The following is a 57,671-nucleotide window of genomic DNA, read 5'->3' as shown; positions in this document are numbered from 1 at the left end:
TGGTTGCTGTTAAAGTATACGTACCTGATGTAGTTACATTTACTGTTAAGCCATTAGTCGCTCCTACAATTGTACCACCATCAGCGGCTGTCCATAGTAAGTTGGGTATTGTCGTAATAGCTAAATTAGAAATTGCAACTGTTCCAGCACCAAAAACATTATCCGTAGTAAACATATTGAAACTAAAAGTATCACCTGCGTTTACAGTAAGTGTCATACTTCCTGATTGAGATAATCCACCACTAGTATCATAACCATTCATATTCGTTGGAGTTCCATTAACAACAACTCTTGGAATATCAAATTGAGCTCCATCACCGGTATTGTAGTTCCAATTAAATGAAATGGTAGCGCTACTAGGAATAGTAATTGAGTAATCAGTGTTACCATTGGTGTTGCTTCCATTGTCTCCACTTGTTAAAACAATTGATCCTGGTGCTCCTGAAGTATCTACACTACCATTAGCATTCGAATTTGTAAATGTCCAATTCGCAACATCGTAAGCTCCTGAAAAACCATTGGTTACATTTGTTCCTGAAACAGTCGCTGTTAGTGTTACTGTATCACCTTCACAAGCCACAGCAGGTTGAGCAATATCCACAACTGGAGTAGCATTGATGGTTAATTCTAAAACTTGAGAATCACATCCTGAAACTACTGTATATGTACCTGATTCTGTATAAGTTGTACCATTCACAGACCAAGTATAAGAATCACAAGCTGAAATAGTCGTTGTAGTAACATTACCCGGATTTACAACAACCGTCATAGTTGTTGGTCCACCACATTGTCCTGCATCTGGTGTAAAAGTATACTCAGTTGTAGCTGTATTATTAATTGCTGGCGACCAAGTTCCTGTAAATCCATTATTTGAAGTAGTTGGTAATGTAAAACTATCACCAGAACAAATTGGAGCAACTTGACTAAATGTTGAAGTTACGTTTGGTAAAACGGTTACTGTTGATGTACAAGTTGCCGTATTTCCCGATGTATCAGTAACGGTTAAAGTAACTGTAACTGGAGTTCCCACATTAGCACAAGTAAACGTATCTGGACTTACACTTAATGTAACTGCACCAGCGTTATCAGAAGAACCATTGTCAACTTGAGAAGCGGTAATGGTTACTGAACCTGTTCCAACATTTGGAGTAACAGAAATATTCTGACAAACTGCAGTTGGTGGTACGTTATCAACAATGTTTAAGTTAGCAAAAGGAACGGTAGAAAGCGCTGGTGGACTTTGAGCATGTATCCAGTTAGAAACATCTTCAAAATTGGCAGCAGAAACCGCTACAGCTCTTTTAGTTGGGTCGTATTCTGTTCTAGCTGGAGCAGTTGCAGGGAAACCATCAACAACTAAAGCTTTTAAGAAAATATTAGAAGGATCTTCAATAGAAGGTAAATTTCCACCTGAAACTGAAGGAGTTCCTGTAAAAAGAACCGCGTAGATATCAGTTACTCCATTTGATGGATTGGTATCATTATCTTCATAAGCGTATAATGTCTCTCCAGTTGTAGCGATAGCTAAATTTCCAGAGATTAAAGTAACACTACCACAAGTACCATTACTACAAGTTACTGAGAAAGTATCAGGAGCAGTTTCTGTAACTACTACAACATTTCCTTTAGTAATTGCAGTTCCTGGAGAGGTCCAACGGATAACTCCTTCACCTGAACCAAATAATAAAGTAGAATTGTTAAACGAATTATCCGTAAAATAAACTACCGTATTTGCCGGAATATCTTGAGCTGCTACGAATGAGAATCCGTCTGGATCAACATGACTCATACCTACAAGAGCAACAAGAGGATCTGAATCAGTTGTATCATCATTGTTGATGAAACCTGTAGCCGCATTTGGACTTCCACCGTCGTAACCTGTTCCACCAGTAATAGTCAATACTATTGATTCTTGTACTTCAAGTCCTAAGTCTCCCACTGGAGTTACTGAAACTGTAGCCGAAGAAGAACCTGTCGGAATTACAACTGAACCTGCAGAAGCCGTAAACGAACTTGCTCCAGATGCAGTATAATCGGTAGTGAAAGTAGCTGTACCACCAACATTGAAGTTTACAGTAATATTACTAGCTGCAACTGACGATAATGCAAAAGTATACACCATTGCCGTTCCACTGTTTTCTGCAACACTCGAAGGAGCAACAGTAACACTAGCAAACGGATTAGCTACACCTGTTGAAATAATGATGTTAGCAAAAGGAACTGTTGACAAAGTAATATTACTACCACCATTAATCCAATTGGCTGGGTTTTGGAAGTTAGCACGATCAACTGTAGTACCTCTTAAAGCAGGATTGTATTCTGTACGTAAAGGAGCTGTTGCTGGAAAACCATCAACAACTACTGCTCCAGGATAAACTAATGCTGGATCTTGAGCTGATGGAATTACACCACCAGAAACAACAGAAGTTCCTGTAAAAAGAACAGCTTGAACAGATGTTACACCGTTAGATGGGTTAGAATCACTATCTAAATAAGCATAGAATTCTTCTCCAGCAGTAGCCAAAGTAAACGTTCCGCTCACAACACTTACACTACCACAACCGCCAGAAGAACAAGTTGTTGTAAAAGTATTTGCTCCCGTTTCAGTAGCTACAACTACTTGACCTCTTGCTAAACCTCCTGCTGGAGCTGTCCATTGCATTACAGCTTCAGTTCCTGAGAAAGTTAAAGTTGAGTTGGTAAAAGGATTTTCGGTAAAATAAACTACTGTACCAGCAGCAATATCTTGCAAAGCAACGAATGAGAATCCGTCGGCCGTTGTACTGTGATTCACACCCGTTACTGCCACAATTGGAGTAATAGCAAGTGTATCATCGTTATTGATTGTAGTTGTTGCAGAACCCGGACTTCCAGCTACATAGCCAGAACCACCAGTTAATGTCAACAAAATAGATTCGTTTGCCTCCAAAACACTGTCTCCAACTGGAGTTAATGTAATTGTAGCAGTACTTGAACCATTAAGAATAGTCACTGATCCTGCTGAAGCGTTAAAAGAAGCAGCACCTGATTGAGAATAATCAGAACCAAATGTAGCTGAACCGCCAACAGAAAAGTTAATTGTTAAATTTGATGTAGCCGTAGCACTCAATGAGAACGTGTATACCATTCCGGTTCCACTGTTTTCATTCACAGTTAACGGTGAAGCAGTAACACTCACTACCGGATCAGCAGCTACTAAATTCAAATTGGTAAAGAAAATAGTTGAAAGTGCAGAACTAGTTTGAGCATGAACATAATTAGAAGGATTTTCTAAAACTACCTTACTTACATTAGTTCTTGCTGGAGCTGTTGGAATAAATTCGGTTCTGTCAGGCGCAGGTGAAGATGGAAAACCATCTATTACAATAGCATTTGGAAAGTCAAATACTGGATTTTGAGAGGCAACAATATCACCACCTGTGATAACATTGGCACCTTCAAAATAACCTGTAAACAATACCGAGTAAATAGTTGTAATTCCGTTTAACGGATTGGAGTCGGAGTCAGTGTAAGCATACAATGATTCACCGCCAGTTCCTAATGCAAAAGGTCCAGCGCCACTTAATACGGCCGTTCCACAAGAACCACCACCCGTACACGTTACACTAAACGTATTTGCAGTTGCTAATTCATTTACAAATACAACGTTTCCTTTAAGAATAGTTGAAAGTGCTGTGAACTGCACAACGGCTTCTGAGGTGTCGATAAACGTATTTGAAGCGTCATTGTATTCATTTTCGGTAAAATAAATAACCTCGCCCGCTGCTAAATCTTGGGTTGCGACAAAGGAAAACCCGTCAGTCCCAGTGTGATTGATTCCGATTACTGCCACTTTTTGCGAGTAGCCCAAGCCGACCGCAAACAGCAGAAAAAGGAACATTAATTTTTGAGTCATTTTTTTCATAATTTGTTAATTTTAAGTACAGATATAAGGATTCTTCCAACCTGTGTAAGGAAGATCTTCCATTTTTTTATAAATAATTTCAGAAAAAGAGGAATCAAGAACCTCTATAACTGCATTTTGATAATTGCCCTCTGTTTGTTCTAACTTTCTAAGTTTAAAAAAATGAGGTATTGATTCATTGTATTGAGAAAAACGCAATTCACCACGAGAAGTAAATAATGTTTTGTTGGAAAAATAAGTTCCTAGTTGATTAGGAATTGAACCCTCTTTTTGAAGACAATACGATAAAATCGCACCTACTTCATCTCCAAGAAGACTAAAAATATTAGGAGTTTCAGCATACTTACTTTGGTAATTTTGATTGAAATCATCCATTGATTCAGCATCTTCACCAAAAGCCCAAGAAGCGATGGAATAAAAATTTTCGGGAAGTTGCACTTCCGTTTCATTACTCTCATCAGTCATTAATGGAATGGCCACATTCGGAATCGAATCGAGACCCGATTGAGCCAATTTTGCTAGGACTTTATTTCCTTCTTTATAACTGAAAACCGAGAAAAGAACATCGGGTTTATTTTGTTGTAAGCCTTCAATCATTCCATCAAAAGTTTCCGATTTATAATCCATCGGACTCACGTAATTGTACACTATCTCGCCTTGATGATCGGTAAATCCCTGAAAAAAGGATTCTGACAATTGATAGCCACCATCGTAAAAAGAACTTAATAAAGCTGCTTTTTTTCCGAAATGCTGTGCTGCATATTTGCCCGACAAATAACTCGTTTGACACAAATTAAGCGACACATGAAGAACGTAAGGACTACAATGCGTTGGTTTTAAAACTCTTGCTCCCAAGGTAACATGCACGATTGGTTTTCGATACGAATTGGCAACGGTTACTAAACTATCCAACATAAAGTAGCTACAAAAACAAACTATTACATCGGTTTCTTCTTGCAATAACATTCGTTCAACTCGTTGAAGCAAACTCGAATCCGTTGCGTTACCAACGCTTTCAATTATAAATTTAGGAACACAATTCTGATCAACCGATTGATTAAATGACAATTTAAAGCCATTTAAAAAATCAATTGCTAGTCTTGGAAACATGTCCGACTTTGGTAATAATATTCCTATTTTCAACTCCATAAATTAATTTCTCGAAGGATAAATTCCTTGCATTGCAATACAAACATTAAGAGCCAGATAAGGGTTTCTGATGGCTAATGGCTGGTTTCCACCAACTATTTGCTCTGTTAAACCTCCTAAAAAAGCACCTGGAGCAACATCTTCGCTAAATCGATTGGTACCCGATGCAATTTTATTCGTTGGAATAGCATCTTCACCCGTTGCCGTATTCACAGCTACGTTAACACTGTGATTGTGTGCAGGAAGGTTTGTAGTCAATATTGTTGTATTTTCTACACCACTCGCTTCACCCCAAGATATAGTTGATAACCCTGGACCAGAACCTGGATGAACCATAGCTCTTCCTCTTAAATCAGGTAAAGCAAAAGTGGTTTGGCCGTTGCCACCATAAGTGGTTCCGAGTAGTGAAAATAAAGCGGTATTCTGAGCAATTGATATTAATTGCCCGTTACACTGTTGCCACCCAACAGGAGGAAAAGTGAATCCAAATCCTTGAATCTGTCCGATAAATGGTTCCATAATTTAAATTTTTAAAGAATTATTATCGATTAGTTTCTTGATGGAAATATACCTTGCAAAGCAATACTGTGATAAACTCCTAGATAAGGATTACGTATCGGAAGCGGCTGACTACCACCCACATTTTGTTGATTTACACCTCCAAGAAAAGCACCTGGAGCAACATCTTCACTAAAAGCATTAGTACTAGAAGCAATTTTGTTTGTAGGAACCGCATCTTCACCAGTTGCTGTATTTACACTAACTGAAACTGAGTGATTGTGAGCTGGCATATTGCCAATTAAAATACTTACGTTTTCAACTCCACCTACTTGACCTTGTACGATTGGAGATAAACCTGGACCTTGTCCGGCGTGTACCATACTTCTACCTCTTAAATCGGGTAATGCAAATGTAGTTTGACCGTTTCCACCGTAAGTGGTTCCTAATAATGCGAATAGAGCTGAATTTTGAGCTATTGACAATAATTGTCCGTCGCAAAATGCCCAACCTTGTGGTGGGAAATTAAATCCGAATGCTTGAATTTGTCCTAAAAATGGATCCATAATAAATTGATTTTAATGGTTAGACTGCTATATTAAATGTGATTGTTTGTTGATTGTTTACTAAGCGATTGGTTGGAAAGCGATTGTCTCCCAACACTTTATTATCTTCAAAATGCTTTTCGTTGATGAAAGCATTGTCTTTAGTAACTGATAATTCGGTGAAATATACTTTGCTATCAGTGGATACTTTAAAATATACTTTAGCAAATTTTCCTTGTTCTCTGTTTGGGAAATCGGTGATGAAATTAAACTCACCATTAGAATTAACTTTCAATTTTGCTTGATGTCTGAATTTTGTAGAATTAGGAGACATGTGCCATACTTCAACGGTAGCATTGGAAAGTTCGTTCAAACTATTTTTGTCAAAAACTTTACCTTTTACCACAATGTGATTTCCGAATAAAGTAGAAACTCTTAAATCCGATTTTTCTTCAGAATACGGATTATAACCTTCAAATGGGCATTCTACAGTGTTAAATGCCTGAACAATAGTAGGTGATAGCAACGCTACACCTGAGGTGACCAGCGCTACATTTTTGAGAAAATTTCTTCTTGCGTACAAGTTTTCCATAAATATTTGATTTTTAGTTAATTTTCCATAAATATAGAATTAATTCTACGAAAAATTAACTCTTTTTTTCACTGATAACAAAAATATAAAGTTAATATCTTTTAATTATGCGTATTTATACGTGTTTTTTTGGGCAGTAAATTCATTAACTTTGTTAAAAAAATTAGTATGACAGATTCGACGAAAGCAACTTTTTTATCCAAATTATCAAAAATTTCTGACACAATATTAGCCAATGAAATTAATTTCGCTGATTTGTCAACTTCATTAACTGAGATGAAGTCACTTTTTATGAAAGCTTCAGAAATTGATGTTGAATCACCCGAATACATTGAAGACATTCATCTTACCACAGGAAAGGCGATTGGCCCGCATTGGGCAGGTTTGTGTGTGGATGATTTATTGCGTACAAAACGTTTCAGCAAAGGTGCATTTCAAGCTATTGAGGAAATGAGAAAAAGAAAAGAAGGAAAACCTGTAACACTTTTGTACGTTGGTCCTGGACCTTTTGCTACATTGGTATTGCCATTATTAACCAAATTCAAACCCGAAGAATTACAACTGGTTTTGGTAGAAGTGAATCCGGTTACTGTTGCAGCTTTGAAAAATACGATACGAAACTTTGGCGTTGAAGATTACATTAAAGAAATTATAATGGGAGATGCATCGCAACTACAGCTTGAGAACGCATCTGAAATTGATATTTTGTTGCTCGAATGTTTGCAATTTGCGTTGGTCAAAGAACAACAAGTAGCGATTACCTATAATTTGGTTCCGCAATTGCGAAAAGATGCCATTTTAGTTCCTGAAGAAATAAAACTAAGCATTGGCGTTATTGATTCGGTAAAAAAAATGGCCTATATGACACATCCAGATGATAGTGTCGAGGCTGATTTTTACAAAGACATTAATACAGTTTTTGTTTTGAGTAAAGAAGCGATTTGGAATCATGTTTCCAATTCTAAAACATTAGATTTCCCAGAAATTGAAACAACAATTTTAGAAGAAGATAAAAACAACTTCACATCGGTAGTGATTTCAACTGATATTTGTGTTCACAGCAATCAAAAATTGTTAAAAGACGAGTGTTCGTTGACCATGTCATTCAAATTGATTGACACTAACAAGTTGGGAGAACTTACCACAGTTAAGAGTAAATATGAAGTAAATGAAAAACCCGGACTAAAAATCGAATGGACTTAGGTTTTTTGTTTTTTCTTTCTCGCAGCAGGAAACAAAACGTTGTTAAGAATCAATCGATAACCTGGAGAATTGGGATGTAGATCTAAAACGGTAGGTTCATCTCCTACTCTATGTTGATAATCTTCAGGATCGTGTCCTCCATAAAAAGTAAAGAATCCTTTACCTTTTTGACCATGAATGTAACGCGCTTCATCGTTGAGTTCACACTTTCCTAAAACCATGACATTTGATTTGATTAATTCGCTATCAAAAGAAGTGCTTTGTCCCATAAATCCCTTGACTAATTGAGTATGATTTTGACACAACATACTCGGAATCACGTCCCATTTTGCTGAATAATCCATCAGAGTAAAGTAATCTCTTTCAAATGGAATCTTGCGTTTTTCGGTCATGTCAATATTGGAAAACTCATAGCGTTCTGGTCGTCGCTCTAAAATATAATCTTTAAAAGCAAAAGTTCGTGAATAATCTATCATCGATTGATAATTGGCAGCGCTTTCATCACCATCAAACATCGGCTCACAAATATCAACACCTTCGGCAGAAAGTGCAATATCAAAACTATCCGTTGCAGAACACATCGCAAACATAAAGCCGCCGCCAATAACAAAGTCGCGAATTTTTTTGGCGACAGCCAATTTCTCTTCTGAAACTTTTGAATACCCGAGTTTCGCAGCTAATGCTTCAGCTTCTTTCTTTTGTTCGATGTACCAAGGAGCATTTCTGTACGCTCCAAAAAACTTACCGTATTGCCCAGTAAAATCTTCATGGTGAAGGTGCAACCAATCGTACAAAATGAGTTGATCACTCAAGACTTCTTCGTCGTATATTTCTTTGTAAGGAATCTCGGCGTAGGTTAAAACCATTGTAACAGCGTCGTCCCAAGGCTGTTTGCCTTTTGGAGTATAAACCGCGATTTTAGGCGCTTTTTCTAGAACGACTGTCTCCATATTTTGAGACGGACTTGAAATTTCTTCTAAAATTTGATTGGCCTCAGTGTCTGATAAAATTTCGAAACTTACATTTCTGATTTGGCATTCTTTTCTAATTTCGGGAGCATCAGGCAATAAAAAAGAACCGCCACGATAATTCAGCAACCAACTCGCTTTGTATTGCTTATCCAAAGCCCAATAGGTTATCCCGTAGGCTTTTAAATGATTTTTTTGCGCCACCTCATCCATTGGTAATAGAATAAAGTTAGCTCTTATCGGCAAAGCAAATATTAGAAAGAGAAATATACAAATGCATTTAAATGATTTCATTCGATGTAAATAATTTTATCGAAGATACAATTTTTAATAGCAAAGGTCAAAGGTAAATTTTTGTTAATTTTTTAAAACGAAAAACACGTAGAAATACGTATATACAGAAAAAAAAAGGTCTCTATTTTTGGGAAAAAGAAAATGTTATTTATGGAATCGAACGAAATCTATCAAGAAAAATCGCCTTCAAGAACCATTGCTGTCCTGAAGAAAATTGGACTATTGATTCTTATCGCTTTAGTCATAGGCTACATATACATTTCTATCCACTTTATCTTGAGCTAATTTTACAATGAAAAATCGTCAAACTCGATGATTTTATTCTGCAAAGCAAACACCACTAATCCAGCTACGTTTCTGGATTCTGTTTTTAACAATAGGCTATTTCTGTGGCCTTCTACTGTTCTTGGGCTAATGAACAATTTTTCGGCAATTTCAGAAGTAGAATGCTGTAAACAAATCAGTTGTAAGATTTCTTTTTCTCTGTTAGTAAGATAATCTTCAGAAAATAAACTTTTGTTGAGTTTTGACTTAGAATTGGATGAAATTAATCCGTCGTTTATGACTTTCATTACCACTTCATTATAGTAAAATCCTTTATCAAATACTTCGTTGATTGTATCAATCATTTCTTTTGGCGTAGCATTTTTAACTAAATACGAAACGGCTCCAACATGAATCATATTAGCGATAAATGAATCGGTATTATAACTTGTCAAAGCAATAATTTTGATGGTAGGAAATTTTGTCGTTATCAATTTAGTAGCTTCAACACCATTTAGATACGGCATTTTTAAGTCCATTAAAATAATATCGGGAACATCATTAACCGTATTAAGATAATCCATCAGTTCCTGACCATTACCTACTTCATTCATGATTTCGATGTTTTTTTCTCTACTCAAAATGAATGAAATTCCTTTTTGAAACAACATTTCGTCGTCAGCAATTACTATTTTGATTTTTTCTTCCATTTTAGAAAATAATTTTAGCTTTAAACCCTTTATTTGGAGCTGAATTAATATCAATTGTAGCATTGATGAGTTCAATTCTACTCATAATATTTTTCATTCCCAATCCTTTTTGTTTACTGATGTCATTAGAATCAAAACCGATTCCATTATCAGAATACGAACAATAATTTTTACCTTTATCATTATTGAACACTACTGATATGTTGTGTGCATTTCCGTGTCGAAGTGAATTATTCATCAACTCCTGTAAAATTCTGAAAATATGCAGATGCTTTTTGGCATCAATAGTTTCAAAACTGATATTGTTTTCATAGTACACTTTCACTGATTTGGCACTGTTAAATTCTACAGCCAACTCTGAAATTGCTGCGTCTATTCCAAATTTATCTAAAACCGGCGGTAGTAAGTCATGAGCAATTCTACGTGAATTTTCTAATGCTTTACCCGTTAGTTTAATTATATTTTCGGTCACTTCACTGAATTCTTTTTCAGATAATTCAGTTCCTATTAACATCTGGCTGTTGAGTGAAACTATATTCAACTTTGAACTGATATCATCGTGTAAATCTTGTGCAATTCGTTGACGTTCGTCTTCTTGTGTTTCAATAACTGCATGTAATAATTCTTTCTGATAATTGATTTCAAGGTTCTTTTTTTCTATTTCTTGCTTAATAATTTTCTTTCTCGAAAAATAGAAAAACAGTATTAAAACCAATGCCATCAACATAAAGGCAAGGAAGGTGTAAATTATAACTTTAATTACTTCAGATTCATTCATAGCTTTTTTTCTTATTCGTTTTTAAAATGGTAGTTACATCGTATAAGATAAACAATTGATACACTACATAGAGGTAAACATTTAAGCTGTAAATTATATCAAAAGAATCGTAGGTTTGTAACGACAGTAATAAATTTGCAGTTAAGAAAACAACTGTACTACCGAAAAGATAAATCAACAGTCCTATGTTTATATAGTAAAATTCTTTTTTTTCATTCAATAAATTATACAAATGAAATGTGGCGTAGATGATTAAAGGCAATGATGTGATAAAAATTTCAAAAAGATTGAATTTAAAGAACAAATCCCAATCTAATGAATATTGAATAACCAAAAGACTTGTACATAAAATCAGTAATACAACAATAACTTTACGTTGAAGCTTCTCCTTAAATAAAGAGTGGTAAAAAAAACTTAAAATTAAAAACTGAAATCCAAAGTAAAAATGAGACAAAAGTAAATTTTCCATGTGCATTTTAACCATAATATGCGATGCTAATTGCACCAAAAACATCGCTATACTGTAAACTGCAAAAATTCTAAAAGGCTTTCCATTAGTTGAAAAACCTTTTAGTAAGAGTACACAATTGATTAACAAAATTAAATACCCAATATTTACAAATAAATTTGAACTCAATATTATGGAATTAAAGTGTATAATGAACTCGAAACATCACAAGTTGAAGGACAAGGTTGTGTAAAGTCAAAAATACCATTAACGATATTATCGGTTCCACCATTAGTAATATCTCCTTCAACATTTACTAACATCAATTTTGGAACTGGCGCAGCCTTTTTACCAACAATTTCTAATCCTAGATAAGCTCTAACTCCAATACAAGTTGAATCTTTTAACAAATCAGTAATATCATCTTTGGGAATAAAAAAAGCTTTTACTGTAGTATCTGGATTGGCTCTCCATTGGGTTGCCCAAAGTACGGCTTCAGAAATCGGAATAGTATTTCCAGGAACGACAGGATACTGACCGCTTCCGTTTAGAGTGTAAAGTGGACTGTTGACATCACAGGTTGATGGACAAGGTTGAGTGAAATCGTAAATTCCATTAGAAATAATATCTCTACCGCCCGTAGAAATATCACCTTCAACATCAACAAGTAATAATTTTGATTCGGGAGCTTTGCCATCAGTATTTCCGTAAGCTAAGTAAGCTCTTACTCCGATGCAATTCTCATCTTGCATCAAACTAGAAAAATCAATAACCGGAATAAAAAATGCTTTTACTCCAGTGTTGGGATTAGCTCTCCATGCAGAAATCCAGCTAATCGCTGTTGTAAGATCGATAGTGTTTGGCATAATTGTTTTGTTTTAAGGGTTGGTTTTGTTGTTTGATGGATTAAAAATAGAATTAAAATTTTATTCAAAAAAATTCTAACAGAAAAACAGGTATAAATACGGGGTAATTAAAAATAAAAAATCCCGAAAGAGCATTCGGGATTGTTATTTTAGAAAGGAACGTCGCTATCGTCGTCGTTATTGATGTTACTTCCAAATGCCTCATTGGCAGAAGGTAAGTTTTTGGTAAAGAATGGGTTATCGTCGAGATTCATTTTGGATGGTAAATCGTCAAAACCGCTACCAAAATCTTCTAGGTTATCAAATTTACCAAGATTACCGATGAATTTCAAACGGATATTTTCAAGCGAACCGTTACGGTGTTTGGCAATGATGAATTCGGCTTGACCTTGAGTTGGCGATTGTTCGTCGTCGTCCCATTCATCAATTTTATAGTATTCTGGTCGGTAAATGAACGATACAATATCAGCATCTTGCTCAATTGCACCCGATTCACGTAAATCCGAAAGCAATGGTCGTTTGCTTGAACCACGAGTTTCAACAGCACGCGACAACTGAGACAATGCAATAACTGGAACTTCCAATTCTTTGGCCAATGCTTTTAAGTTACGGGAAATGGTTGAAATTTCTTGCTCACGATTGCCTCCACCTTTTCCGTTTCCACCAGCAGTCATCAATTGAAGGTAATCGACGATGATTAATTTGATTCCGTGTTGCGATGATAAACGACGTGCTTTAGCACGCAAATCAAAAATAGAAAGTGATGGTGTATCATCGATATACAGTGGCGCTTTTTCAAGATCGCGCACTTTCACGCTTAATTGCTCCCATTCGTGTTTTTCTAATTTTCCTGTACGTAGTTTTTCAGATGAGAGTCCGGTTTCTGATGAAATCAAACGCGTAATTAATTGAACGGATGACATCTCTAAGGAAAAAAGCGCAACTGGGTGACCAAAATCGATTGCCATATTTCGCGCCATAGAAAGTACGAAAGCTGTTTTACCCATACCCGGACGAGCCGCAATAATAATCAAATCAGAAGGTTGCCAACCCGATGTTACTTTATCCAATTTTTCAAAACCAGTTGCGATTCCGGATAAACCTTCTTTATTGGCAATTTCTTCAATTCGTTTTTTGGCCTGAATTACCAAACTTTGAGCCGTTTCCGAACTTCGCTTGATGTTTCCTTGTGTAACTTCGTATAATTTGGATTCGGCTTTGTCTAACAAATCAAATACATCTGTTGTTTCATCGTACGATTCTTCAATGATTTCAGATGAAATACGGATTAAACTACGCTGAATGTATTTTTGCAAAATAATGCGCGAGTGAAATTCAATGTGCGCCGAAGAGGAAATCTTTTGTGTCAGTTGTATTAAGTAAAAATCACCGCCCGCTAATTCTAATTTACCGTTCTTTTTTAGCTGAGAAGAAACTGTTAATAAGTCAATAGGCTGAGAATCTGTGAATAACTGAAAAATAGCTTCAAAAATGTGTTTGTGAGCGTCTTTATAAAAAGCATCCGACTGAAGAATATCGATTACCTCATCAACTCCTTTTTTATCAATCATCATAGCACCTAAAACCGCCTCTTCAAGGTCGAGTGCTTGTGGTGGTAATTTTCCTTTTTCTAAGTTAATGATAGTAGTTTTATCTACTTTTATTGGGTTTATATTCTTCAAATTTTCCATAGAGCGAAAGTAACCAATTCTGTAGTTTTAATGAACTTTAGTTATTACAATTTATTGTTTATAACTAATTGTTTTTTGTTAACAACCAAAAAAAAACCGCCTCGTTATTGACGAGACGGTTAGACCTTTTTTTGTAAGATTTTACTCTTTGAACTCGCCCATTTTACTGTATTTATCCATCCTTTGAGCCACTAGCTCAGTTGTTGATAAATCTTTCAATTCGTTGTAGGCTTTTGTAATGTATTGTTGTACTGTTTTGAAAGTAGTTTCTCTGTCGTAATGTGCTCCTCCAAGTGGTTCCGGAATCACATCGTCTACTAACTTTTGTTTTTTCATGTCGGTTGAAGTCAGTTTCAAGGCCTCAGCTGCTGTTTCTTTGTGTTCCCAACTTTTCCATAGAATTGAAGAACACGATTCAGGAGAAATAACTGAATACCAAGTGTTTTCCATCATTAAAACACGATCTCCAACACCAATTCCCAATGCGCCACCTGACGCACCTTCTCCTACAATTACGCAAATAATGGGCACTTTTAAGCGACACATTTCTAAAATATTGCGAGCGATGGCTTCACCTTGTCCGCGTTCTTCGGCTTCCAAACCAGGATAAGCTCCTGGAGTATCGATGAAAGTAACTACTGGAATTCCAAATTTCTCAGCCATTTTCATCAAGCGCAACGCTTTACGGTAACCTTCTGGATTGGCCATACCAAAGTTACGGTATTGACGAGTTTTGGTATTGTATCCTTTTTGTTGACCTACAATCATAAACGATTGACCGTCAATTTTACCTAAACCGCCCACCATTGCTTTGTCGTCTTTAAAACCTCTGTCGCCAAAAAGCTCTAAGAAAGTGTCCCCACACAAGGCATTAATATGATCCATTGTATACGGACGATTGGGGTGACGCGACAATTGTACACGTTGCCATGCCGTAAGGTTTTTATATATTTTTCGTTTAGTTTCTTCTAATTTCTTCTCAATTTGTTTGCATGTATTGGTAACATCTACATCCGATTCAAGTCCAATAATCTGACATTTATCCAACTGATCTTCAAGCTCTTTAATAGGAAGTTCAAAATCTAAATATTCCATAATTTAATTTGATAATTTAGTATTCGTTTGTTTTACAAATATAAAATAATAAGTACTATTTTGTAGATAAAATTCTATTATTTATCCACTTTTTTTCTGCTTTTGATTATACCATTAAGGATGACAGTTGTTAAAATAATCAATGCTCCAAAATAAAATCCGTTACTCATTTGCTCTTTATCTTTGAAAATTAAAACGGCTAAAATGATTCCGTAAATAGGTTCCAAATTGATGGTAAGCATTACGGTGTATGGGCTCAAGAATTTCATCACTGCAGTAGATGCAATAAAAGCATAGGCTGTACACACCGAACTAAGAATCAGTAAACAAATTAAATCTCTCATTGACAACAGGAAGAATTCGGCATTTAAACTATTACCTAACAACAAAAAGACAGAAAAAAACAAAACACCACCTGATAGTTCATAAAATGAAATTACTGTTGGGTCGAACGTCTGAACAAATTTACTATTAATCACTGCAAATGATGCCGATAAAAAGGCCGACAACAAAGCCAATAGTATTCCTTCTATGTAATTACTTTCTACTTTAAAAATTATGGTAAGTCCGAATACAACTATGATTCCGAAAAAAATTTCATACCAAACTATTTTCTTTCCAAAAAAAATTGGTTCGATTAATGATGTAAAAAAAGCACCTGTCGATAAACACGCTAAAGTGATTGAAACATTAGAAACTTTAATAGCTCGGAAAAAAGTAAACCAATGGAGCGCAATGATTAATCCGGCGACTAAGAATTTTAAGATAATTTTACGGGGAATTTTTATTCCAATTTTATAATTCCGAATATAAATAAAGATAAAAGCTACGGCAAACAACATTCTAAACCATACTAACGGCAAAGCATCAAGAGTGATTAACCGACCTAAAATTGCGGTAAATCCCCAAATGAATACTATCAAATGAAGTTGTAAATAGCTTTTTGCATTATCGCTTAGCATTGCGAAGTAAGTATATGGCTAGAATCCCAAAAACGATATTAGGAACCCAAACGGCTATGATAGGTGGAGCGGCCGATTTCTCGGCTAAAACTCCAAAAATTTTATCCAAAAAGACAAAGGCAAACGCCAAAACAATTCCGATGGCTAAGTTCATTCCCATTCCACCTCTACGTTTCATGGAAGAAACCGCAACAGCAATAATAGTTAAAATGAATGCAGCAACAGGAATACTGAATTTTTTGTACAACACTACCAAATACCTATTGATGTTTGTAGAGCCTCTTGATCTTTCTTTTTCAATAAAATCAAGTAATTCATCGTAAGGAAGCGTTTCTGCAATATAAACAACTGGTGTTAAATCTTCAATCTCAAAATTAAAAACAGTATCTTTTTTCTCGGCAGTTTCAAAAATATCATTCAACTCACCAATCTTTCTTTTCTTGTAGTTGAACATTGAATAAGTACTGTCTTTCTCGTTCCATTTCAATCGATCAGCAGTGATTTTGTAGACCATTTTTCCCTTATCGAATTTCTCCAACGAAAAATTGAACGCAATCTTCGAAACGGTGTTGAAATTACTCACATAAATGTATTCGCTCTCGCTGATTTGACGGTACACATCGCTATCGTCTCGCATTTCACTCCGACCACCACCAATCAAGTACATGTACCTAAAATTCTTGAATCCTTCGGATGCTTTTGGGACAAAGAAAATTCCCATCACCAAAGCAAAAACCGATACGATTACTGCTCCAAAAATATACGGACGCATGAAACGCGTAAACGAAATACCAGAACTTAAAATGGCGATAATTTCAGTATTATTAGCTAGTTTAGACGTAAACCATATAATCGATAAGAACAAGAATATCGGGAAAAGTAAATTGGCAAAATAAATAGTAAAATCTACATAATACGAGGCAATTTCCTTAAACGGAACTTTGTTCTCAATCATCTTGTTCACCTTTTCAGAAACGTCGATTACAATCCCAATCGGAATGAACATCAACAACATCACTGAGAATGTAGTCAAGTAGCGTTTTAGTATGTATTTGTCAATTATTTTTAGCATCAATAAGGTTTATGGTTTATGGTTTGTGGTTTATGGTTATTAAATTAACTATAAACCATAAACTACAAACAGTTATAATCGTTGACTCATCTGTTTCACCATCTGGTCTTTCCAAACTCTAAAATCTCCTGCTAATATATGCTTTCTGGCTTCACGAACCAACCACATATAAAAACCTAAATTATGAATGGTAGCAATTTGTTTTCCTAAGTATTCATTCGCAGCAAAAAGATGACGCAAATAGGCTTTCGTATATTCTCTATCCACAAAAGTAGTTCCCATTTCATCAACAGGTGAAAAATCATTTTCCCACTTCTTATTTTTAATGTTGATGGTTCCGTTGGCCGTAAACAACATTCCGTTTCTAGCATTTCGTGTTGGCATCACACAATCAAACATATCGATTCCGAGTGCAATGTTCTCCAAAATATTTATCGGAGTACCAACTCCCATTAAATAACGCGGTTTGTCTTCGGGAAGTATTTCACACACTACTTCGGTCATTGCATACATTTCTTCGGCCGGTTCACCCACTGATAATCCACCAATAGCATTGCCTTGTTGACCTGCGTTGGCGATGTATTCTGCCGATTGTCTGCGCAAATCTTTGTATGTGCTTCCTTGAACTATCGGAAAAAACGTTTGCTCAAATCCGTATTTGAAAGGTACTTTTTCCAGATGAGTAATGCATCGATCCAACCAACGGTGTGTCATGTGCATGCTGCGTTGTGCATAACGATAATCGCACGGATACGGTGTACATTCATCAAAAGCCATGATGATATCAGCACCAATCGTACGCTGAATTTCCATCACATTTTCGGGTGTAAAAACGTGGTACGAACCGTCAATATGCGACTTAAATTTTACTCCTTCTTCCTTTATTTTTCGATTGGCGGATAATGAATACACTTGATATCCACCCGAATCAGTCAATATATTACGGTCCCAATTCATAAATTTATGCAATCCGCCCGCTTGTTCTAAAATAGTCGTCTGCGGACGCAAATACAAATGGTAAGTGTTTCCTAAAATTATATCGGGATTGATCTCTTCTTTTAACTCGCGTTGGTGTACTCCTTTTACCGAAGCAACCGTTCCAACAGGCATAAAAATGGGAGTTTCAATTACACCATGATCGGTGGTAATTTTTCCTGCTCTGGCTTTCGAATTGGGATCTTTCTGTAGTAAATCGAATTTCATTTTGTCGTATATGGACGGCAAAGATAAATTATTTCCATTTTTAGCATCGTGATTTAGGATTTTATTTAACATTTTTGAATTCAATTGTGATTTATTTGGGCGTGCCCCGATGGGCAAAAACTACGTTTTGCAAACTTGTTTTTGTCCATCGGCACCGTGCTATACGCTGTATCTCCCAGATTGCTTCGTGCCTCGCAACGGGAGGATGCCGCTTCTATCACTCACGCGGCAGAGCTTCTCAAAAAATCAATCCTAAAAAGAGGTTTATCATTGTTTACAACCTTTAATAACTTCTAAAAAATTCATTTGCCAACCTTTAAAATTACTTTTACTTTTGAGGCATTAAATTTTAACTACAAACAATGTCGAACACACAACAATTACACGACTTAACTACACAAGTACGAAGAGACATTCTTCGAATGGTACATGCTGTAAATTCAGGTCATCCCGGAGGTTCTTTGGGTTGTGCTGAATTTTTTGTTGCATTATACCAAAACCTCATGAACCGCAAAGAAGGTTTTGATATGAACGGAACTGGTGAAGATATTTTCTTCCTTTCCAACGGTCATATTTCACCTGTTTTTTACAGTGTTTTAGCACGTAGCGGCTATTTCCCAGTGAGCGAATTGGCTACATTTAGAAAACTCAATTCGAGACTACAAGGTCACCCAACTACACACGAAGGTTTACCTGGAGTTCGTATGGCATCGGGTTCGTTAGGACAAGGTTTATCAGTTGCTATTGGTGCTGCACAAGCCAAAAAGTTAAACAACGATAATCATTTAATCTATTCACTTCACGGTGATGGTGAATTGCAAGAAGGTCAAAATTGGGAAGCCATCATGTATGCCTCTGCTAAAAAAATAGACAATTTAATTGCTACCGTTGATGTAAACGGAAAACAAATTGACGGAACCACAGACGAGGTTTTGAATATGGGAAGTCTAAGAGCCAAATTTGAAGCTTTTGATTGGGAGGTTTTAGAAATCAAAGAAGGCAACAATATTGAAGCCATTATTGCTGTTATGAACGATGCCAAATCGAAAACCGGAAAAGGAAAACCCGTTTGCGTTTTATTGTATACCGAAATGGGTAATGGAGTTGATTATATGATGCATACTCATGCTTGGCACGGAAAAGCTCCTAATGACGAGCAATTAGCAAAAGCATTAGAACAAAACCCAGTAACTTTAGGCGATTATTAAAATTGCTTTAAGCTTAAGCATTAGGCTGTATGCCTATTGCCCAAAGCCTAAAGCTTATAGCATTAAAAAATGAAAAAATACGAAAATACAGGAAGTAAAGATACTCGTTCAGGGTTTGGAGCAGGAATGACCGAACTCGGACAAAAAAATGAAAATGTCGTTGCATTGTGCGCCGACTTGATTGGGTCGTTAAAATTTGACGATTTCAAAAAAAATCACCCAGAGCGTTTTTTCCAAGTGGGAATTGCAGAGGCCAACATGATCGGAATTGCTGCTGGTTTGACCATTGGAGGCAAAATTCCGTTCACAGGAACATTCGCTAACTTTTCGACAGGAAGAGTATACGATCAGATTCGTCAATCAGTAGCTTACTCGGATAAAAATGTAAAAATTTGTGCTTCACACGCCGGATTAACATTAGGAGAAGACGGAGCAACACACCAAATACTAGAAGACATTGGCTTGATGAAAATGTTGCCTGGAATGACCGTTATCAACACGTGCGATTACAATCAAACTAAAGCAGCAACAATTGCATTGGCCGATCATCACGGTCCGGCCTATTTGCGTTTTGGTCGCCCAGTAGTTCCTAATTTTATGCCTGCAGATGAACCGTTTGTAATTGGCAAAGCAATTCTTTTAAACGAAGGAACCGATGTAACCATTATCGCTACAGGTCATTTGGTTTGGGAAGCATTAGTGGCAGCTGAAGCATTGGAAGCAAAAGGAATTTCTGCTGAAGTAATTAACATTCATACCATAAAGCCGTTAGACGAGGAAGCTATTTTACAATCGGTGGCCAAAACAGGTTGTGTAGTGACTGCTGAAGAGCATAATATTTTAGGCGGTTTAGGAGAAAGCGTAGCTCGAACTTTAGCTTTAAACAATCCGAAACCACAAGAATTTGTTGCCGTTCAGGATTCGTTTGGAGAAAGTGGAACACCGGAACAACTAATGGAAAAATACAAACTCAACAATCAGGCAATTGTAGAAGCTGTACAAAAGGCATTGAAGAGAAAGTGATTCTAAATAAAATATAAACTCATAAAAAAAACCAGTTTCAACAAAACTGGTTTTTTTTATGAGTTTATATTATTGATAAGGCGGTTTACAATTCGCATCTAAATGCCTTCTCAATCTATTAGAATCTGTATAATCTTCAGGAAGAGGCTGACGTTTATTGGTTTCAGATTCTGGAAGAGACGGATTTAAAAGTGGACCTGTAAATGCTCTTGGAATCCCATAAGTCTCATTTTGCGGTGTTACCGGGTCATCAACTAAAGCTCCATCATAAGGATAATAATAAGTAATTCCGTTTATAATGTATTTCAATTCATTTTTAGTCAAATAATTATCCCCATCATCATCTCGATCTAAGAAATTAGGTGTGCCGTCTTGGTCGGTGTCGTCCTCATAAGTAGTGTCATTATCTCTTAAATAACCATCACCATTAACATCTTCTTGATACGAAAATATTCCATCTGAATCATGATCGACACGTTGAACTTCATACAATTTAACACTGAATATTAATGGTGAATAAGCTGGTATACTGGCTCTGGTTGAATTATAATAAGCTAATCCTGAAGGAATAAAGAACACACCAGATCCAAAATCATAATACGATAAGGTTCCATCTCCATTGACTTGGTAGCTACCCGTTTTAAATTTTGGAAATAATTCACTCCATCCTTTGATGACTCCACCTAAATTGAAATAACTTGTTGGGTAATTATTTGTTTCAAAAACTGTATCATCCAAAAGATTTCCTTTGTATGCGGCTAAAACACTATCGTAATTAGTTGGAGTTTTACTATTTGAACCTGTTCCTTCACGCATTTTCAAATAATAAACTTTATAAGTAATATCATTAGATTCAACATTTATAAATGACAATGGATAAGTAGTTTGATCCCAAATTGAGGTTTGAGAACCACCACTAGGAATCAATGTCAATTTAATATCTTGATCATCAGGTTGACCCGGATTGTTAGTAACCGATTCAATATAATGTGTTTGCAAATATTCTTCAATGTCGGCTAAATCAGTTGCATACTGTTCTGCATAATCACGAAGTGGAGTTGGCTCATCATCATCATTCTTGTTACAAGAGACAATTATTCCTGCCATGGAAAACAGAAAAAGTAAGTTAAAAACTTTTTTCATAATAATTTTAAAATTTGGTCGCAAGATACAATATTGATTTATTTTTGTAAACTATTTAACGCCGAATTTAGAAAAAAAATGAGAGTAGATAAATACTTATGGTGTGTGAGGTACTACAAAACCAGAAACATGGTAACCGAAGCGTGCAAGAAGAATCACATAACCGTAAATGGTCAAGTTGCTAAGGCCTCAAAAGAAGTGTTTCCGGGCGATAAAATAACATTTAGAAAAGATCAGATTAATTATATCATTACCGTTTTAGATGTTCCGCAAAATAGAATTGGTGCTAAGTTAGTTGATGTTTATAGAAAAGACGAAACTCCGGCTGAATCCTTTGCCCATTTGGAATTGCTGAAATTATCTAAAGAACACTACAGAAGAACTGGTGATGGCAGACCAACCAAAAAAGACCGTCGTGATTTAGAAGACTTTGAATTTAATGTAAATGATGATGAAACTGAATAGTGATTATTGGGAAAACCGCTATCAAAACAACGATATTGGTTGGGATTGTGGAGGTATAACTACACCTTTGAAAGAATACTTTGATCAACTACCCGATAAAAACATAAAAATTTTAATTCCAGGAGCCGGAAATGGTTACGAGTTTGAATATATAGTCAATAATGGGTTTACTAATGTTTTTGTATTGGATTATGCCCAAACTCCGATACAAAACTTGAAAGAGAAACTCCCAAATATTGACGATAATTTTTTTATTTTTGGGGATTTTTTCGATTTAGAGGACAACTTCGATTTAATAGTAGAACAGACCTTTTTCTGTGCTTTGGATGTAAATTTACGGTCAAAATATGTCGAAAAAATGCATTCTCTTCTCAAGCCAAATGGCAAACTTATAGGGTTATTATTTCAGTTCCCTTTGACTGAAGTTGGTCCGCCATTTGGAGGCTCTATCAATGAGTATCAAAATCTATTTTCCAATTATTTAACCATCAAGAAATTGGAAACTGCATATAATTCTATAAAACCAAGAAAAGAAAACGAACTCTTTTTTATCTTTACCAAAAAATAACACTATGAGCCAAAACATTATCCTCTCTGATTTGCAAATCAATCATATTATTAAGAGAATTGCGTATCAAGTGTATGAGACATTTATTGATGAAGATTCAATTATTATTGCGGGAATTGCTTCAAATGGATACATTTTGGCGACAAAAATTGCCAAAGAAATTGAGCAAATATCGGCTATAAAGGTGAACTTGTGTGAAGTAAAAATTAATAAGCAAAATCCAAATTCTGAAATAACAACATCAATCAGCAGCGATGAATACAAAAACAAAGGATTAATTTTAGTAGATGATGTACTGAATTCTGGAACTACATTAATTTATGGTGTAAAGCATTTTCTTGATGTTCCAACCAAAAAATTCAAAACCGCTGTTCTTGTTGACCGAAATCATAAAAAATATCCTGTAAAAGCTGATTTTAAAGGAATTTCGTTATCTACTTCATCTAAGGAACACGTCACTGTTGTATTTGAAAAAGACAATTCATACGCTTACCTAGAGTAAGAACTTCTCTATTTCCTTTACAATATCGTCAATTGATTTATCATCTACTACAACGATGTGTTTGGCTTGATTATAGAAGTAACTTCTTTCAAACAAATGTTTAGCAATAAATTCTCTCAACTCACCTTCGCCAAGTTGCGCCAATAATGGCCGGCTTTCTCTTTGATTTTTAAGTCGAGAATAAAGTGTGTCTATGGATGCTTTTAGATAAATTGAAACTGAATCTGTTTGTTTTAAAACTTCATGATTATTGAAATAACAAGGCGTTCCTCCTCCAGTACTCAAAACAAAGGATTCGTTAGATTCCATTTTTTCTAAAAACAATTGATGCTCTAATTTTCGGAAATACAATTCACCTTTGTCTGAGAAAATAGTTTTGATGGTCATTTTTGCTTTTTCTTCAATCAAATCATCCAACTCAACGAAGGAAATGTTTAATTTTTCAGCCAGTTTTTTTGCTAAAACCGACTTTCCGCTACCCATATAACCCACCAAAACTAGTTTACACATATCAATAAATCCTTATATTCTAAGGTATTAGGAATGAATATTAAAAAAAGGTAAATTTAAAATAAAATTGCTTTGAAAAATAAATAATAACGCCTTATATTTGCACCCGCATTCAAGAAATTAAAATGACTCGATAGCTCAGTTGGTAGAGCACAACACTTTTAATGTTGGGGTCCTGGGTTCGAGCCCCAGTCGGGTCACAAAATGACCATCATTTAAAATTTTAAGAATGCAATGACTCGATAGCTCAGTTGGTAGAGCACAACACTTTTAATGTTGGGGTCCTGGGTTCGAGCCCCAGTCGGGTCACAAAAAGCGTTCGTTTAGCGAATGCTTTTTTTATTTGGCCACGTGGAGAAATTGGTAGACTCGCCATCTTGAGGGGGTGGTGTCGCAAGACGTGTCAGTTCGAATCTGATCGTGGTCACATTGAATAAAACACCAAATTAAAGAACAAATAGATTTGTTTTTTACTAGGTGTTTTTTTATTCATGCTAAAATCTTACAAGAGAATTTTAATAATGTATTTAATTACTAGCTCTTGATTTCCAATTCACTTTGCACATAAATTTTATCATCAAAACACAAATAATTCCTAAATAAAAGTTGTTGTTTAAATAAATTGATTAATTTTGTTTAACTTTTTTATTTAAATCATGAACAACATTAAAAGCTCATTCAGTATAAAAGACCTTGAAAACCTTTCTGGAATTAAGGCTCACACCATTAGAATATGGGAAAAAAGATATGATGTGCTTCAGCCAATGCGCACTGATACCAACATCAGATTATATGATTTATCTTCTCTTCAAAAACTATTGAATATAACATTGTTACATGATTATGGTTACAAAATTTCCAAAATATCTAAACTTCACAATGATAAAATCAATTCACTTGTAAGAGAAATAGTATCTGAAAAAAACGCAAAAAATCATGCTATTAGTTCGTTTAAGTTAGCCATGATGAATTTTGACCAAACACTTTTCTTCAACACATACGATCAACTTCTTTCCGAAAAATCATTCCGAGAAATATTTTATGAAGTATTTATTCCTTTGATAACAGAAATAGGTTTTTTGTGGCAAGCAGAAACTATCACACCAGCTCACGAGCATTTCATCAGCTACTTAATCAAGCAGAAAATTCTAATCAATACCGAAAAGCTTCAAATAGAGCCTGTCATTAAAACAGACAAACTCTTTGTTTTGTATTTGCCTTCAAACGAAATTCATGAATTGGGATTAATGTACCTCAATTATGAAATTTTACTCAATGGCTACAAAACCATTTATCTTGGCGAAAGCGTCCCAACTTCTAGTCTACAAGACGTCAAAAAGTATTTTGACAACATTGTTTTTGTTTGTTACGCTACTGTTGAGCCAAATAAATCAGAAATTAATGACTACATTGCTGATCTAAAAAGCAAACTATTGGGTGATGAAACCGAGTTATGGCTTTTGGGAAGAATGACAGAATATATAAATTCAAAAAATTACTCTAATAAAATTCAGATATTCAATTCAATTGATGCCTTCTCTCAAAAGTTATAAAGTTATCTTAAAATCATGATTTTGTTTAACTTTTTATTATATTTGTTAAACAATTATGAAAAAAGAAATTAAAATAATAGGCTCGGGGTTTTCCGCATTAGCAGCCAGTTGTTATCTCGCTAAAGACGGTAACTCAGTAACCATTTACGAAAAAAACAGCACCATTGGAGGAAGAGCACGTCAACTTAAAAAAGACGGTTTTACGTTTGATATTGGTCCGACTTGGTATTGGATGCCCGATGTTTTTGAACGCTTCTTTAGCGATTTTAATAAAAAACCATCCGATTATTACCAACTGATAAAACTTTCTCCTGCCTACCAAGTATATTTTGGTGTCAATGAATTTGTAACTATTGCCGATAATCTACCTGAAATAATAAAAACTTTCGAATCCATTGAATCGGGAAGCGGAAGTCAATTGGCTTCCTTTATGAAAGAAGCTCAAAGTAATTACGACATCGCCATAAAAGATTTAGTGTATCGTCCGGGTGTTTCCCCACTCGAATTAGTGACTATTCAAACTGCTTTAAAGGTAAATCAGTTTTTTAGCAATATATCAAGAGACATTCGAAAGCGATTTAAAAATAAAAAACTGGTTCAAATTTTAGAATTTCCTGTTTTATTTTTGGGTGCAAAACCGTCTGATACTCCATCATTCTATAGTTTTATGAACTTCGCTGATTTCGGATTGGGAACGTGGCATCCTAAAAACGGAATGTACTCTGTAATTCTAGCAATGGAACAATTAGCCAAAGAATTAGGTGTAACGATACAAACGAATGCCAATGTTGAAAAGATTGTAGTTGAAAATAAAAAGGCGATTGGCCTTAAAGTAAATGGCGAATTCATTGCCGCAGATGTAGTGCTTTCGGGTGCTGATTACCATCATTCGGAAACTTTATTAGACGAAAACCACCGTGTGTATTCCGAAAAATACTGGGACAAAAAAGTGTTTGCTCCATCCTCGCTCCTATTTTATGTAGGTTTCGATAAAAAAATAATCAATGTAGAACATCATTCTTTGTTTTTTGATGTTGATTTTGATGTACACGCCAAAGACATTTATGACAATCCAAAATGGCCGGAAGAGCCTTTGTTTTATGCCAGCTTTCCCTCCAAAACAGATGAAAATTCGGCTCCAGAAGGAAAAGAAGCAGCCATATTTTTAATTCCACTTGCGCCCAATTTGAATGATACTAATGAGATTAGAGAAGCGTACTTTGAAAAAATTATTACCCGTTTAGAAAAATTAACACAACAAAATTTAAAAAATAACATTATCTTTAAGGAGTCATTTTGTGTAAATGATTTCATAAAAGACTACAATTCATATAAAGGAAATGCCTATGGAATGGCCAACACGCTATTACAAACAGCATTTTTAAGACCCAAATTGAAAAGTAAAAAAGTAGACAGTCTCTATTTTACTGGTCAATTGACAGTTCCTGGTCCAGGTGTTCCGCCATCGTTGATTTCGGGTAAACTGGTTGCCGATTTAATACGTAAATACAGCTAAATTTTAAAGAGTTTTTTTTATGAAATCTATTTTTGACACCGTATCTTTTGAATGCAGCAAAAATGTAACTAAAATGTACAGTACTTCGTTTGCAAGTGCCGTAAAAATGCTAGCGCCAAGCATTCGCCAAGACATTTACAATATTTACGGATTTGTGCGGTTTGCCGATGAAATTGTAGATACTTTTCACGATTACAATAAGGAATTACTCTTTGATTTGTTTGAAAAAGACTTAGAAACTGCTTTACAAAATAAAATCAGTTTGAATCCGGTTTTGAATTCGTTTCAATATACGGTTCATAAATACCAAATTCCGTCTGAATTGATTCAGGCTTTTATGAAAAGCATGAAAATGGATTTGGTCAAATCAAAATATACGACTTACGAAGAATACAACGAATACATTTATGGATCGGCGGATGTGGTTGGACTGATGTGTTTAAAAGTTTTTGTAAATGGTGATAACAGCAAATACAATGAATTAGAGCAATCGGCCATGCGATTGGGTTCGGCGTTTCAAAAAGTGAATTTTTTACGCGATTTGAAAGCAGATTACGAAGATTTGAGTCGAACGTATTTCCCTAATACCGATTTATCGCGTTTAGATGAAACCTCAAAAAACGAAATCATCAAAGAAATTGAAGCCGATTTTGAAGCCGGTTACCAAGGAATTGTAAAATTGCCTATTGAAGCCAAATTCGGAGTGTATACAGCGTACATCTATTACAAAAAATTATTGTCAAAATTGAAGAAAACGCCTTCAATGGAAATCAAAAACACGCGCATCAGAGTTCCGGATTATCAAAAAGTAGGTTTATTGGCGCGTTGTTATGTGAATTATCGATTGAATATTTTGTAGATTACAAATATGTGTTCTGATGAAACACGCAATTTGCCCCCGATTGCAGCGGAAAGCATTTTGAAATGAAAGCCTATTTTTTGTTGCTCTAAAAAAGCGACCAACGGAAGCTCATTTTAGAGCTTACAAAAAAAGGATTAAATGAAAAATCTTGAAGCATAAAGCGGGATTAGGCACACAAAAAAATAAAAAATAAAATTGTTAAAATAAAATAGTATGTGGATTCATATCTTGGTTTTTATACTCACCTTTTGCATCATGGAATTCATGGCGTGGTTCACTCATAAGTACGTTATGCACGGATTTTTATGGGTTTTGCACGCTGATCATCACAAAAAAGATCACGATTCGTGGTTTGAGCGCAACGATGCTTTTTTCATCTTTTACGCTGTTGTGAGTATTGGTTGTTTCTTGCTTTGGAAGTACAATATTTTAGAAATTGGTATTTCGATTGGATTGGGAATATTTGCTTACGGATTGGCTTATTTTATCGTTCACGATATCTTCATTCACCAACGATTCAAATTGTTCCGAAATGCCGATAATATTTATGCAAAAGGCGTTCGCAGAGCACACAAAATGCACCACAAACACATTGGCAAAGAAGATGGAGAATGTTTTGGGATGCTGTTTGTTCCGTTCAAATACTTCAAAAAATAAAAAAAACCGATTCTGTTATGGAATCGGTTTTTTTTAACAACTAAACTCAACTTTATATTTATTGCATCAAACCTTGTAAAGGCTTCAGCTGCTCTAAATCGATATTGGATTTTTGCAATAATGACAACATGGTCATGATGTGCGTAGGGTTCATCTCATCTCCGGTTACTCTGATTACCGCAAAACCGTTTTCTTTCTTATTGGCGTACAAAATAAACTCGTCGATTTTATCTTCTGTACCTACAAAACTTATAGAAGCACCTTGACTTCCTGAACCTACTTTAATCAATTGTTGGTATTCTTCTTTTTTCAAAATACCGTTCAATTTGGCTTTCTCGGCTTGGTATTCTTTTTGGTTTTTATCGGTCGATTTAAAAGCAATGATGTTTACTTTATCAAAAGCGTCTAGTGCTTGCTTTTGCTCTGATGTCAACGAAGTCTCATCCAACCTCAATATATCTGAAGACACATCCAACGCAATAAAATCTTTCTTTTCAGAATTCTCTACAAAAAACTTTTGAAGAGTGGGCTCACTGTTGCAACTAACTAAAAGTAAACTTGCCGCTATCGCTAAATATACTATGTATCTCATGATTACAATTTTAAAAAACCTCACAGTGAACTATGAGGTTTTGCCTATTATTTTCTTCCTTTTCCTGCTTTTTCTAACTCAGCACCACCAGGCAATTTCATTTTATCAGTCAAAGCTGACAATTCATCTAAGTCAAAATTTCCGGTTAACGACATCAATACGGTTTCTTCTTTTCCAGAACCTTCAATAAACATTAATAGTTCTTTTACTTGTGAATCGGTTGCGCCTGATTTTACATAAATTTTTACGCTTTTACCTTTTTCTGTGATGCGCATCAATTCATCTAAACCAGCAGTCTTTAAGTATTTATCTGCAGTGGCTTTCATATCGGCCGCTTTTTTGGTGTTGTTGGTTACAAACACCTTTAGGTTTTCTAATTTTTTGATCAAATTCACGTATTGTTGCGACTCTTTGTCTTTCACATCCATTTTACTGATCATTGAAAACATTTTTTTGCTTACAATAACCGTTTGAATTTGTTCGTCGTTGTCGAATTTGTCAAATACTGATTGTTGTGCAAAAAGACTGCTTGACATTAAAAACAAAGCGATTACTACTACTAATTTTCTCATGATTTCTATTTTTTAACTGTTCGCTTGAGCGATTGATTACTAATTTACTTTTTAAAAATTTTGTTTTTGGTACTCTCGTATTCGTTAATATAACTTACACTTTCTATGCCAACATTTAACTTCTCTGAAACTAAATCCAAGGCTTTTTGTGTTTCTGCCATGGCCAACTCCGGATTATCATACGTTCCTAATTCTCCTGCGGGTTGTACTTCTTCAGTTCCTAAAAATCTAAAAGTGACTACTCCAAACACGATAACAATACTTGCAGCAATCGATAACCACACTACATTAAACTGTTTTCTAGGTTGTAATGGAACCGATTTTGTAAATTGGTGTTCTTTGGCTTGGGTGAAGTAACCAAACACATCGCGGTATTGCTCTAAATGCTGCGCAACATCAGAAGAAGAAAAATAGGCCTTCAATTCTCTTTCTTCGGCAATACTGGTTTGACCTTCAAAGTACTTGTCTATTAACTGTTCTATTCTAACTAATTCCATAATTATGGGTTTGTGTCATTGTTTCTCTAATCGTTTTTCTCGCTCTCGAAAGGGCAACTCGCACTGCCGTTTCGTTCATTTCTAATATGTTGCCAATTTCTTCAAATTCCATTTCTTCAATTTCTCGCATTTGAACAATCAACTTTTGTTGTTCGGGCAAATCGTTTATTATTTTTTCTACCCAATTCCAACTGTCTGCATCTTCCATTTTCTTTTGCAAACCAGCCTCATTCGAAGAGTAATTACTGTGTACTAACGTTAGGTTCGAGGCGCGTTTCGATTTCAACTGATCCAAACAATAATTCTTAGTCATTGTCATTGCCATTGCTTCTACGCTTTTTAATTCGCCCAAACTTTCGTTTTTATTCCACAATTTCACCAGAACTTCTTGAGTAGCATCTTCTGCTTCTTCTCTACTCACAAGCAACCGCTTAGCCATTCTAAACACTTTGTCCTTAAACGGAGTAATGATGGTTAAAAATTCGTTTTGGTTCATGTTGATTGCTTGTTATATAGTGAAGACGAGACACATTTTATTTTGTTACAGTAAATGTAATTTTTTTTTTTGAAGCAAATGGCTTGGGCTTTTTTTGTAATCCATTTTCCCGCTTTCAGCAGTATCTTTTTTATCACATCGATTGTAGTGGAGATATATAATTCAAAAAAGGATACTTGCCTCAATCGGGGCTAAAAAATATTCCATAGCATCAAAAAAAAGTTTAAATTTGAAATAAAAAAGTTTGAACATGAAAAAGAAACTTATTGCAGCCAATCTATTTCTTCTGCTCTTAATAGGAATTAGTTGCACCAAAGACGATTTGTCCGTTCCAGAAGAACTAAAAGTCAATAACTTTATATGGAAAGGTTTAAATCAATATTATTTGTGGCAAACCGATGTTCCGAATTTGGCTGATGACCGTTTTGCTAATCAAGATGCCTTGAATGATTTTTTATCGGGTTATTCCAATCCAACTACCTTATTCAATAGTTTGCGCGTTGATTCTTCCATCGATCGATTCAGTGTAATTTACAGTGATTATGATGTTTTAGAAGGTATTCTTTCGGGAAATACTTTAAATAATGGTGTCGACTTTGGTTTGCGTTACAAAAACGGTAGTTCAACCGATATTTTTGGTTGGGTGCGCTACATTCTTCCCAACTCTAATGCCTCCACCCAAAACATTCAACGCGGCGATCTATTTTATGCCGTAAACGGAACTCCTTTAACGGCAAGCAATTACCAATCGCTTCTTTCTGCTACTACTTATACTTTAAATTTAGCTGATTATGATAATGGAAACATTACACCCAACGGGCAATCAGTAACATTAACCAAAACACAATTAGCCGAAAATCCGGTGTATGCAATCAACACTTTTGTTCAAGGAAATAAAAAAATTGGTTATTTAATGTACAACGGATTTTATTCGCAATACGAAAACCAATTGAATGATGCTTTCGGACAATTAAAAGCACAAAACATTACGCATTTGGTACTCGATTTGCGTTACAATTCGGGTGGTTCAATTGCCACTGCAACTCGTCTGGCCAGTTTAATTACAGGTCAATTTACGGGAAGTGTTTTTGCCAAACAACAATGGAATGCCAAACTCGATGCGTACTGGTTACAAAACAACCCAAGTTCGATCTTCAATTATTTTACCACAACTACCGGAAGTGGAAGTGTATTGAACAGTTTAAACCTTACCAAAGTATATATTTTAACAACCAAAAGTACGGCTTCCGCAAGCGAATTGGTCATCAACGGATTAAAATCCTACATCGATGTCATTCAAATTGGGGATACAACCACCGGAAAAAATGTGGGCTCTGTTACTTTATACGATTCTCCAAATTTCGGAAAATCTGGTGCGAATCCGAATCACAAATACGCCATGCAACCTATCGTTTTAAAAACGGTTAATGCCGATGGTTTTGGCGATTATCAAAACGGATTAACTGCTACGATTCAACAATTAGAGGATTACGGTAACTTGGGTGTAATTGGTGATGCAACCGAACCATTGCTAGCAACCGCCATCAACCAAATTATTACAAGCGGTCGAATAATGCAACAACCAGAGAAAACATTTATGTATTGCTCTGACTCAAAAACAATTGAACCCTTGCGAAGTGAAATGTATATCGAATTGAAATAAAAAAAAGGCTTTCCATTAGAAAGCCTTTTTTTTATTTCAACATTTCAAAATTTCAAGTTGAATATTCATAATTCAACAAATAATTAATTAAAATAAAACCCAGCCGGAATTACACCCACCGTTTTACTTGAAACCAAATCACCTGTCACAGTATACACGTATATTTTACCATTTGAGCTGTAATCACCTGCATCACCAACGTATACTTTATTATTTTTTACAGCAAAACTGTACACTCCGTAAACGCCTTGATCGGTTGTACTGAAAATGGGAGTTGTGGGAAAACTGCTTGATGTCAGAGTCATTTTAAAAACATCCGAATCGACTGTGTAGTAACAATCACCGTTTTCAATATCCAGATTGGAAGGATGAGTTGAAGCTGTAAAATTGATGGTATTCGAAACTGTATCAGTAGTTAAATTAATTTTAGATAAACTACCCGAAGTCTCAGTTCCTGACCACGATGGTTTTCCTCCATTCAAAACATACAAATCATTGTTGATGATTTCTAATGAATTTGGAACGTCTCCTACATTGATTGATGCCACAGAATTATTCGTTGTATTCAAAACTGAAACCGTCGAACCAAATCCGAAACCTCCAGCATGTGCAATATAAATTTTCGAATTATAAACTGCCATTCGCTCCGGACCTTCAGCAACTGGTATTGGAGTTAACAGTGAATTATTCGCTAAATTAATCACCGCAATATAATCATCAGAAGCACTTGAACCATTTCCCCAATTGGAAACATAACCTTTTCCATTCACAAAAACGATATAACGCGGATTGGATAAACCTGTAGAAATAGTTCCAACGTGTGCCATTGTATAGCGATTGACAATTTCGATTTTATTCGAAACATTCAAAACGATATAAGCAAATTCATTGTAAAAACCAACATCTTGAGCAGTATCACCTAATGTTATTGTCGGATTTACAAGCGAAAAAATATTATCTTGAAAAACCGTCAAATCATCCGATAAGTAGGACATCGAGGCGTTACCGTTGCCAAATCCGCCTTGATTTAGGACCAAAACACCGTTATCATAAGCTCCGAGTGGAGTTTCTGTAGTTTCGTCGTCATTGCTACATGAAGTAAAGAATGCAGCTCCACAAAATAAAGTCAGTACTAGTTGTTTCAATTTCATAATAATTTAAAGATTTATATTAAAGTTTAGTGTGTAATTTCTTCCAGGAAAAGGTCGCTGTGCTACCGATTGATAATTTTCATTGAAGGCATTTTGCATTCTAAAACCCAATGTAAATTGTTTTAAAACATTGTATTCAATTCCGCAATTGACAACATTGTATTCTTTCAATTTATAAGCATTATCCAACGAAGTAAAAACCTGTCCGGTAAAAAGATAATTGCTGTAAAAAGTGATTTTTTTATACGAATACGCAACACTTGCTGTCATTTTATGATACGGAACGTAGATGAGTTGCTTTTGTGTTTGTTCATTTTCTGAAATGGTATACGCATAATTCGCCACCAATTCTATGGTATGATTTGAATTCAGTTTCCGCTTGTAATTCAGATTGGTTTCCAATCCGTAGGCTGTTACTTTCTCCGTATTAATTGGCTGCCACAAACCTGTATCATTGGGTTTCCAACTGATTAAATCGGTAAGTGAATTGTAAAATCCGGTGACAGAAAGTGAAGTATTTTTTAGTTTAATTTCTTGACTTAATTCGAATTGATGTGCAGTTTCAGGTCGTAAATTGGAGTTTCCACCTTGTTGCCAATACAAATCATTAAAAGTTGGGATTCTGAAATTTTTAGAATAATTGAACTTCAAATGGTAGTTTTTAGTCGCATTGTAGTGCAAACCGAGAGAATACAAAAACGGACTTTCATAATTATTAGTAACTTCTTTTCTAAAATTAATTTCATAGCTCAACTGATTCAGCAACTGGTGTTTCATCAAAAAAACACTCGAAAAAACTCCTCTTTTATTTTGATTCAAATCAGAACCAAAACCTTTAGTATGAGTGTAATCCAATAAGGTATTGAATGTGATTTTCTGTGAAAGACGATACAACAAATCGTACTTCAACAAAGCTGTTTCTGCTTTTCCAAAACTGAAATTAGGCTGGTCTTTATCTTCAAAATACTGATATTTCTCTGACAAATAAGCGGCTTTAACAGTCGAAACAAAAGCATGATGCTCTGCCATGAACTCGGCTAAATTTCGAAAGTTCAAATCGGTGTACTTACTTTTTGAAGGTGCAGCGAGTGTTCCCGAAAAATTGCGTTCTCCATCATACCATTGACTGTAAAATTTCAAATGGCTTTTTGCATTGAACTTATAGCCTAAAATGGCATTTAAACTCGTGTTTTTGTATTGCCCGTTTTCGTTTTTTAGATGGGTGTTTAAATACGGATAGTCATTGTCTGAACTGTTTCTAGAAATTACAACTTGAGAACTCCATTTGACATCAGAAGCAATGAATTTATAATTGGCATTCAACGTGTTGAAACTTCCATAACTCGCAAAAAGATGATTGGACAATTGCTTTTTGAATTCGACCGAATTGTTCAAATGAATACTTCCGCCAATGGCACTCGAACCATAAATGGAACTTCCGCCGCCAGCGCGAACCACTATCGAATTGTAATTGTTACTCACAATTGCATTGAAATCGGTTTGACCGTTGAGCTGCGAATTGATGTTAATTCCGTTCCAAATTACAGCCGTTTGTTGCGCTGTGGTTCCACGAAACGAAGGCGATGCCACCATTCCTAAACCGTTTTCTTTGAAATAAATGGTTGAATTGTAATTCAGTAAAGAAGCTAATGAAGTCGCATTTTTCTGAACAATCGAATCGGCAAAAGTGATCGTGGTTTTGGATTTTGAAAAACGATGCAATTGTGAATCCGAAATGATCACATGCTTCAAATGAATAGTATCCATTTGCCCCAAAGCAAATTGGCACAACATCAACAACAGTAAAAGAAATCCTTTTTTTCTAGTCATAATCTCTGAATCTTTTTTCCCGAAGATTCGATATTGGTTAAGAAAAAAGGCAGGTCTCCTGACTTGCGTCTTGTTGTTTACCTTCTCACTCCGATGGATCGGAACAATGGTTTTGTAGTTAACAACAAGCTTGATAGCTTACAGTTGCGGGTACAGTTTAGGATTTAAACCTAATTCCCTTTTAATGCGATTCAGAAAACAATGGAATCGCAACCTTAATTCGAGAGCAAAAATAGACTTAAAAAACTATTTATCCTCTTTTTTCTTTGAAAATTTATACATCAGCCAAATAAATCCTACTATAAAATGCAATAGAATGATTCCGGCTACGATGTACATAAAAGTGTTCGAATTGCCTCTCATGACATTGTATTTTCATCAAAATTAAAGCTTCTTCCAAAATCATTTTGCATCAAATGTTACACAAACACGATTTTGTAAGCACATAAATTTTACTTTTGTGAAAATTATATACTGTGTCTGTTTTCCGATTTTCTTTTTATTTAATTGTTGCGTTTCTTTTTGTTCAATGCAAAAAAGAAACGGATTCTACTGTAGTAATTTCAAATGAAAACACCGTCAAATACGCCAAAGGTTTTACAATACAAAACTACGATGGTTATTCGATAGTAACGGTTTCGAATCCGTGGCCAAAAGCCAATAAATCGTACACTTACATCTTAAAAAAGAGAAAAGGAATTGTTCCCGATTCGCTAAAAAGCAACCTTATTATTTCGGTTCCAATACAGAAAATTGTCGTGACTTCTACCACTCATATTCCGTCTTTAGAAATGCTCGGAGTGGAAAAAACACTCATTGGTTTTCCGAATTTGGATTACATTTCTTCTGAAAAAGTCCGCGCTTTAATCGATAACAAAAAAATAAAAGAATTAGGCAATAATCAATCATTGAATACCGAAGTTTTAATCGATTTGCAACCCGATATGATTATGGGTTACGGAATTGACAACAACAACCCAACGCTGGATAATTTAGAAAAAAATGGTTTAAAAATCGTTTTAAATGGCGACTGGAACGAACAATCACCTTTAGGAAAAGCCGAATGGATTAAGTTATTTGGTGCATTATACGACCAACAAGAAAAAGCCAACGAACTCTTTTCTAAAATTGAACAAGATTATTTAAAAACACTCAAAATTGCTCAAAAAGCCCTTTCGAATCCAACCGTTTTAGTGGGCGATATGTTTGAAGACAAATGGAATTTACCACAAGGAAACAGCTGGGGTTGCTCTTTCATCAAAGAAGCAAAAGGCAACTATTTATGGGCAGAAACTACAGGAACAGGAAGTTTGTCGTTGTCGTTTGAAACGGTTTTAGAGAAAGCTAAAAATGCTGAATTTTGGTTTACATCTGGACAATTTTCGTCGTTAGAAGCCATGACTAATGCCAATCCGCATTACAATCAGTTTAAAGCTTTTCAAAATAAAAACGTCTATTCATTCATTCGAAAAAAAGGAGGCGTTTTGTACTACGAATTAGCGCCCAATCGACCCGATTTGGTACTGAAAGATTTGGTAAAAATTTTACATCCCGAATTGCTGAAAAGCTACGAACTGTACTTCTTTGAGAAATTACAATAATGCTGAAAAACAGACCTACATATCTTTTTATAATTTTGTCATTGACCTTGATTTTGTCATTGATTTTGAACATTTCCTTGGGTCAAGTTGCCATTCCGATAAAAGAAGTTTTTAAAAGTTTGTTGGGTTCATCTGCATCAAAAGAAACGTGGGAATACATTATCATTAATTTTCGATTACCCAAAGCAATTACGGCCATTTTAGTCGGAATTGGACTTTCGATTTCAGGATTGTTGATGCAAACGATGTTCCGAAATCCGTTGGCCGGACCTTATGTACTCGGATTGAGTTCGGGTTCAAGTTTGGGTGTTGCATTTGTAATATTAGGTGCGGGATTTTTGCCAGTTGCCCTATCCGAAATTCTACTTTCTAGTTACGGAATCGTTCTAGCTTCCTGTTTAGGAAGTTTATTAGTTTTGCTATTGGTAATAACCGTTTCCCAACGATTACGCGATACGGCAACCATTTTGATTGTTGGACTCATGTTTGGAAGTTTTACAAGTGCCATTGTTTCAGTCTTAACCTATTTCAGTACAGCCGAACAATTGCAGAAATTTACTTTTTGGAGTTTGGGAAGCATAGGAAATTTAGCATGGTCAAGTATTGGATTACTAACTGTTTCCGTTGTCATTGGATTACTGATGAGTTTGTATTCGATAAAATCTTTGGATGCCTTACTTTTAGGTGAAAATTATGCCAAAAGTATGGGACTAAATGTTAAAAAATCGCGTTTCATCATTATGATTGCAACTAGTATTTTGGCAGGAAGTATTACTGCTTTTGCAGGTCCGATTGCGTTTGTTGGTTTGGCCGTTCCGCATGTATCAAAATTGCTTTTTCAAACGAGCAATCACAAGGTATTATTTTGGAGTACCATAGTAATTGGAGCAATAATCATGTTATTTTGTGATACCATTTCACAAATGCCTGGGTTTGATTTTACATTACCAATTAACGCGATTACATCCATTGTTGGTGCGCCAATTGTCATTTGGCTGTTGCTTCGGAAAAGAAATTTCGTTTAGTTTTTAAACACACTGAGACATTGATTTTAATACCATGATAACTAAAAAAAAGTATGCTGAAAAATAAATTAAATATCGTAATTTTAGTCTGTACTCTTTTTTTTGTATCAGGATGTGCAGAATTAATTGACTGCATTGCCAGTACAAAACCTGTGATATCTACTGATAGCTTACCCAATGCAAGCCAAGGATTTAGCTATGATACTTTTATTATTTCTGAAGTAAAAAACTCAGCAAACGATGATTCATTTTATTATTACTATGATGTAGAAGGAAACGTACCACCTGGAATTTCCTATTACGAAGTGGGAAGAAAACTATTTTTTACAGGAACACCTACCGCTCCGGGAACATTTACTTTTAAAGTAAATTTGAAAATTGAAGCTCCAGAGAATCTCATTAACGATGACGAACAAGGCTTTTTTGAAGACGACAATCGCATTTGTTTTGGCGATGATAGTACTCAAAAAACATTCACAATAACGGTGTTATAATTAATTTGAAAACAGAAACCAACATAGTAATTACGAATCAATTATCCATTGGATATTCATCCAAAAAGGAAGTAAATGCTATTGCTCAAAATCTGAATTTAGAACTACAAACCGGAAAACTCATCTCGTTAATTGGTGGTAATGGTATTGGTAAATCAACACTCCTGCGCACACTAACTGGGATTCAGAAACCACTTTCGGGAACAGTTTTTTTAAACGGAAAAGAAATTCAGAATTACACTTCTATCGAATTAGCTCAAAATTTAAGTTTGGTTCTTACCGAAAAACTACCTCCAAGTAATTTGACTGTTTTTGAATTAGTTGCATTAGGAAGACAACCTTATACCAATTGGATTGGGACACTTTCTACCGATGATTTAGAAAAAATAAATCAGGCGATTCAACTGACACAGATTGAACATTTGACCGACAAAAAACACTACGAAATCAGCGATGGACAATTGCAAAAAGTGTTGATTGCTCGCGCTTTGGCTCAAGATACACCTTTGATTATTTTAGACGAACCCACAACTCATTTGGATTTACTGCACAAAGTCTCGTTGTTCAAATTGCTGAAAAAATTGGCTTTTGAAACTCAGAAATGCATTTTACTGTCGACTCACGATTTGGATTTGGCCATTCAATTGTCTGATGAAATGATAGTTATGACCGAAGGAAATGTTACGCAAGATCAACCTTGCAATTTGATTTCGAAAGGTGTTTTCTCTTCTCTTTTTAAAGAAGACACTATTGTTTTTGATGAAGAAAAAGGAAAATTTATTATTAAATAGGATGATTTCGTTCAAAGCGAACACGATACACATGCAGCAAATTCTCAAGATCTTCAGCATCGATATTCAAACCATCAATTTCAATTTCTTCATAATTGAAGGCTAAAGAAGTTGTCGTCGTTTTTCCTCTTGATTTTGTATAGACTCTGTCATTTTCAATATCTTCCCAGGAAAAAAAACCACTATCTTTCAATGTGATTCCTTGATCATTTAGAATGATTTGAGGCAATTTTTCGTTATTTTTTTTATACCATGAATATAAACTATAACCACCGATAGCTATCATAATTAATGCCAACCAAATTGGTTTATCAATATAATATAAATAACCTCCAGATGCTATTAAGAATAAAGAAATAGCCAATTCAAAAGCTAAATTTGATTTAGAATAAAATACTAATGTTTCTTTTGGAACGCTCAAATCGTCTTTGTAAACGTCTTTTTCTAAAAACTTTTTTTCCAACTGCTTCAGTTTTTGTTTTTGCTCATAACTTTTGATTTCGGTACGTTCAAACCAACTTCCATCCTTCCAAATTAAGTTTTGCTCAATGGCTTTTCGCTTCAACTCATTCACGTTTCGAACATTGTCATACGCCCAGATTTTCCATTCAACAACGAGATAACTCCAAGCTAACCAACCCAACAAAAAACCTAATATTGATACAACATATACGACCCAATTGTCGATTATTTTGATCTTGCTCAAATAGATTGAACCAGCAATAAAAACTATGATAATTCCGATTGGCAAAAACACCAACTGATTTCTACCTCTTTTTAATGCTTGTTTTACCGTAACATTATTTTTCATACTTATTATTTTAAACTGATTTGGCGCTTAGCTTCTCCAACCACAAATGCAACCGAATTCGCAATGTTGTAACTTCTTATTAATTTCGACATGGGAATGGTCAAATGGTTTTCAAATCGATCCAAAACATCCTGACTCAAACCAACGCTTTCCTTACCAAAAACCAACCAATCACCGTCTTGAAAATCAACTTCATAAATCGATTTTTCGGCATGCGAACTCATTAAAAAAACGCGGGATTTGTCTGGAATTTGTGTTATCCATTCGTCTACATTTTGATACTGATGCCAATCGAGATGCACCCAATAATCCAAACCCGAACGTTTAAGATTTTTATCGGTAATTTCAAATCCAAACGGATGAATTAAATGCAACCGACTTTCGGTTCCAACACACAAACGACCGATATTTCCAGTATTGTTGGGTATTTCGGGTTCGACTAATACGATATTTAACATAGAGACTTTTTAGATTTTTAGAATGTTAGACTGCTTAGATTATTAGACTTCTTAGATTTGGAACTCTTTGACTTCCATTACTTCGCCTGCGTTTAAATGATTCAGATGAATGGTGCCGACACGAACTCGAACTAATCGCAAGGTAGGAAATCCGACTGCTGCAGTCATTTTTCGCACTTGTCTGAATTTACCTTCTGTGAGCGTAACCGAAAGCCAACTCGTTGGTCCGTGACGTTCCTCTCTGATTCTTCTTCCTTCGGCAATGCAATAAGGCAATTCATTAATCATTTTAGCTTCACATCTTTTGGTAATGTATCGAATGCCTTTGAAACCAATTTCAACTCCGTTTTTCAATTGTTCAATGGCTTCGGTTGTAATGATTCCGTCAACTTGAGCGTAATATTCTTTTTCAACCGTTTTGCTTCGTACGATTTCACTCATCATTCCATCGGTAGTCAGCAATAGTAAGCCTTCCGAATCTTCATCCAACCGACCAATGGCCATTGTTCCTTCTGGAAAATCATACAAATCACCTAACAATTTTTTTGGTCGTTTTTTTTCATAGATGAACTGACTTAAAAAACCATGTGGTTTATGAATGAGAAAATGGCGGTGTTGCATAGAATGGTTTTGGCAAAAATAAAAAAGACTACCTATTTTCATAGATAGTCTTCCATTTTATTTTACAAATCTATTATTGTCTGCTTTGAACGTAATCCGATAATTCATCCACATTGCTGCTGAATGAGAAGATTCCGTTTAATTTGAAGTAGTTTCTTGGCTCTATACAATAATCGTAAGCGTATTTAGCAAACTCCAATTTGTTGTCTTCAAAACTAAAAGTATTGGCTATTTGAATGATTTGATCCACATTCAAACAATTAGCTGAAATCACTTGTTTAGCTGTTTTCAATTGAGTGTCTTCAAAACTTTGTGCTTTGATAGTACTCAACGCAGCGTTGAAATCGCGTGGCGACATGCATGAATTTCCACCGCAACCTCTTACTGGTTCTACATAAACAGCGCCACCTGTTTGAACTCCAGTATGAGTTGTGGTGGTAGTAGTTTGCGTAACAGCACCGCCACTCATATTGTCATTAATCGAAATTCCCATGTTGATTCCACCCACATTAACACCAACACCAACATTTGCTCCGCCCGTTTGTGTAGTTGTAGTTGTTGTAGTTTGAGTTACACCACCAACTGGTTGAGCAACTACTACTGGCTGTGTCACAACCACTTGACGAGGTTGACCATAATGAACCACATGTACGTTTGAAGCAGGAACAAAATTAGGTTGTACTGGAATCGCAGAGAAAAAATTCATTTTCATTTTGGTCTTGTTGTTTTTGTCTCTTTTGATTTTGTAGGTAACATCCGAGAAGTTCCCATCAACGTCTGTAAGCATCAAATTGTTTTTGCTAACTTCGGTTAGTGTTTGGTCTTCAAATTTGATTTTGGCATTGTAATACGGTTGGTTTAGATCTTCCACACGCAAGTTGGTTTGTGGAGTGTCATTAATTACTTCTCCGTTTAAAATAAGGGTAAATTTATCTCCATCTTCCGAAAAAATAGTCAAATGTCCTACTGGACCGATTTGAGCAAACGATAATGAAGAAACCAATAAAAGTGCTAAAAGTGTAATTTTTCTAGTCATAATTTACATTTTTTTGATGATTGCAAATATAATTTTTTCTTTTCAATAATTGCATTTTCAAAAACGATGCCAAAAATTTTCATTATTTGTTAACATTGAAATCAATATCTGATCGAAACTCAGTATATTTAAACTCTTTTAAAACGCCAAAAATGAACGCTACTATTATTACCATCATCGCCTTTATAATCGCATTAGCCATTGGAATTTACCTTGGAAAAATGCTGTTTTCTGCCAATTCAAAATCGGAAAAAGCTTCATTAGAAGAAAAAATAAACGGATTGCTGTCTCAAATTGAACAATTAAAATCGCAGGTCATTCAAACGGCGCAAGAACGCGAAACCATTCGTGCCGAAAAAGAATCGGTAGTCATTCAACTTTCTAAAAAAGAAACCGATTTTGAGAATTTGTGGGAACGCAACAAAGAACAAAAACAAGAAGTAGAGCAACTTCAAGAAAAATTCACCAAAGAATTTGAGAATTTAGCCAATAAAATTTTGGAGGAAAAAACGACCAAATTCACTGAACAAAACAAAGAAAATTTAAAAAACATACTGACTCCGTTGCAAGACAAAATTCAACTTTTTGAGAAAAAAGTAGAAGACACTCACAAAGAAAGCATTGATTACCACGCCGCTTTACGACAACAGATTTTGGGCTTGCGCGAAATGAATGAACAAATGAGTAAAGAAACGCTCAATTTAACTAAAGCACTCAAAGGCGATAGTAAAATGCAAGGAAATTGGGGTGAATTGGTTTTGGAGCGCGTTTTGGAAAAATCAGGATTGGAAAAAGACCGCGAATATTTTGTGCAACAAAGTTTTGTTACTGAAGAAGGCAACCGCGTTTTTCCTGATGTCATCATCAACTTGCCTGATGGAAAGAAAATGATTGTCGATTCGAAAGTAGCATTGACGTCGTATGAACGTTACATCAATGAAGAAAACGACGATCTGAAAGTTCAATTTTTAAAAGAACATGTTGCGTCTATTAACCGTCATGTAGTCGATTTGGGAACTAAAAATTACCAGGATTTGTATCAAATGGAAAGTCCTGATTTTGTTTTGCTTTTCATTCCGATTGAATCGGCATTTGCCATCGCTCTGAATGAAGATACTAGCTTATACAACAAAGCATTTGAGAAAAACATTGTGATTGTTACGCCTTCTACTCTTTTGGCTACTTTGCGTACTATTGATAGTATGTGGACGAACCAAAAACAACAAGAAAATGCCTTGGAAATTGCGCGACAAGCCGGAGCTTTGTATGATAAATTTGAAGGATTTGTTACCGATTTGGTAAAAATTGGCAAAAAAATGGACGAAGCCAAAGTAGAATATCAAGGTGCTATGAATAAACTCGTTGACGGAAAAGGAAATCTTATTACCAGCGTTGAAAAACTGAAAAAAATGGGAGCCAAAGCCAAAAAAGCACTTCCTGAAAACATCATCAACCGAGCCAACGCTTTTGAAACTAAAACCAATTCATTAACAGAGTCTGAAAGTAATTCAGAATAAAAAACTAAAAATTATGTTGCGAAAATTCATTATTTATTTTGTGATTATTATAGCTGTATTGACTTCACTGTTTTTTACAGTTGCCTACTATGCCACCTATAGCGAAGGTGATCGAACAGGCGAATTGATCAAATTCAGCCGAAAAGGATATGTCTTCAAAACTTGGGAAGGCGAAATCAGTCAAGGAATTTCGGGAGCCCAAATATTTAAATTTTCTGTTTTAGATAATGATGCTGAAGTGATTGAAGATTTGAAAAAAAATCAAGGTCAATATGTAAAAGTCACTTATATTGAACGCTATACTACATTTCCTTGGTGGGGCGACACTAATTACTACATTACAAAAGTCCAAACCGAAAAATCGCCCTTTAAGTTAAAATAATTTTAGCAAAAAAGTAGGGTGTTTATTTTTTGAGTTGTCTACTTGGAAAGTAGACATGACTTAAACAAGTCACAAATTCTTAATTTAAGTTGATAATAATTAGGTAATTGTGATTTTTTTTTTATTTTTGGTATGGTTAAAACAAAATTCATGAAAAAGTATTACTTATTAAGCATTTTTATCTTTATTTCTTCCATTTCAATTTTTATTTCTTGTTCTGATGATGAAGAACAATACGTTCCTGTTTCACCTGTAGTGGTTAATTTAACTGAGGTTCCGTATCCAAAATTATCCGATTACAAATTTTTTGAAGGAGAAATGAAAAATCTGACTCCTGCATTGAATGTCATTCCTTATGAACCAGCGTCTGTTTTATTCAGTGATTACGCTCACAAAAAACGATTTGTTTGGATGCCTGTAGGAAGTAAAGCAACTTACAATGGAGATGGAAATATTTTAGAACTCCCAGTTGGATCAGCTCTTATCAAAACTTTTTATTATGATAATGTGCAAAATGTAACACCAGTTGGATCTACAAGAATTATTGAAACCCGTATTATGATACGTAAATCAACAGGTTGGATTTTTGCAGATTACGTTTGGAATGCAGCACAAACCGAAGCTTTACTAGACAATTCAGGTAGTTTCACTCAAGTGGATTGGTTGGAAAATGGAACACCCAAAACGGCCAACTACCGAATTCCTTCTGAAGAGCAATGTATTGTATGTCATAAAAGAAGAGAAATTGTGAATGGTAACGAAACAACGGTTTACACACCAATCGGAATTAAACCTCAAAATCTAAACTTCAACCGTAATTATGGTTCTGAAACGAAAAATCAGTTGACTAAGTGGATTGAACAAGGGTATTTAGAAAATAATTTTACTTTCCCAACAGCCGCAAACACTACAATCGATTATAACGATACATCAAAACCATTAGAATTGAGAGTGCGTTCGTATTTTGATATTAATTGTGCACATTGTCATGCCAATGATAGACATTGTGACTATAGACCAATGCGATTTGCATTCAACGAAACCGCAAACAACTTGACCAATATGGGAGTTTGTGTTGAGACTCAAGACATGCAAGATTTCGACCCAGCTCTAAGCAAAATAATTACTCCAGGAAACATCAACAGATCGATGTTGTATTTCCGATTGAATACCGTTGATGAGGCTTACAGAATGCCTTTACACGGAAGAACAGTTATACACGAAGAAGGTGTTCAAATGATTGAACAATGGATTAACACCTTACAACCTTGTCAATAAAAACACTATAACCAAACTAAACTAAAAATGAAAAAAATTACATTATTAATTATTTTGGCATTTACATCACAGTTTTCTATCGCTCAAGATAGTTGCGCTGGTGCAATGCCAATTACAGCTGCTGGAACATTTGTGGTTGATGTCATCAATGGTGCTCCAACAACTACAGCATGTGTTGGCGGCGGAACAGTAACTGCTGCCGAGTGGTATGCCTACACTCCATCACAAAATTTTACTGTGACAGTTACTACCGATTTACTCATCAACATTTGTCGTGATACTCGTTTTCAAGTATATACAGGTATATGTGGTGGTTTATCGTGTTTGACTGGCGATGATGATTCGGGTGTTATTGCTTGTAATTCGGGTAATACCAACTCGTATTTATCAACAAAATCATTTAACGTAACTGCTGGAACTACCTATTATATTGCTTTTGAAAACAGATACGAATCGACGGGTTTTTCTTTTCAAATAATTGAGAACCCAATTGTTGTTCCTCCAACAGCTCCAGTATCGTATCAAAACCAAACAGTGGGAACTATTCCAACTGGTGCAGGAAACTACAACCTTTGTATAGTTGACATGAACGGCGACTATAAAGACGACATCGTAAGTGTTAGTGCTAATAATTTAAAAGTACATTATCAAGGCGCAACTGCCAATTCATTTACTATATCAGACTTCCCAATTTCAGGCACAAGCTTTATGCCTTCTTGGAGTTTAGCAGCAGGAGATCACAACAGAGATGGTTATAATGACCTCGTTTTAGGAGCTGGAAGTGGACTTTCGGTATGGTCGTCAAATAGTGTTGGAACGGCTTACAGTAATTACACACCAGGTCAATACATCTTTTGCCAAAGAACTAATTTTGCCGATTTGAACAAAGACGGGCATTTGGATGTATTCTCTTGCCACGATATCGCTCCTAATGTTTACTATTTGAATGATGGAAACAGTAATTTCACCCACTATCAAGCAACTGTTACTCCAGGAGCCATGAACATTGGAACTAGCGGTGGAAACTACTCCACTTTATTTAGTGATTTTGACAATGATGGTGACACCGATGTGTTCATTTCAAAATGTTCTGGACCACCATGTGAATTGCTACGTTACGATGGAAATGGAGTGTATACTAATATCTCGGCAACAGCAGGAGTAAACATTACTCCTATTCAAACTTGGTCTTCAGCAATCAATGACTTTGATACTGATGGCGATATGGATATAATTATTACTGCTAGTGCTGGAACTCATAAATATTTTAGAAATAACTTAGATACTTCTAACAACGTAGAAGAAGCTTTTACCAACATTACAGTAGGATCTGGTTGGGATACTAACACATCCGTTAATATTGATAACGTATCTTATGATTTTGACAACGATGGATTTCCAGATGTACTTGGTGGTGGAAATAAAATAATGTTCAATGATGGTGATGGTACTTTTACTCCATTCAGCTACTCTGGATTAAGTGTTGGTGCTATTGGTGATTTGAACAATGACGGATTTTTGGATATTTTAAACGGAACAACTGTACGCTATGCAATACCAAATGGTAATAATTGGTCTAAACTAACACTTCAAGGAATCCAAAGTAACCGAAACGGTATTGGAGCAAGAGTGGAAATTTATGGTGCATGGGGAAAACAAATTAGGGACGTTAGAAGCGGTGAAGGATTCAAATACATGAGTTCGTTAAATGTACATTTTGGTCTTGGAGATGCAACGGCTATTTCTCAAATAATTATTAGATGGCCATCAGGTATCGTTGATACAATCAACAATCCTTCTATCAACCAAGTTGTTCATGTAGTTGAAGGTTCAACTCTTGCTAATAATGAATTTGTTAATTCTGAATTCGCATTGTTTCCTGTTCCTGCAAAAAACATTTTAAACATCAAATCTACATCTGAAATCACTTTTAAATCAGCTCAAGTATACGATTTAAATGGAAGAAAAGTATTAGAATCAGCAATAGAAAACGACGCCATTGACGTACAATCTTTGTCAAAAGGAACTTATGTATTAGTAGTTCGAAATACAGAAGAAAAAGAGTTTTCTCAAAAATTCATCAAGGAATAAAAAGAAAAAAACCCATCTTAAAAAGGTGGGTTTTACTATTAATAATCAATAAACCAAAATAACTGCAAACTAAAATGAAAAAAATTACTTTATTATTACTTTTGAATTGTATAGTTCAAATTTCATCTGCACAAAACACCTGTGATACTGCTTTGCCTATAACTGCGGCAGGTTCATATGTTGTTGCGGCTGTTGATGGAACTCAAGTTCCGGCTCCGATATGTGCAGATAATGGTGGTGGTGCCACCAAAGGTGAATGGTATGTCTACACTCCAACACAAAATTACACTGTAACTGTAACAACTAACATACCCGCTAATACTCCCAAAGTTGATACGCGTTTTCACGTATATACTGGAGGTTGTGCTGGATTAACTTGTTACGCTGGTGATGATGATGCTGGAGCGGGCTATTCTTCTGTAGATACTTTTGTAGTATTGGGCGGAACAACGTATTACATCGCTTGGGATAACCGATGGACATCCAATGGATTTACTTTTGATTTAATTGAAGCTCCTTATGTTGAACCTATTCCAACTCCAATCACCTATACCAATCAAAATATTTCAACTGTAAACAGTAACTATAATATTTGTGTTGTAGATATGAATGGCGACCATTTAGACGACATTGTTGGTGTGAGCTCTACAAATATTAAAGTTCACAGACAAAATGTTGGCGGTGGATTCACTGTTTTAGACTATACAACTACTGCAGCAGATAATATGCCAACGTGGAGTTTGGCTGCTGGAGATTACAACAAAGATGGTTATAACGATCTTCTTTATGGAAATGGTAGTGGTTTGACCTTTATGAGATCAAACAGTACTGGAACTGCTTATACTGAAGATTCTCCTGGTCAATACATTTTTTGTCAAAGAACTAATTTCATCGACATCAATAATGATGGTAATTTAGATGCATTCTCTTGCCACGATGTGGATCCAAATGTCTATTACATCAACAATGGTTCTGGAAACTTTACTTATTATCAATCAGGTGTTACTCCAGGTTCTGTTAGTTTAGGTACTTTATCAAGCGGAGGAAATTATGCCTCTTTATGGTCTGACTTTGACAACGATGGTGATGTTGATATGTTCATCTCAAAATGTTCTGGACCTCCATGTGAGCTACACAGAAACAATGGAAACGGAACTTATACAGATATTTCTGCTACAGCACAAATCAACTTTCAACCGGTTCAATCATGGTCGTCTGCGATTTCAGATTTTGACAATGATGGTGACATGGATATCATGGTAGGTTCAAACGGAAGTGTTGGACACAAATTCTTTAAAAACAATTTAGACACTACTAATAGTACTGAAGAAGCCTTTTCTGATATCACTGTTGGATCAGGATTAGATTCAGACAACTCAATCAATAGAGATTATATCGCTTATGATTTTGACAATGATGGGTTTGTTGATATTATGGGAAGTGGAAGTAAAATTTTATTCAATCAAGGTAATAACGTGTTTGCTCCTGTAAGTTATAATGCAATTGGAGTTGGTGCGGTAGGCGACTTAAACAATGATGGTTTCTTAGACATCTTAAACGGAAGCACTGTTCGTTTCGCAGTTCCAAATGGAAATAATTGGGTTAAATTAACCTTCCAAGGAATTCAAAGTAACAGTAACGGAATTGGAGCCCGCGTTGAATTGTACGGTCCATGGGGAAAACAAATCAGAGACGTGAGAAGTGGTGAAGGTTTTGAATACATGAGTACGTTGAATGCTCATTTCGGAATTGGAACTGCAACAGAAATTTCTCAAGTAATCATTCGTTGGCCTTCTGGCGTTGTAGATACAATCAACAATCCATCTCCAAATCAAACAATACATGTTGTAGAAGGTTCAACCCTTTCATCAAATAGTTTTACAAGTGCTACATTCAGCATTTCTCCTGTTCCTGCTAAAAATGTAATTAGCATCCAAGCAAATGATTCAATATCTTTTGAATCTGCTGAAATTTACGATTTGAATGGAAGAAAAATTGCCGAATCTAAATTAGATAACAACAGCATTAATGTTCAATCATTATCTACTGGAAGTTATATCTTATTACTGAATGATTCAAACGGAAAAAGACACACTCAAAAATTCATTAAAGAATAAGTTGTTGTAACATAAATAAAAAAATCCCAGTCGTTTGAACTGGGATTTTTTTTGTCTTACTTTTTACTTCTAGAAAACTCTTAATAAATTGAATCCAAAGAAAATATCTCCTTTACCCCAATCTCCAATGGTATTTCCTAGGAAACCTGCTTCGTGAATTCCTTGCGAATTACTGAAGTGCATTTGAAAAACGTGTCCACCAGTTTCCAAATCAACACCAATTGAAAGTGGATTTTTAAAAGGAGAATCACTAGATCTATTCAAATGAGCTGCATAATCAACATTCATCGACCATCGTTTTGCAAACTTATAACGTCCGCCCATTCCTAATGCAAATTGACTATTGTCTTGCTCATCATCAATCACATAATTTTCATGAAAATGAGTAGGCGCCAATTCTAATGATAATTTTTCACTAAATTTTCTTGAAATTAAAATTTGATTTACAAAAATCAAACGATCATTAAACTCCATATTAGGAAAGTTAGTTTCGTTAAAACTTTTGTCAATATTAATGGCTAAACTATTGAATCCTACAATTGAAAATGGAAAACCATCTTTTACTTGTGGAACAAGAGAATATTTTGCCGAAAAATCGTAAGCTGGTTCACTTCGCGCAGCACTTACTGTTAGCCATTCTGTAGCACCATAAACAAATTTCAATTGAGTAACCGCATCATCCAACCCAAAAAAGGTCTTAAATCCGCCTTCTGTTGAACCAAAACGGTGTGCTACTATAAAATACAAATCGCCTTTGGCTGCTAATTTGGTAGATTCTAAATTGACTATTTTCAATCCTTTAAACGCCGATTCAACTCGTTCCTTCCCTGCAGAAGCAGTGTCGATTTCTTTCAATAAATCATCTTGCGAAAACGACAAAAACGGAACTAATAATACTAATAATGCAATACTTTTTTTCATAGGTATAAATTGTTTATATAAAATTGGTTGATTGTTTGTGCTATTTTATTATTGAAGATTGGTCCATTTTAAATTCTTCAACCAAATCATCATAAGCTAAAAAACGGCCTTTAAGCGTTACTTTCTTTTTTACTTCTAAATCAGTTGGCAATGATGTATCAAACTGAGCATAAATTTTATCATCAATAACAACTGACTTCGTTGAAGCATCAACATTGGTAATCGTACCTTGAACTTGTACCACTTTGTTCTGATACTTTGTGGTTGCCAAACTGTCATTGTCTGTAAACTCTTTTTGCAATCCAGCTACCGTTAAGGTAAAATCGGCTTCAGAAGCGGCAATATCCTTATGATCTTTGTAGGCGTAGAAATAAACCGAAGCTGCTATTCCTAAAACCGCAATCACAAAAATTAGTAATTTTTTTTTCATAGTTATTTTGTTTTGTTATTCAATAAGTTAAATATATTTACGAAAATAATTCTTATTTAGATTAAATTCAGGAAAAAATAATTATTTTTATTTTTTTAAATCTAAAATCTTACGTTTCTCGTAAATTAAAGTAGAGTTAAACCAAATAAATACAGACAATATTACCAATTATTGATTAATTTCGAAAAAAAATAAACCCTATGAACTACAAATTCTATCTTTTTCTTTTTGCAAGTCTTGTGTTTTTGCCAAGTTGTTCCAATAATAGTACTGATGATTTAGTTGGACCAACACCAGCATCGGTAACCTACAATGGCCAAATCAAAGCCATTATTCAAGCCAATTGCATTGCTTGTCACAGCGATCCACCACAAAACTTTGCTCCTATGCGTTTGACTACTTATGAAGATGTTAAAAATGCAGTTTTGACTCGTGGCCTTTTAGACCGAATTTCCAGACCTCAAGGCGCGCCCGGTATGATGCCAAATGGCGGAACTCGTTTACCTCAAGCTACTATCGATTTATTTACGCAATGGCAAACGGAAGGTTTGGCAGAATAATTGTAGTAGTTCTAAATATCTAAAAATAAAATCATGAAAAAATATGCTCTTCTCGTATCATTTTTCTTTATCGCAATAGGTTTTGCTCAAGATAAAGTGTTAACCAAAAACGGAAAAATCACTTTTGAAGCTTCCGTTCCTTCTTTTGAAGAAGTCAAGGCCAAAAACGAAGCCGTAACCTGTGTTGTCAATACCAAAACAGGTGAGATTGCTAGTTTAACCTTAGTAAAAGGATTCCGTTTTAAAGTAGCCCTAATGGAAGAACACTTTAATGAAAATTACATCGAAAGTGACAAATATCCAAAAGCCACTTTTAAAGGAAAAATTGAGGGTTTTGATTATTCTAAAATCACTAAAGAAGGAAAAACCTACACCATTAAAGGAAAATTAGAATTGCACGGAAAATCAAAAGATATTACCATTACTGCCACCATCAAAAAATCGGCTGATGGGATGTCATTAGTTTCCAACTTTACGGTAAACACTGATGATTTTGGAATTGATATTCCAAGTGTAGTGAGCAAAAAAGTCTCTAAAAAAGTAAATGTAACTTTGGATTTTAACTTGAAATAAATCGAATTTTACACAATATACAGAACCACGAATTAACCGTTCGTGGTTTTTTTTATAACTCTACTTTAGAATACGAATTCAATTTATCAATTTCCAATATCGTTTTGGTATCGTCTTGACTTTGAGTAAACATTGGGTTGAATTTAGCACCGTATACAATTTCATCAAAAGTATACGAGGTACGTTTGACAACTGTATTACTGTACATGTCGTCAAAGGCTTTGATCAAAACCATAATTTCACCTGAAATACTTTTGAACTCTTTTTCGGTAAAACCATAAAACGGACTCGATTCTGTAATCGGATGCACCAATGTCCAATTCAGGTTCAACGAATTGATCATGTTCATTTCCAAATCCAAAAAATAAAATTTATTAGTAAGCACTTTATTTTCTTCCAATTCAATCGCGACCGTTATTTTTGCCTCAGCATCGGTTAATTGTGTGTTTTTATGTGGAACCAATCGCATCATCAAGGCAGTTCCGCCTTTATAAGGAGCAATTAAAGCATTTTCAGAAAATAAAATATGGGCTTTGGGTTGACTGAATCGTCCGTAAAACAAACCTGTTGCAATAGCAAAACTCAACAACCCGAAAAGCGCTTCAACCGAAGCCACAAAACTGGTTATGAATCCACTCGGACTAATATGTCCGTAACCCACAGTCGTATACGTTTGAATACTAAAGAAAAATGCCTGACCAAATTGATCCAATTTAGAAGTCGCTTCAATTCCTTTCAGATGTTCCACTCCCAACAGATAATACAAGGTTGCAAAACAACAGTTTACCGTAAAATAAAAAAGTATGATGATGAAGAAAAATTTCCAACGTGGAATCGTAAGCATCGTATGGTACCAACTGATGCTGTCAAAAAAAGCAACTCCCGTTTTGCGCACATTGGCGTTTCCGCTTTTGGTCAAAAAACGTCCGCCACTACTAGCAGCACTGGTTCCGAAACCCGTATTGGTGAGTGATTTTGCTTTGGAGTTTATTTTTTTTAAAAATGCCATTTGGTAAATAAATTGACTTAATATACAAAAGTTCCAAACTCACTCTCAATAGTCAGTTTCTTACTCTCACTCGCTTCTACTCGACCCACAATTTGGGCGTCAACTCCAAACGATTGTGAAATTTCAATAATATTTTGAGCAACAGCTTGCGGAACATACAATTCCATTCGGTGACCGCAATTGAACACTTGGTACATTTCCTTCCAATCGGTTTTGGATTGCTCTTGAATGAGTTTGAAAAGTGGCGGAACCGGAAATAAATTATCTTTAATTACATGAACGTTCTCTACAAAATGCAACACTTTGGTTTGTGCGCCACCGCTGCAATGCACCATTCCGTGGATTTCTTCTGACGAATAGTTCTCTAGTATTTTTTTGATGATTGGAGCATACGTACGTGTGGGTGAAAGCACCAATTTTCCTGCATCAATAGGTGAATTTTCAACGGCATCGGTCAATTTTACTTTTCCCGAATAGACTAAATCACTCGGAACCGAACTGTCAAAACTTTCTGGGAATTTATCCGCTAAATAATGGGCAAACACATCGTGTCGCGCCGAAGTCAAACCATTGCTTCCCATTCCGCCGTTATAGCTTTTCTCGTAGTTTGCCTGACCAAAACTGGCCAAACCTACAATCACATCGCCTGGCTTAATATTGGCATTGTCAATCACATCGCTGCGTTTCATACGTGCTGTTACGGTCGAATCAACAATAATGGTTCGCACTAAATCGCCCACATCAGCCGTTTCGCCACCCGTAGAATGAATCGTTACACCAAAACTTTTCAACTCGGCAATCAATTCTTCTGTTCCGTTGATGATGGCCGAAATCACCTCAGCCGGAATCAGATTTTTATTTCTTCCAATGGTTGACGAAAGTAAAATATTGTCGGTGGCACCAACGCAAAGTAAGTCGTCAATATTCATGATCAACGCATCTTGTGCAATGCCTTTCCACACCGAAATATCTCCTGTTTCTTTCCAATACATATACGCCAACGACGATTTGGTTCCGGCGCCATCTGCATGCATGATCAAACAATAATCCTCATCATTGGTCAAATAATCGGGAACAATTTTGCAGAAAGCTTTCGGGAATAACCCTTTATCGATGTTTTTGATGGCGTTGTGTACGTCTTCTTTAGAAGCAGAAACTCCGCGCAGAGCGTAGCGTTGGCTGTTATCAGAACTCATTGTAGTGGTGTGTTGTGTTGTGGCACAAAGATAGTAATTAAGATGGAAAATTTTAGTCACAGTCGCAGTTTTCAGTTGCAGTTGCCGTTTTTTTATTTGTAGCAGAAATTTAGTATTTTTTAGAACAGTTGTCCCGCTTTCCGCTCTACTTCGTGCCGCTGCAATCGGGGCTAGATTTGACGTATAGTAGTTTAAAGTCGTAATGAAAGAGTGGTCGAAAGCAGAATACAAAAACGTCTACTGTAAACACCAAATTCCTATTCTAGCCCTGATGGAAGCGAAAATCCTGACATTGCGAAACGAATGTGCTTAGATGAGATTGCTTCGTTCCTCGCAATGACAGATTGCAGCGGACAGCAGGACAAGTCGTCATTACAACACCACAACGCCTGCTACAAATAAAAAAAATCTGTGCATCAGCGGCAAATAAACCTTTGCGGTTAAAAAAATGAGCGCAGCGAATGCTAATTCTCTAAAATCAGAATTTCTACGCGGCGGTTTTCGTCTTCTTCTAAAGCGTTTTTCTCCGGAATTTTATACACCGGACGCGAAACACCGTACCCTTTGAAACTCATGCGAGAGCGGTCAATTTTTCCGCGAATTAAGTAATTGTAGACTGCGCGTGCTCTTGCCGTTGAAATCACTTCGTATTCATCAGGACGTTTGCAGCAAATGTGGCCTTGAATTTCGATTTTGAGTTTGGGATTATCGATCATCACACAAAGTAAATCGTACAATGTTGACTCAGATTTCGGAACTACTTTGGCCGAATTATTGAAAAAGTAAATGTTGTCAAGCTTAATTAAATCGCCTTTTTTGGCTCCTTTTATTTTGTCTTTGAGTGATTCTTTGGGAAGTTCTTTAATCGATTCCAGATTCTTTTCGACTTCGGTTTCAGCAACCTTATTTTTGAGTTGATAAATAATCGTCACACGCCGGTTTTCACCTTGCACGGGTGATTGTTCAAAATCTTCTCCAAATCCGCGAATCTCGATGTCTTTAATCACATCAATTTCACTCGCAATGAGAAAATTATACACTTCATTGACGCGTTTGAGTGCCAAAGTATCGTTGTAAGAATTCGTTCCTTTCCAATCGCAAAAACCGTAGAGTTTGGTGACTTGGTAGTCTTTGCCTTCGGCTATCCACGAGTTGATTTTTTTGACGGCTGTTTCGTTAAGTTCGTATTGATCAAAATCGAAATACACACTCAACTTTTCTTGAGCGAATGAAGAAAAGGCAATTAAGAGAAACCAACCTATAATTGCATTTTTCATGATGTTTTATTTATCGAGTACCATGATTTCGACTCTGCGGTTGCGTGCTGCTTCGGCTTCGTTTTGCTCGGGTATTGGATGTTTGGGTTTGGAAACACCAAAGCCTTTTACCGTTACACGATTACTGTCAATCCCTTCCGAAACCAAAATACGTTTGACTTGTTTGGCGCGATCGGTTGAGAGATTTTTAACGTCCTTGTTGACGCAACAAATGTGACCTTGCAACTCGATTTTGAGTTTTGGGAATTTTCGCATTACGTACACTAATTCGTCAATTGCGGGTTTGGAAGTAGGCATTAACGCAAACGAATTGAGGTAGAAATTAATGTCGTTCAACCTAATTAACGTTCCTTTTTTAGAAAGCCCGATTTTCTCTTCGAGTGATGCGCCTTCTGGGAAATTCATCGTTTCTTCTTCAATGGGAACGATTTCGGCTGGTTCAACTTCCACAGGTTCAGCGACTTTAGGTTTAATCCCTAAAATTTCGTCTTCACGCGCTAAATCTTTGGCTTGAATATAATAAATAGTTACTTTTCTGTTTTCGGCTTTGGTTTTGGATTGTTGGAAATTTTCACCAAAACTTCGGGTTTTAAAATCGTCTCTAATAGGAACTATTCCTTTGATTTTGTTGTAGATAAAATTGACTCTTTTTTTGGCCAAAGTATCGTTGAATCCGTTGGTTCCGTCTTCATCAGTATAACCATTGATTGCGACGATTTTCGAATCTTTATTGGCGTTCATCCAATCGGTCAAACGCTTTAATTCGACCACATTAATTTCGTGACGGTTGCTATCAAAAAAGAGAGAAATCTGTTGCTGGGCATTGGCAGCGACCAAAACCACAAAGAAAAACAGTATTGAAAATAGTTTCTTCATAATCATATAACGAAATTACGGAAATTTAATTTTATGAAGCAAAAGTAATACCAATAAAAAAAATACTTACTTTTATAAAAACAAAAAACTATGAAAAGATTACTACACTTAATGGTAATGGCATTTTCTATTGTGGCATTTGCTCAAGTACCGCAAGGAGTTTCCTATCAAGCTATAGCCTTAAATTCATCGGGATATCCAGTTGGAAACACTTTAATTGGAGTTCGTTTATCGATTTTAGACAACAGTGCAACAGGAACAGTGGTCTATACTGAAACCCACACCACTACAACTAACGACAGAGGTTTGTACAATTTAGTAATTGGTCAAGGAACACCTGTTAGTGGATTATTTCCTTCAATTAATTGGGGAACGAATTACAAATTTTTAAAAGTGGAATTGGATATTACAGGCGGAACCAATTACGTTTTAGCAGGTACAACACAGTTGTGGAGCGTTCCTTATGCTTTGTATTCGGAGAAGGCGAATAGCGTTGATGCTGATAATATTGTAGGAGAGATCAGTTCTTCTTATGTTTCAGGGTTCATCACTGATACCAATGCGTACTATATGTACAACGGAATCACTAACCAACCTAACCAATGGATACAGCAATCTCTTGCAGGACAACCTATTGATGTAAAATCCAATTTCTACACAATGGGAGTAATGACTTCAACTAACGCCTATGCATGTACAGTAGTCAATAATGGAAATGATACTTCAAATACTTATGCACAATGGTTTCCAATTCAATTGTCGGGAACACCTCTAAAATTAGTTATTTCAAACGAATCATTTGGAGTATTAACCTCAACACATGCTTATGCTTTTGTTTACACTTCTAACGCAAATAATGATGTAACCTATAGTTGGTACAGCCAGCCAATTTCAGGAACTCCAAAGGATATCTATGCATTTGGAAACTGCAGTATCGGAGTTGTTACCGATACGAATGCCTATGCATTTGCAAAAACGGCTCTTTTGTCATCTACTGAAACAACAGCAAATTGGTATGCAACAGAACTAAGTGGCAATGTTATTCAAACAAGACCAACACACCATCTTTTTTCTGTATACACTTCATCACATGCCTACTCTTTTGTACCTGTTTTCACAACAACAGGTAACACCACATTCGAATGGAAATCAATTCAAATGAGTGGTAACTATATTGACTCTTCTAAATAAATTAAATTTTGCAACTATGAAAAAAATCATTTTAATTACCTTTTTATGTAATTCTTTTTTGAATTATGCGCAATCAACGATTCAGTCGGTAAATTCTGGGAGTTTAATTACAACAAGTTCTTCGGTTTCTATTGGAGAAATAGTAATAAATCCAGTGAACCAAAACCAATCAAGTTCTGGTTTAATTGGCATTTTAGCACAAGTTAATGAACAAACATTAGAAGTTCCTGAATATGAATTAACCGACGACATCATCGTTTCTCCTAATCCAACTGTGGCGAGCATTCAATTCAAAAGTGAAATTAATTTAGTAAATGAAAACGTTGCTGTATACACTACAAGTGGTCAATTGGTTTCAGAAAAGAA

58 protein-coding genes, 3 tRNA genes and 1 riboswitch (2 of these 62 running past the window's edge) are annotated in these 57,671 nt (G+C 35.5%); of the genes, 28 read left to right on the top strand and 33 right to left on the bottom strand.

Annotated elements, in window-relative coordinates:
- The 5 genes in view from VK161_RS05050 to VK161_RS05030 are tightly spaced (at most 29 nt apart) and all read right to left on the bottom strand, a layout consistent with a single transcriptional unit that may run on beyond the window.
- Positions 1-3,904, bottom strand: the 5' portion of a protein-coding gene (locus VK161_RS05050; protein ID WP_324213668.1) for a Calx-beta domain-containing protein. It extends 2,000 nt beyond the left edge of the window; only the first 3,904 of its 5,904 coding nucleotides appear in the window; the start codon lies at positions 3,902-3,904; the stop codon falls past the left edge of the window.
- Between the two features lie 12 nt (positions 3,905-3,916).
- Positions 3,917-5,053, bottom strand: a complete 1,137-nt coding sequence (locus tag VK161_RS05045) for an ABC transporter substrate-binding protein (protein WP_324213667.1) — start codon at positions 5,051-5,053, stop codon at positions 3,917-3,919.
- A 3-nt stretch (positions 5,054-5,056) separates the two neighbouring features.
- Positions 5,057-5,572, bottom strand: a complete 516-nt coding sequence (locus VK161_RS05040) for a phage tail protein (RefSeq protein WP_324213666.1) — start codon at positions 5,570-5,572, stop codon at positions 5,057-5,059.
- A 29-nt stretch (positions 5,573-5,601) separates the two neighbouring features.
- Positions 5,602-6,117 (bottom strand): phage tail protein, encoded by a 516-nt coding sequence (locus VK161_RS05035; RefSeq protein WP_324213665.1) that lies wholly within the window; start codon positions 6,115-6,117, stop codon positions 5,602-5,604.
- 19 nt (positions 6,118-6,136) lie between these two features.
- Positions 6,137-6,688 carry a hypothetical protein gene (locus VK161_RS05030; protein WP_324213664.1) on the bottom strand — a complete coding sequence of 184 codons (552 nt, stop codon included), beginning with the start codon at positions 6,686-6,688 and terminating at the stop codon, positions 6,137-6,139.
- A gap of 168 nt (positions 6,689-6,856) precedes the next feature.
- Here VK161_RS05030 and VK161_RS05025 point away from each other — a divergent pair, with 168 nt between their 5' ends.
- Positions 6,857-7,891 carry a hypothetical protein gene (locus tag VK161_RS05025; RefSeq protein WP_324213663.1) on the top strand — a complete coding sequence of 345 codons (1,035 nt, stop codon included), beginning with the start codon at positions 6,857-6,859 and terminating at the stop codon, positions 7,889-7,891.
- Here VK161_RS05025 and VK161_RS05020 read toward each other — a convergent pair.
- On the bottom strand, positions 7,888-9,153 hold the full coding sequence (locus VK161_RS05020; protein ID WP_324213662.1) for an asparagine synthetase B: 1,266 nt from the start codon (positions 9,151-9,153) through the stop codon (positions 7,888-7,890). The genes VK161_RS05025 and VK161_RS05020 overlap by 4 nt on opposite strands.
- 150 nt (positions 9,154-9,303) lie before the next feature.
- Here VK161_RS05020 and VK161_RS05015 point away from each other — a divergent pair, with 150 nt between their 5' ends.
- Positions 9,304-9,438 carry a hypothetical protein gene (locus tag VK161_RS05015; RefSeq protein WP_324213661.1) on the top strand — a complete coding sequence of 45 codons (135 nt, stop codon included), beginning with the start codon at positions 9,304-9,306 and terminating at the stop codon, positions 9,436-9,438.
- A 2-nt stretch (positions 9,439-9,440) separates the two neighbouring features.
- On the opposite strand, the gene VK161_RS05010 is transcribed toward VK161_RS05015, so the two are convergent.
- The 9 genes from VK161_RS05010 to tgt form a co-directional block, all read right to left on the bottom strand.
- The gene (locus tag VK161_RS05010) at positions 9,441-10,127 is read right to left on the bottom strand and encodes a response regulator transcription factor (protein ID WP_324213660.1); all 687 of its coding nucleotides are present in this window, start codon (positions 10,125-10,127) and stop codon (positions 9,441-9,443) included.
- A gap of 1 nt (position 10,128) precedes the next feature.
- Positions 10,129-10,905, bottom strand: coding sequence for a sensor histidine kinase (locus VK161_RS05005; protein WP_324213659.1), 777 nt, complete (start codon positions 10,903-10,905; stop codon positions 10,129-10,131).
- Positions 10,898-11,374 (bottom strand): hypothetical protein, encoded by a 477-nt coding sequence (locus tag VK161_RS05000; protein WP_324213658.1) that lies wholly within the window; start codon positions 11,372-11,374, stop codon positions 10,898-10,900. Before VK161_RS05000 ends, VK161_RS05005 begins: the two co-directional genes overlap by 8 nt.
- Before the next feature lie 170 nt (positions 11,375-11,544).
- Positions 11,545-12,219: a hypothetical protein gene (locus tag VK161_RS04995; RefSeq protein WP_324213657.1), complete on the bottom strand. Its 675-nt coding sequence runs from the start codon at positions 12,217-12,219 to the stop codon at positions 11,545-11,547.
- 149 nt (positions 12,220-12,368) lie between these two features.
- On the bottom strand, positions 12,369-13,910 hold the full coding sequence (gene dnaB, locus VK161_RS04990; RefSeq protein WP_324213656.1) for a replicative DNA helicase: 1,542 nt from the start codon (positions 13,908-13,910) through the stop codon (positions 12,369-12,371).
- Between the two features lie 141 nt (positions 13,911-14,051).
- Complete coding sequence (locus VK161_RS04985; RefSeq protein ID WP_324213655.1) at positions 14,052-15,005, bottom strand: acetyl-CoA carboxylase carboxyltransferase subunit alpha; 954 nt, start codon at positions 15,003-15,005, stop codon at positions 14,052-14,054.
- 77 nt (positions 15,006-15,082) lie between these two features.
- Positions 15,083-15,967, bottom strand: a complete 885-nt coding sequence (locus tag VK161_RS04980) for a DMT family transporter (RefSeq protein ID WP_324213654.1) — start codon at positions 15,965-15,967, stop codon at positions 15,083-15,085.
- On the bottom strand, positions 15,954-17,039 hold the full coding sequence (locus VK161_RS04975; RefSeq protein ID WP_324213653.1) for an LptF/LptG family permease: 1,086 nt from the start codon (positions 17,037-17,039) through the stop codon (positions 15,954-15,956). Before VK161_RS04975 ends, VK161_RS04980 begins: the two co-directional genes overlap by 14 nt.
- A gap of 72 nt (positions 17,040-17,111) precedes the next feature.
- The gene (tgt, locus tag VK161_RS04970; RefSeq protein WP_324213705.1) at positions 17,112-18,242 is read right to left on the bottom strand and encodes a tRNA guanosine(34) transglycosylase Tgt; all 1,131 of its coding nucleotides are present in this window, start codon (positions 18,240-18,242) and stop codon (positions 17,112-17,114) included.
- Positions 18,243-18,604: 362 nt separating this feature from the next.
- On the opposite strand from tgt, the gene VK161_RS04965 reads away from it, so the two are divergent.
- Together VK161_RS04965 and VK161_RS04960 are read left to right on the top strand one after the other, a co-directional pair.
- Positions 18,605-19,450 carry a transketolase gene (locus VK161_RS04965; RefSeq protein WP_324213652.1) on the top strand — a complete coding sequence of 282 codons (846 nt, stop codon included), beginning with the start codon at positions 18,605-18,607 and terminating at the stop codon, positions 19,448-19,450.
- A 69-nt stretch (positions 19,451-19,519) separates the two neighbouring features.
- Entirely contained in the window at positions 19,520-20,473 is a 954-nt protein-coding gene (locus VK161_RS04960; RefSeq protein ID WP_324213651.1) for a transketolase family protein, read from the top strand.
- Positions 20,474-20,542: 69 nt separating this feature from the next.
- Here VK161_RS04960 and VK161_RS04955 read toward each other — a convergent pair whose 3' ends face one another.
- Positions 20,543-21,616, bottom strand: coding sequence for an FKBP-type peptidyl-prolyl cis-trans isomerase (locus tag VK161_RS04955; protein ID WP_324213650.1), 1,074 nt, complete (start codon positions 21,614-21,616; stop codon positions 20,543-20,545).
- Positions 21,617-21,694: 78 nt separating this feature from the next.
- On the opposite strand from VK161_RS04955, the gene VK161_RS04950 reads away from it, so the two are divergent.
- From VK161_RS04950 to VK161_RS04940, 3 genes are read left to right on the top strand one after another with little or no spacing between them, the layout of a single operon-like run.
- The gene (locus tag VK161_RS04950) at positions 21,695-22,081 is read left to right on the top strand and encodes an RNA-binding S4 domain-containing protein (RefSeq protein WP_324213649.1); all 387 of its coding nucleotides are present in this window, start codon (positions 21,695-21,697) and stop codon (positions 22,079-22,081) included.
- Complete coding sequence (locus VK161_RS04945) at positions 22,062-22,649, top strand: methyltransferase domain-containing protein (protein ID WP_324213648.1); 588 nt, start codon at positions 22,062-22,064, stop codon at positions 22,647-22,649. Before VK161_RS04950 ends, VK161_RS04945 begins: the two co-directional genes overlap by 20 nt.
- Positions 22,650-22,653: 4 nt before the next feature.
- Positions 22,654-23,151, top strand: a complete 498-nt coding sequence (locus tag VK161_RS04940; RefSeq protein ID WP_324213647.1) for a phosphoribosyltransferase family protein — start codon at positions 22,654-22,656, stop codon at positions 23,149-23,151.
- Here VK161_RS04940 and VK161_RS04935 read toward each other — a convergent pair.
- The gene (locus VK161_RS04935) at positions 23,143-23,661 is read right to left on the bottom strand and encodes a shikimate kinase (RefSeq protein ID WP_324213646.1); all 519 of its coding nucleotides are present in this window, start codon (positions 23,659-23,661) and stop codon (positions 23,143-23,145) included. The genes VK161_RS04940 and VK161_RS04935 overlap by 9 nt on opposite strands.
- 127 nt (positions 23,662-23,788) lie before the next feature.
- Between VK161_RS04935 and VK161_RS04930 the strand changes: the two genes are divergently transcribed.
- From VK161_RS04930 to VK161_RS04900, 7 genes are all read left to right on the top strand, one after another.
- Positions 23,789-23,861 (top strand) — tRNA-Lys (locus tag VK161_RS04930).
- Between the two features lie 36 nt (positions 23,862-23,897).
- Positions 23,898-23,970: transfer RNA gene (locus VK161_RS04925), tRNA-Lys, on the top strand.
- Between the two features lie 36 nt (positions 23,971-24,006).
- A tRNA-Leu gene (locus VK161_RS04920) sits at positions 24,007-24,088 on the top strand.
- Positions 24,089-24,317: 229 nt separating this feature from the next.
- Positions 24,318-25,214 (top strand): MerR family transcriptional regulator, encoded by an 897-nt coding sequence (locus tag VK161_RS04915; RefSeq protein WP_324213645.1) that lies wholly within the window; start codon positions 24,318-24,320, stop codon positions 25,212-25,214.
- Positions 25,215-25,269: 55 nt separating this feature from the next.
- Positions 25,270-26,730 (top strand): phytoene desaturase family protein, encoded by a 1,461-nt coding sequence (locus tag VK161_RS04910; RefSeq protein ID WP_324213644.1) that lies wholly within the window; start codon positions 25,270-25,272, stop codon positions 26,728-26,730.
- 19 nt (positions 26,731-26,749) lie between these two features.
- The gene (locus VK161_RS04905; protein WP_324213643.1) at positions 26,750-27,589 is read left to right on the top strand and encodes a phytoene/squalene synthase family protein; all 840 of its coding nucleotides are present in this window, start codon (positions 26,750-26,752) and stop codon (positions 27,587-27,589) included.
- 216 nt (positions 27,590-27,805) lie between these two features.
- On the top strand, positions 27,806-28,249 hold the full coding sequence (locus tag VK161_RS04900; protein WP_324213642.1) for a beta-carotene hydroxylase: 444 nt from the start codon (positions 27,806-27,808) through the stop codon (positions 28,247-28,249).
- Positions 28,250-28,307: 58 nt separating this feature from the next.
- Here the strand turns inward: VK161_RS04900 and VK161_RS04895 are convergent, their stop codons facing one another.
- From VK161_RS04895 to VK161_RS04880, 4 genes are read right to left on the bottom strand one after another with little or no spacing between them, the layout of a single operon-like run.
- Positions 28,308-28,841: a DUF4252 domain-containing protein gene (locus VK161_RS04895; RefSeq protein ID WP_324213641.1), complete on the bottom strand. Its 534-nt coding sequence runs from the start codon at positions 28,839-28,841 to the stop codon at positions 28,308-28,310.
- 47 nt (positions 28,842-28,888) lie between these two features.
- On the bottom strand, positions 28,889-29,413 hold the full coding sequence (locus VK161_RS04890; RefSeq protein ID WP_324213640.1) for a DUF4252 domain-containing protein: 525 nt from the start codon (positions 29,411-29,413) through the stop codon (positions 28,889-28,891).
- A 44-nt stretch (positions 29,414-29,457) separates the two neighbouring features.
- Positions 29,458-29,910, bottom strand: a complete 453-nt coding sequence (locus VK161_RS04885) for a hypothetical protein (RefSeq protein ID WP_324213639.1) — start codon at positions 29,908-29,910, stop codon at positions 29,458-29,460.
- On the bottom strand, positions 29,897-30,406 hold the full coding sequence (locus VK161_RS04880) for a sigma-70 family RNA polymerase sigma factor (RefSeq protein WP_324213638.1): 510 nt from the start codon (positions 30,404-30,406) through the stop codon (positions 29,897-29,899). The genes VK161_RS04885 and VK161_RS04880 overlap by 14 nt, the downstream gene beginning before the upstream one ends.
- Positions 30,407-30,656: 250 nt before the next feature.
- On the opposite strand from VK161_RS04880, the gene VK161_RS04875 reads away from it, so the two are divergent.
- On the top strand, positions 30,657-32,069 hold the full coding sequence (locus VK161_RS04875; protein WP_324213637.1) for a S41 family peptidase: 1,413 nt from the start codon (positions 30,657-30,659) through the stop codon (positions 32,067-32,069).
- 83 nt (positions 32,070-32,152) lie between these two features.
- Here VK161_RS04875 and VK161_RS04870 read toward each other — a convergent pair whose 3' ends face one another.
- Both VK161_RS04870 and VK161_RS04865 read right to left on the bottom strand, forming a co-directional pair.
- The gene (locus VK161_RS04870) at positions 32,153-33,220 is read right to left on the bottom strand and encodes a hypothetical protein (RefSeq protein ID WP_324213636.1); all 1,068 of its coding nucleotides are present in this window, start codon (positions 33,218-33,220) and stop codon (positions 32,153-32,155) included.
- A gap of 6 nt (positions 33,221-33,226) precedes the next feature.
- The gene (locus VK161_RS04865; protein WP_324213635.1) at positions 33,227-35,050 is read right to left on the bottom strand and encodes a TonB-dependent receptor plug domain-containing protein; all 1,824 of its coding nucleotides are present in this window, start codon (positions 35,048-35,050) and stop codon (positions 33,227-33,229) included.
- Between the two features lie 31 nt (positions 35,051-35,081).
- Positions 35,082-35,283, bottom strand: a riboswitch (cobalamin riboswitch).
- A gap of 243 nt (positions 35,284-35,526) precedes the next feature.
- Between VK161_RS04865 and VK161_RS04860 the strand changes: the two genes are divergently transcribed.
- The 4 genes from VK161_RS04860 to VK161_RS04845 are packed head-to-tail and all read left to right on the top strand — an operon-like array spanning position 35,527 to position 38,961.
- Positions 35,527-36,651 (top strand): ABC transporter substrate-binding protein, encoded by a 1,125-nt coding sequence (locus VK161_RS04860; RefSeq protein WP_324213634.1) that lies wholly within the window; start codon positions 35,527-35,529, stop codon positions 36,649-36,651.
- Positions 36,651-37,676 (top strand): iron ABC transporter permease, encoded by a 1,026-nt coding sequence (locus VK161_RS04855; RefSeq protein WP_324213633.1) that lies wholly within the window; start codon positions 36,651-36,653, stop codon positions 37,674-37,676. Before VK161_RS04860 ends, VK161_RS04855 begins: the two co-directional genes overlap by 1 nt.
- 53 nt (positions 37,677-37,729) lie before the next feature.
- Entirely contained in the window at positions 37,730-38,170 is a 441-nt protein-coding gene (locus tag VK161_RS04850) for a hypothetical protein (RefSeq protein ID WP_324213632.1), read from the top strand.
- A complete protein-coding gene (locus VK161_RS04845) occupies positions 38,170-38,961 on the top strand; it encodes an ABC transporter ATP-binding protein (protein ID WP_414655410.1) in 792 nt (263 codons plus the stop codon). Before VK161_RS04850 ends, VK161_RS04845 begins: the two co-directional genes overlap by 1 nt.
- On the opposite strand, the gene VK161_RS04840 is transcribed toward VK161_RS04845, so the two are convergent.
- The 4 genes from VK161_RS04840 to VK161_RS04825 form a co-directional block, all read right to left on the bottom strand.
- A complete protein-coding gene (locus VK161_RS04840) occupies positions 38,954-39,772 on the bottom strand; it encodes a hypothetical protein (protein WP_324213630.1) in 819 nt (272 codons plus the stop codon). The genes VK161_RS04845 and VK161_RS04840 overlap by 8 nt on opposite strands.
- Positions 39,773-39,777: 5 nt before the next feature.
- On the bottom strand, positions 39,778-40,230 hold the full coding sequence (locus tag VK161_RS04835; RefSeq protein WP_324213629.1) for a tRNA (cytidine(34)-2'-O)-methyltransferase: 453 nt from the start codon (positions 40,228-40,230) through the stop codon (positions 39,778-39,780).
- A gap of 51 nt (positions 40,231-40,281) precedes the next feature.
- Positions 40,282-40,851 carry a pseudouridine synthase gene (locus tag VK161_RS04830; RefSeq protein WP_324213628.1) on the bottom strand — a complete coding sequence of 190 codons (570 nt, stop codon included), beginning with the start codon at positions 40,849-40,851 and terminating at the stop codon, positions 40,282-40,284.
- Between the two features lie 73 nt (positions 40,852-40,924).
- Positions 40,925-41,887, bottom strand: a complete 963-nt coding sequence (locus VK161_RS04825; RefSeq protein WP_324213627.1) for a DUF4476 domain-containing protein — start codon at positions 41,885-41,887, stop codon at positions 40,925-40,927.
- Positions 41,888-42,039: 152 nt separating this feature from the next.
- Here VK161_RS04825 and rmuC point away from each other — a divergent pair, with 152 nt between their 5' ends.
- The 5 genes from rmuC to VK161_RS04800 all read left to right on the top strand — a co-directional run bounded on the left by rmuC (position 42,040) and on the right by VK161_RS04800 (position 49,272).
- Positions 42,040-43,404 carry a DNA recombination protein RmuC gene (rmuC, locus tag VK161_RS04820; RefSeq protein ID WP_324213626.1) on the top strand — a complete coding sequence of 455 codons (1,365 nt, stop codon included), beginning with the start codon at positions 42,040-42,042 and terminating at the stop codon, positions 43,402-43,404.
- A 13-nt stretch (positions 43,405-43,417) separates the two neighbouring features.
- Complete coding sequence (locus VK161_RS04815; protein ID WP_324213625.1) at positions 43,418-43,786, top strand: 6-phosphogluconate dehydrogenase; 369 nt, start codon at positions 43,418-43,420, stop codon at positions 43,784-43,786.
- 150 nt (positions 43,787-43,936) lie between these two features.
- On the top strand, positions 43,937-45,064 hold the full coding sequence (locus tag VK161_RS04810) for a hypothetical protein (protein ID WP_324213624.1): 1,128 nt from the start codon (positions 43,937-43,939) through the stop codon (positions 45,062-45,064).
- Positions 45,065-45,091: 27 nt separating this feature from the next.
- Positions 45,092-47,155: a CRTAC1 family protein gene (locus tag VK161_RS04805; RefSeq protein WP_324213623.1), complete on the top strand. Its 2,064-nt coding sequence runs from the start codon at positions 45,092-45,094 to the stop codon at positions 47,153-47,155.
- Between the two features lie 74 nt (positions 47,156-47,229).
- Positions 47,230-49,272 (top strand): FG-GAP-like repeat-containing protein, encoded by a 2,043-nt coding sequence (locus tag VK161_RS04800; RefSeq protein ID WP_324213622.1) that lies wholly within the window; start codon positions 47,230-47,232, stop codon positions 49,270-49,272.
- Positions 49,273-49,341: 69 nt separating this feature from the next.
- Here VK161_RS04800 and VK161_RS04795 read toward each other — a convergent pair whose 3' ends face one another.
- Positions 49,342-50,193: a DUF5777 family beta-barrel protein gene (locus VK161_RS04795; RefSeq protein WP_324213621.1), complete on the bottom strand. Its 852-nt coding sequence runs from the start codon at positions 50,191-50,193 to the stop codon at positions 49,342-49,344.
- A gap of 40 nt (positions 50,194-50,233) precedes the next feature.
- Positions 50,234-50,623, bottom strand: coding sequence for an OB-fold protein (locus VK161_RS04790; protein WP_324213620.1), 390 nt, complete (start codon positions 50,621-50,623; stop codon positions 50,234-50,236).
- Between the two features lie 200 nt (positions 50,624-50,823).
- Here VK161_RS04790 and VK161_RS04785 point away from each other — a divergent pair, with 200 nt between their 5' ends.
- Together VK161_RS04785 and VK161_RS04780 are read left to right on the top strand one after the other, a co-directional pair.
- The gene (locus VK161_RS04785; RefSeq protein ID WP_324213619.1) at positions 50,824-51,183 is read left to right on the top strand and encodes a hypothetical protein; all 360 of its coding nucleotides are present in this window, start codon (positions 50,824-50,826) and stop codon (positions 51,181-51,183) included.
- Positions 51,184-51,216: 33 nt separating this feature from the next.
- Positions 51,217-51,756, top strand: a complete 540-nt coding sequence (locus VK161_RS04780) for a YceI family protein (RefSeq protein WP_324213618.1) — start codon at positions 51,217-51,219, stop codon at positions 51,754-51,756.
- Between the two features lie 52 nt (positions 51,757-51,808).
- On the opposite strand, the gene VK161_RS04775 is transcribed toward VK161_RS04780, so the two are convergent.
- The 4 genes from VK161_RS04775 to VK161_RS04760 all read right to left on the bottom strand — a co-directional run bounded on the left by VK161_RS04775 (position 51,809) and on the right by VK161_RS04760 (position 56,114).
- Positions 51,809-52,765, bottom strand: coding sequence for an ion channel (locus VK161_RS04775; RefSeq protein ID WP_324213617.1), 957 nt, complete (start codon positions 52,763-52,765; stop codon positions 51,809-51,811).
- A gap of 17 nt (positions 52,766-52,782) precedes the next feature.
- On the bottom strand, positions 52,783-53,961 hold the full coding sequence (locus tag VK161_RS04770; protein WP_324213704.1) for an AIR synthase related protein: 1,179 nt from the start codon (positions 53,959-53,961) through the stop codon (positions 52,783-52,785).
- Between the two features lie 464 nt (positions 53,962-54,425).
- Positions 54,426-55,238 carry an OmpA family protein gene (locus VK161_RS04765; protein WP_324213616.1) on the bottom strand — a complete coding sequence of 271 codons (813 nt, stop codon included), beginning with the start codon at positions 55,236-55,238 and terminating at the stop codon, positions 54,426-54,428.
- 6 nt (positions 55,239-55,244) lie between these two features.
- Positions 55,245-56,114 carry an OmpA family protein gene (locus VK161_RS04760; protein ID WP_324213615.1) on the bottom strand — a complete coding sequence of 290 codons (870 nt, stop codon included), beginning with the start codon at positions 56,112-56,114 and terminating at the stop codon, positions 55,245-55,247.
- Positions 56,115-56,204: 90 nt separating this feature from the next.
- Here VK161_RS04760 and VK161_RS04755 point away from each other — a divergent pair, with 90 nt between their 5' ends.
- Together VK161_RS04755 and VK161_RS04750 are read left to right on the top strand one after the other, a co-directional pair.
- A complete protein-coding gene (locus VK161_RS04755) occupies positions 56,205-57,305 on the top strand; it encodes a hypothetical protein (RefSeq protein ID WP_324213614.1) in 1,101 nt (366 codons plus the stop codon).
- A gap of 16 nt (positions 57,306-57,321) precedes the next feature.
- Positions 57,322-57,671, top strand: the 5' portion of a protein-coding gene (locus tag VK161_RS04750; RefSeq protein WP_324213613.1) for a T9SS type A sorting domain-containing protein. The gene runs 106 nt beyond the window's last position; the window shows 350 of its 456 coding nt (coding positions 1-350); its start codon is at positions 57,322-57,324; the stop codon falls past the right edge of the window.

Origin of the sequence: Flavobacterium sp. (assembly GCF_035299245.1) — a bacterium.
GTDB lineage: Bacteria > Bacteroidota > Bacteroidia > Flavobacteriales > Flavobacteriaceae > Flavobacterium.
Note: the sequence above shows the minus strand (reverse complement) of the source record. Positions and strands in the feature narration are given on the sequence as shown.

Bases quoted from the DNA above. Each gene is read 5' to 3' on its own strand.
- VK161_RS05045 (WP_324213667.1), bottom strand. From the start codon at position 5,053: ATGGAGTTGAAAATAGGAATATTATTACCAAAGTCGGACATGTTTCCA.
- VK161_RS05040 (WP_324213666.1), bottom strand. From the start codon at position 5,572: ATGGAACCATTTATCGGACAGATTCAAGGATTTGGATTCACTTTTCCT.
- VK161_RS05035 (WP_324213665.1), bottom strand. From the start codon at position 6,117: ATGGATCCATTTTTAGGACAAATTCAAGCATTCGGATTTAATTTCCCA.
- VK161_RS05030 (WP_324213664.1), bottom strand. From the start codon at position 6,688: ATGGAAAACTTGTACGCAAGAAGAAATTTTCTCAAAAATGTAGCGCTG.
- VK161_RS05025 (WP_324213663.1), top strand. From the start codon at position 6,857: ATGACAGATTCGACGAAAGCAACTTTTTTATCCAAATTATCAAAAATT.
- VK161_RS05020 (WP_324213662.1), bottom strand. From the start codon at position 9,153: ATGAAATCATTTAAATGCATTTGTATATTTCTCTTTCTAATATTTGCT.
- VK161_RS05015 (WP_324213661.1), top strand. From the start codon at position 9,304: ATGGAATCGAACGAAATCTATCAAGAAAAATCGCCTTCAAGAACCATT.
- VK161_RS05010 (WP_324213660.1), bottom strand. From the start codon at position 10,127: ATGGAAGAAAAAATCAAAATAGTAATTGCTGACGACGAAATGTTGTTT.
- VK161_RS05005 (WP_324213659.1), bottom strand. From the start codon at position 10,905: ATGAATGAATCTGAAGTAATTAAAGTTATAATTTACACCTTCCTTGCC.
- VK161_RS05000 (WP_324213658.1), bottom strand. From the start codon at position 11,374: ATGGAAAATTTACTTTTGTCTCATTTTTACTTTGGATTTCAGTTTTTA.
- VK161_RS04995 (WP_324213657.1), bottom strand. From the start codon at position 12,219: ATGCCAAACACTATCGATCTTACAACAGCGATTAGCTGGATTTCTGCA.
- dnaB (WP_324213656.1), bottom strand. From the start codon at position 13,910: ATGGAAAATTTGAAGAATATAAACCCAATAAAAGTAGATAAAACTACT.
- VK161_RS04985 (WP_324213655.1), bottom strand. From the start codon at position 15,005: ATGGAATATTTAGATTTTGAACTTCCTATTAAAGAGCTTGAAGATCAG.
- VK161_RS04980 (WP_324213654.1), bottom strand. From the start codon at position 15,967: ATGCTAAGCGATAATGCAAAAAGCTATTTACAACTTCATTTGATAGTA.
- VK161_RS04975 (WP_324213653.1), bottom strand. From the start codon at position 17,039: ATGCTAAAAATAATTGACAAATACATACTAAAACGCTACTTGACTACA.
- tgt (WP_324213705.1), bottom strand. From the start codon at position 18,242: ATGAAATTCGATTTACTACAGAAAGATCCCAATTCGAAAGCCAGAGCA.
- VK161_RS04965 (WP_324213652.1), top strand. From the start codon at position 18,605: ATGTCGAACACACAACAATTACACGACTTAACTACACAAGTACGAAGA.
- VK161_RS04960 (WP_324213651.1), top strand. From the start codon at position 19,520: ATGAAAAAATACGAAAATACAGGAAGTAAAGATACTCGTTCAGGGTTT.
- VK161_RS04955 (WP_324213650.1), bottom strand. From the start codon at position 21,616: ATGAAAAAAGTTTTTAACTTACTTTTTCTGTTTTCCATGGCAGGAATA.
- VK161_RS04950 (WP_324213649.1), top strand. From the start codon at position 21,695: ATGAGAGTAGATAAATACTTATGGTGTGTGAGGTACTACAAAACCAGA.
- VK161_RS04945 (WP_324213648.1), top strand. From the start codon at position 22,062: ATGATGATGAAACTGAATAGTGATTATTGGGAAAACCGCTATCAAAAC.
- VK161_RS04940 (WP_324213647.1), top strand. From the start codon at position 22,654: ATGAGCCAAAACATTATCCTCTCTGATTTGCAAATCAATCATATTATT.
- VK161_RS04935 (WP_324213646.1), bottom strand. From the start codon at position 23,661: ATGTGTAAACTAGTTTTGGTGGGTTATATGGGTAGCGGAAAGTCGGTT.
- VK161_RS04915 (WP_324213645.1), top strand. From the start codon at position 24,318: ATGAACAACATTAAAAGCTCATTCAGTATAAAAGACCTTGAAAACCTT.
- VK161_RS04910 (WP_324213644.1), top strand. From the start codon at position 25,270: ATGAAAAAAGAAATTAAAATAATAGGCTCGGGGTTTTCCGCATTAGCA.
- VK161_RS04905 (WP_324213643.1), top strand. From the start codon at position 26,750: ATGAAATCTATTTTTGACACCGTATCTTTTGAATGCAGCAAAAATGTA.
- VK161_RS04900 (WP_324213642.1), top strand. From the start codon at position 27,806: ATGTGGATTCATATCTTGGTTTTTATACTCACCTTTTGCATCATGGAA.
- VK161_RS04895 (WP_324213641.1), bottom strand. From the start codon at position 28,841: ATGAGATACATAGTATATTTAGCGATAGCGGCAAGTTTACTTTTAGTT.
- VK161_RS04890 (WP_324213640.1), bottom strand. From the start codon at position 29,413: ATGAGAAAATTAGTAGTAGTAATCGCTTTGTTTTTAATGTCAAGCAGT.
- VK161_RS04885 (WP_324213639.1), bottom strand. From the start codon at position 29,910: ATGGAATTAGTTAGAATAGAACAGTTAATAGACAAGTACTTTGAAGGT.
- VK161_RS04880 (WP_324213638.1), bottom strand. From the start codon at position 30,406: ATGAACCAAAACGAATTTTTAACCATCATTACTCCGTTTAAGGACAAA.
- VK161_RS04875 (WP_324213637.1), top strand. From the start codon at position 30,657: ATGAAAAAGAAACTTATTGCAGCCAATCTATTTCTTCTGCTCTTAATA.
- VK161_RS04870 (WP_324213636.1), bottom strand. From the start codon at position 33,220: ATGAAATTGAAACAACTAGTACTGACTTTATTTTGTGGAGCTGCATTC.
- VK161_RS04865 (WP_324213635.1), bottom strand. From the start codon at position 35,050: ATGACTAGAAAAAAAGGATTTCTTTTACTGTTGTTGATGTTGTGCCAA.
- VK161_RS04855 (WP_324213633.1), top strand. From the start codon at position 36,651: ATGCTGAAAAACAGACCTACATATCTTTTTATAATTTTGTCATTGACC.
- VK161_RS04850 (WP_324213632.1), top strand. From the start codon at position 37,730: ATGCTGAAAAATAAATTAAATATCGTAATTTTAGTCTGTACTCTTTTT.
- VK161_RS04840 (WP_324213630.1), bottom strand. From the start codon at position 39,772: ATGAAAAATAATGTTACGGTAAAACAAGCATTAAAAAGAGGTAGAAAT.
- VK161_RS04835 (WP_324213629.1), bottom strand. From the start codon at position 40,230: ATGTTAAATATCGTATTAGTCGAACCCGAAATACCCAACAATACTGGA.
- VK161_RS04830 (WP_324213628.1), bottom strand. From the start codon at position 40,851: ATGCAACACCGCCATTTTCTCATTCATAAACCACATGGTTTTTTAAGT.
- VK161_RS04825 (WP_324213627.1), bottom strand. From the start codon at position 41,887: ATGACTAGAAAAATTACACTTTTAGCACTTTTATTGGTTTCTTCATTA.
- rmuC (WP_324213626.1), top strand. From the start codon at position 42,040: ATGAACGCTACTATTATTACCATCATCGCCTTTATAATCGCATTAGCC.
- VK161_RS04815 (WP_324213625.1), top strand. From the start codon at position 43,418: ATGTTGCGAAAATTCATTATTTATTTTGTGATTATTATAGCTGTATTG.
- VK161_RS04810 (WP_324213624.1), top strand. From the start codon at position 43,937: ATGAAAAAGTATTACTTATTAAGCATTTTTATCTTTATTTCTTCCATT.
- VK161_RS04805 (WP_324213623.1), top strand. From the start codon at position 45,092: ATGAAAAAAATTACATTATTAATTATTTTGGCATTTACATCACAGTTT.
- VK161_RS04800 (WP_324213622.1), top strand. From the start codon at position 47,230: ATGAAAAAAATTACTTTATTATTACTTTTGAATTGTATAGTTCAAATT.
- VK161_RS04795 (WP_324213621.1), bottom strand. From the start codon at position 50,193: ATGAAAAAAAGTATTGCATTATTAGTATTATTAGTTCCGTTTTTGTCG.
- VK161_RS04790 (WP_324213620.1), bottom strand. From the start codon at position 50,623: ATGAAAAAAAAATTACTAATTTTTGTGATTGCGGTTTTAGGAATAGCA.
- VK161_RS04785 (WP_324213619.1), top strand. From the start codon at position 50,824: ATGAACTACAAATTCTATCTTTTTCTTTTTGCAAGTCTTGTGTTTTTG.
- VK161_RS04780 (WP_324213618.1), top strand. From the start codon at position 51,217: ATGAAAAAATATGCTCTTCTCGTATCATTTTTCTTTATCGCAATAGGT.
- VK161_RS04775 (WP_324213617.1), bottom strand. From the start codon at position 52,765: ATGGCATTTTTAAAAAAAATAAACTCCAAAGCAAAATCACTCACCAAT.
- VK161_RS04770 (WP_324213704.1), bottom strand. From the start codon at position 53,961: ATGAGTTCTGATAACAGCCAACGCTACGCTCTGCGCGGAGTTTCTGCT.
- VK161_RS04765 (WP_324213616.1), bottom strand. From the start codon at position 55,238: ATGAAAAATGCAATTATAGGTTGGTTTCTCTTAATTGCCTTTTCTTCA.
- VK161_RS04760 (WP_324213615.1), bottom strand. From the start codon at position 56,114: ATGAAGAAACTATTTTCAATACTGTTTTTCTTTGTGGTTTTGGTCGCT.
- VK161_RS04755 (WP_324213614.1), top strand. From the start codon at position 56,205: ATGAAAAGATTACTACACTTAATGGTAATGGCATTTTCTATTGTGGCA.